A 57,671-nucleotide genomic window follows, 5' to 3' on the forward strand; every position below is an offset into this window, starting at 1 on the left:
AGGTTTGGCGCGGGCCCCGCCAGCCGGCGGGGTCCAGTGAGACGTCTCGGAGGAAATCAGATGTACCCATATGTGCTTGAAGCCGACGGCATCAGCAAAGGCTTCCCCGGTGTCAAGGCACTGGACAATGTCACCCTGAAGATACGGCCCGGCAGCGTGCATGCGCTGATGGGCGAAAACGGCGCCGGCAAGTCCACCCTGATGAAGTGCCTGATCGGTATCTACACCCCGGATACCGGTGTGATCAAGGTCAAAGGCAAGGAAATGCATTTCTGCGATACCATGGACGCGCTGCATTCCGGTATTTCCATGATCCACCAGGAGCTGAACCTGGTGCCCTACATGACGGTGGCGGAAAATATCTGGCTGGGGCGCGAACCGATGAAGGGCCCCTTCGTCGACCACGACACCCTGTATCAGCAAACCGATACCCTGCTCAGGCAGCTCAATATCAAGGTCAAACCCGATACCTTGGTGGGGGAGCTCAGTATCGGTACCCAGCAGATGATCGAAATTGCCAAGGCGGTGTCCTACGATGCCGACGTGGTGATCATGGACGAGCCGACTTCGGCCCTGACCGAAGGCGAGGTGTTTCACCTGTTTCGCATCATCAATAACCTCAGGGAGCAAGGCAAGTCCATCGTCTATATCAGCCACAAGATGGACGAAATTTTTGAAATCACCGACGAGATCAGCATCTTCCGCGACGGCACCTATGTCGGCTCGGACAAGACCGAACACTTCGACCGCCAGAGCCTGATCACCAAGATGGTGGGCCGTGAGCTGACCCAGATGTTCCCCAAGTTCAACGACAACATCGGCGAAGAAGTGCTGCGCGTCGAGAACCTCAGCCGCGCCGGCAAGTTCCACGATGTCAGCTTTTCCCTCAAGCGGGGCGAGATCCTGGGGGTGGCCGGCCTGGTCGGCGCCGGGCGCAGCGAGGTGATGGAAAGCCTGTTTGGTGTGTACCCGGCGGACAGCGGAAGCATCGTGCTCGAAGGCCAGCAGGTTACCATCGGCTCGCCGGCCCAGGCCATCGATCTGGGACTGGCCTTTCTCACCGAAGACCGCAAGAAGTCCGGCCTGTTCCTGGTGCTGTCGGTGCTGGAGAACATGAGCATCGTCAAGATGCCCAAGTACATCGACAGCAAGGGCTTCGTCAGGCATGCGGATATGGCCAGGGACTGCCTGGAGCAAATCCATAAATTGAATATCAAGACCCCGACCATGGATCAGATCATCAACAACCTGAGCGGCGGCAACCAGCAGAAGGTGTTGATTGCCCGCTGGCTGCTGGCCCAGCCCAAGATCTTGATCCTGGATGAGCCGACCCGGGGGATCGATGTGGGGGCCAAGGCGGAAATCTATAAATTGATCAGCGAGCTCGCCAACCGGGGGGTGGCCATCATCATGGTGTCGTCCGAATTGCCGGAAATTTTGGGCATGAGCGACCGGGTGATGGTGATGCACGAAGGGCACATCACCGGCATTCTGGACAAGGCGGACGCCACCCAGGAAAAAATCCTCGAGCTGGCCTCGGAGTAAACGGTTAAAAGGACTTGAACTATGGAAAACATCAAGATGAACAAAGACGTGGTAGCGCCGGCGGTCAACCAGGCCAGCACCTGGGACAATCTCAAGAAAAAAATGCCCAGGGACATGGGTATCTTCCTGGTGATGATCGGCATCGCCCTGGTGTTTGAGGTGCTGGGTTGGGTATTCCGCGGCCAGTCCTTCCTGATGAACCCGGGCCGGCTGGTGCTGATTGTGCTGCAGGTGGCGATTATCGGCATTATCGCGGTGGGGGTGACCCAGGTGATTATCACCACCGGCATTGACCTGTCCTCCGGCTCGCTGGTGGCGTTGACGGCGGTGGTGGCGGCCAGCCTGGCCCAGACCGCCGACAGCATTTCACCCATGTACCCGGCGCTGGTCGATCTGCCGGCCATTGTGCCGATCCTGGCCGGCATCGGGGTGGGGTTGTTATGCGGCGTGATCAACGGCTACCTGATCACCAAAACCGGGATCCCGCCCTTTATCGCCACCTTAGGGATGATGGTGTCCGCCCGAGGTCTGGCCCAGTATTACACCCAGGGTAACCCCATCAGTTTCTTGTCCGACGGCTTTACCGCCATCGGTAGCGGCTCCATGCCGGTGGTGATCTTCCTGGTGGTGGCGGTACTGTTCCATATCGCGCTCAAGCACACCCGCTACGGCAAGTATGTATACGCCATCGGCGGCAACATGACCTCGGCCCGGGTGTCCGGCATCAATGTCGACAAGTACCTGGTCATTGTGTACTCCATCGCCGGGGCCCTGTCCGGCCTGGCGGGCATCGTGATGGCAGCGCGGGTCAGCAGCGGCCAGTCCAGCATGGGCATGGCCTATGAGCTGGACGCCATCGCCGCGGCGGTGATCGGCGGCACCAGCCTGATGGGCGGGGTGGGGCGTATCACCGGCTGCGTGATCGGTGCCATCATCCTCGGTCTGATGAAGAGCGGCTTTACCTTTATCGGGGTGGACACCTATATGCAGGACATCATCAAGGGCGGCATCATCGTCGGGGCCGTGGTGATCGACATGCGCCGCAACAGAGCCAAGCGCTGATTCAATACCGAACGTGAATAGCCCTTTTTCAGGCAGGTGCCCCAGGCCCCTGCCTGTTTTGTATTTGATGGAGGCACCATAATCACCGACCCTGGCTTTTATCTGGCCGCCATCCCCGCCGTGCTGATTTACGGTATCGGCAAGGGCGGCCTGGACGGTGCCTTGGGGGGGGGGGTGGCGGTGCCCCTGCTCAACCTGACCACTCATCCCACCACTGCCGCCGCCGTGCTGGGGGGGCACACTGGCATGGCAGCTGATGGCCCGGGCACCGGACTGGCTGCTGATCGGTTTTGTTGGCCTGGCTTCCGTACTGTTCTGCCTGCACCACTGGTTTACTCCGCCGGTGTCGGCCAGCATGTACCTTCTGCCCCAGCAGCTGGAACAACGGCTGCTGATCGGCACCATGGCGATGCTCTTTGTCCTGATCAACCTGATGAAGCTGGTGCCCCTGGTACCTCTGGGGGTGAGGATCGGCGTCTGGCTGATCAGGACCGCCAGCCAGCAGCTTAGTAAGTATTCCCCGGCAAACCCGGGGGCTTTGAAGTTGTTAGCCCCTCAAAGGGACAGAAAAAAAGCGGGAGCCGCCTAAAGGCGGCAAGCTATACTCCCAGTCTCAGCTGGTCATAACGTTCATCTTCTTTCTCCTGATTTTGGATATAAGCTCGCACCATCGCCTCATCCAGCCCCACTGTAGAAACAAAGTACCCTCTGGCCCAGAAATTCTCTCCGGTGAAATTTCTGCTCTTTCCTGCGAAATTCCTTGCTGTAGAAATCGCACTTTTTCCTTTGATATACCAAACAACATTTGATACTGACAGCTTGGCTGGGATGCTTATGCACATGTGTACATGATCTTTCATCAGATGCCCCTCCACTATCTCGCAACCCTTCTGTTTCGCGAGTTCATGCAGTATCGTGCCAAGATCTCTCCAAAAATCACCTTTTTGCGCTTTTTGGGGATGAATACAACGTGATACTTACAATTCCAATTCCAATTCCAATTCCAATTCCATTTCCATTTCCATTTCGTATGAGCCTGGCTCTGGTATTCTCTCATCTGGAACTCCTATCTCTTGATCGAGACAGAAGAGCCCAGGCGACCGTATCACACGGTCAAACCCTAAGGAGTCCCCCGGCAAAGCCGGGGGACTCCTTGGTTTATTTACCGGTTGTGTTACGGCCTGCTGTTTCTCTCCGGCCTGCTCTTCCTGCAACGGAGCCTACAGGTCTGGTGGTAATCAGCCCGCCATATTGAAAGGGGTGACTACCAGCACTCGGGAGAAGTCCGGCTGAACGACTGCGGTTGCCAGGAAGCCGTGAAAGCGCAGCAGCTGCATAAAGGCCCGGTGGGCATCCTGCTGCAGATCATGGTCGATGAGGGCGGCGATGCGACCTTCCGCCAGCAACCGGCGGTTTTCCCGGTCCAGATCGTGCCCGATCAGTACCTCGAGCGGTCGGCTCCGGGCGGCAAAGGCATCGACAATAGCCTTGTTGCCTCCCCCCACACTGTAGACGGCATTGAGCTCGGGGTGGTGGTCCAGGCAGTCGCTCATCAGTCTCAGGGTATGGTCGTATATTCCCAGGCCGCCGCTCACCTCCACCACCCCGAGGTGTGACGCCTGCTCCCGTAGCCACTGGCGAAAACCGCTTTCCCGCTCTTCCTCGCCGCGAAAACCCTGGTTACTCAGCACCACCGCCACTCGCTTGGGGGGGGAGGGCAGCCAGCGGCACATCAGATAGGCGGCGGTGCGCCCGGCACTGCGGTTATCCATGCCGATGTAGCCGACACGCCGGCTGGCGGGCAAGTCGGTGACCAGGGTGACCACTGGGATGCCCGCCTCAAAAAGTCGGTTGACCGCCTCGTTGATGCTCGGCTCGTCCGGAGCCTTCAGGATCACCCCCTGGCTACCCTGCTCAAGGCAGCGTTGCAACAGCTTGGTCAAACCGGTAACGCTGATGTCTTCGAACAGGTGGAAGCGAGGGCTTATCCGGTAGGGGGCCAGACTGCCCACCTGGCCGGTCATTGCCTCCGCCACAGCTCCGCTGAACCTCTCCGGCGCCTGCATGATGACATCAAAGTACAGGGTGCGGCCGGCGGCCAATGCTGCCCGTTGCTGGCTGTCCAGCTCGCTGATGGCTTGTTCCACCCGTCTGAGGGTCTGGTAGTGCACCTGGCCGCGTCGGTGGAGCACCCTGTCCACCGTGGCCTTGCTGACCCCGGCCTGGGCCGCGATCTGCTTGATGGAGAATTTCTTGTGGTTGAGTTTGTGCATGAGGTGTTCTTGAGGCGTTTCCGTGGTCTTGTTAGCGAACTGTAAATGCTATTATTAGTTCAAAATAAATATAAATAAAATGTTTGTTTTGTTGATGTGTCATCGGAGGGACAGATGAGCCAGAGTGACAAGCGAGAATTTGAAGGACGTTATTTTGTGGTGACCGGCAGCACCCAGGGGTTGGGAGCGGCGGTGGCCGAGTTGCTGGCGGTACGGGGGGCGGCAGGCCTAGTACTGTGCGGGCGCAGCCGGGACAAGGGGCAGATCCAGGTCGACCGGCTGACCAGGCTGGGCTGTCCCTCCTGGTTTGTTCCGGCGGATCTGGAGCGAGCGGAGGATTGTCAGGCCATCATTGACGAAGCCGAGCGGCGTTTCGGCACCCTGCACGGCCTGGCCAACTGCGCTGGCATGTCGGATCGGGGGGGTATTCTGGACACCGCCCCGGCGCTGTTCGACCGCATCTTCGCGGTCAACGTGCGGGCGCCCTTTTTCCTGATGCAGGCGGCCATCAAACTGATGATCCGCAACCAGGTGGCAGGCAGCATCGCCAACATCATCACCATGACTTCCCATGGCGGGCAATCCTTCCTTACCCCTTACGCCGCCTCCAAGGGAGCGCTGACCACCCTCACCAGAAATGTGGCCTACAGTGCCATGCGCAACCGGATAAGGGTCAACGGTCTCAACATCGGCTGGATGGACTCGCCCCATGAGCACGAGATCCAACGCCAGTACCACGGCGCTGCCGACGACTGGTTGACCAGAGTGGAACAGGCACAGCCCTTTGGCCGCCTGCTCAAGCAGGAGGAAGTGGCACGGGCGATATCATTTATGCTGTCTGATGAGTCGGGAATGATGACCGGTGCCATCATCGACTTCGATCAGGGGGTGATCGGTTGTGGTGACGAGGGCTCGCCCAAGCCGGCGGCGGCCCTGGTCCTGCCGGAAGGAGGTGAGGAATGAAGGCGCTCTATCTGCAACCGGAGCAACTGGATCTGACCGAGTTCGCGACCCTGTGTGAGCAGTCACCGGTCTTGTCCGACTATCCCCTGGCGGCCGGTATCGAGCGCGGGGTTCTGGTCTATCGGGCGCAAACCCTGAACACTGCGGTCCACCGTGATCGCATCGAGGTGCTGACCGAGCTGCATCGGGCTCTCGCCCAAGGGCCGGGAGTGCTGGTAATCAAGGGCGGTTATGCCGATAAAGCGGTGATCGAGCGTAACACGGCGGTGTTCGAGTGTATCTTCGCGGAAGAGGCACAAGCCGGGGCCGCAGCGGATCACTTCGCCCAGGCCGGTGATAATGGCCGTATATGGAACTCGCTGCAGAAGGTGGCTGAGCGGGATGCCGCAGCCTTTATCGACTACTATGGCAACTCCTTGCTGGCGCTGGTGTGCGAGGCCTGGCTGGGACCCTGGTACCAGCTTACCGCTCAGGTCAATGTGGTGCGCCCGGGCGGCAAGGCCCAGCAGCCGCACCGGGATTATCATCTCGGCTTTCAGCCGGTGGCCGACGTGAGCCGTTTTCCGCTGCCGGTGCAGCTATTGTCTCAGTACTTGACGCTGCAGGGTGCCGTGGCCCATTCGGACATGCCGCTGGCCTCGGGGCCGACCCTGCTGCTGCCCTTCTCTCAGCAGTATGACGGTGGCTACCTGGCCTGGAGGCGGTCGGATTTCATCGAGTATTTCGAGCGACACGCGGTGCAGCTGCCCCTGGAGCAGGGGGATATGCTGTTCTTCAGCCCGGCCCTGTTCCATGCCGCCGGTAGCAACAGCACCGAGGATGTGGTGCGTACCGCCAATTTGCTGCAGGTGTCTTCTGCCTTCGGCAAGCCGATGGAAAGCCTGAGCCGGGAGAGGATATTGCGACACATCTATCCAGAACTGCTGGCCCGTCATCGTCAGGGCCGGCTGGCGGAGTCCGAGCTGTCGGCGCTGATCGCGGCCGCTGCTGATGGCTACTCCTTTCCCACCAACCTGGATCGGGATCCTCCCCTCGGTGGTTTGGCGCCCCGGACCCAGCAGCAACTGCTGCGTCAGGCACTGGAAGAAAACTGGACGGAGGCTGACTTTCTCCGCCAACTGAACCTGGGCAAGGAAAATCGGCTGGCGTGAAGGCTTTGCAAAGGTTGTCTGTAACGACGCAGCGAAGAAGCAACATGGCTTAAAGCCCTGTCGAAGGGCCATGATGACCATGTATATTGCCAGTGTTCCCTGCTGCTGGGGCGAGGATGACATCAACAATCCCCTCCTGCCGCCCTGGGAGTCATGTTCCCCATCGGTCGGGTGCGTGCTGGACTATCAGGGTTATATCACGGTGGCGCAGGAGCGGGATCCGCCAAGGCCACCGGCAGCAGCTCCCCGGCCACGATCTCCGGCAACGTTTGAAACAAGCATTCCCGTAATTCACTCTTTGTCGGCGTATCTCGGCCTTCTGTTGTGTTTTCAGGTTAACGAGTTGCGTTACTAGTCACAAATTCGTTAAAGAGGGTTTAAATTTCCAGCTCCATAGCTTCATTATGTGAAATAAGTGTTTTATTATAATTTATGGCGGAATTAATAATTCATCAACCAGGGGGGGACGGATGTCCAAGTTATTATCCAGGTGCCAGCAACCGGACAGTCAGGGTGCCATTCAGCGCATCACGCCGGAGTCGGCCGGTTGGGGGTATGTGGGCTTCGAGGTGTACGAACTGGAAGCCGGCCAGAGCTTAAGCCAGGACACACTGGACCAGGAAGTCTGCCTGGTGCTGGTCGCGGGCAAGGCCAGCGTACGCAGCCGTGAATTGAGTGTTGAATCTATCGGCGAGCGCATGAGCCCTTTTGAACGCAAGAAGCCTTATTCGGTGTATGTGCCCAACGACGATCACTTTACCGTGACCGCTGAAACCCGGCTGGAGCTGGCGGTCTGCCGCGCGCCGGGTCATGGCAACCACAAGGCACGGCTGATCGGCCCGGAGCAGGTGGAGGCGGAGCACCGCGGCAAGGGGCGCAACCAGCGTTATGTGCACAATATTTTGCCTGATACTGCGGCGGCGGACAGCCTGCTGGTGGTGGAAGTGTTCACCGATGAAGGCTGCACCAGCTCCTATCCGTCCCACAAGCACGACAGGGACGCCGAGCCGGGCGAAACCTATCTGGAAGAGACCTATTACCATCGTATCGATCCGCCCCAGGGCTTTGCCATGCAGCGGGTCTATACCGACGATTTCGAGCTGGATGAGTGCATGGCGCCCTATAACCAGGACGTGGTGATGGTGCCAAAGGGATACCACCCGGTCGCCACCATTGCCGGCTATGACAACTATTACCTGAACGTAATGGCAGGCCCCACCCGCAAGTGGCGTTTTACCTGGGAAGCCGATCACGCCTGGGTCAATTCAGATAATTACCCGAAAGCAAGATAAGTAGCCCAGGAACAAGTCAGCAGTGCAAGAACAAGCAAGTAACCCAAGAGTCAGCAATTCGCATACAAGGACAGGAGACGAAAGATGATTAATGTGGCATTGATTGGCGCCGGCCGCATCGGCCAAGTGCACTCGGCGAATATCGTCGCTCACCCCGAGAGCCAGCTGGTCGCCATTGTGGATGCCTTTCCGGAAGTGGCTCAGAGCCTGTCCGAGAAGACAGGCGCGCCGGTGAAAACCCTGGAAGAGGTGATGGCAGACAAGAGCATAGACGCCGTGGTGATCGGCTCGGCCACCGATACCCACGCCGACTTTATCGAGCTGGCGGCACGCAGTGGCAAGGCCATCTTCTGTGAAAAGCCGGTGGATCTGAGTCTGGCGCGGGTGCAGGCCTGTCTTAAGGTGGTGGAAGCATGTCAGGTGCCGCTGCTGGTGGGGTTCAACCGCCGCTTCGACCCCAATTTTGCCGCCGTGCGCAACCGTTACCAGCAAGGACAGATCGGCAAGGCCGAGTCGGTGCTGATTGTTTCCCGCGATCCGTCACCGCCCCCCGTGTCCTACATCCAGCGCTCCGGCGGCCTGTTCCGCGACATGGCCATTCATGATTTCGACATGGCCTGCTATTTGGTGAATGAGCCGGTGGTGGCAGTGACCGCCCGTGGCAGCTGCGTGGTGGATCCGGCCATCGGTGAGGCCGGCGATATCGATACCGCCACTATTACCCTGGAGTTTGCCTCCGGCGCCATCGGCACCATAGTCAACAGCCGCCGCTCCGGCTTCGGTTACGATCAGCGCATCGAGCTGCTGGGCACCGAGGGTCTGCTGCGGGCCGAGAACCAGATGGAAAATACGGTACTGCTGGCCAATGAACAGGGCAGCCGTGTGGCCAACCCGCAGTATTTCTTCCTGGAGCGCTATCATGCCGCCTATCGGGCCGAATGGGCGCACTTTGTGGATGTCGCTCAGGGCCGGGCCCAGTGCCTGAGTGGTGGTTATGAAGGCGAGCAGGCCCTGCGCCTGGCCGACGCCGCGGTGGAATCCTACGCCACCGGCAAGACGGTCCGCCTGTAAGCAAAGGGCGGTTGCAACCGGCAAGGGGAGTCGAGGCGTACTAATCAATTTTCAGGAGCGAAACCATGGCCATGGATGTTTCCCAGCTCTTTACCCTGGCAGCCTGTGCCGAGATGGTGTTTACCGACCTGCCGGTGTTGGAGCGTATCAAGCGTATTCACGAGCAGGGATTCCAGGTCGAGATCTGGGACTGGACCCGGCATGACATTCCGGCACTGGCGGCGAGCGGGGCGACTTTTTCCTCCATGACCGGTTATGTGACCGGCACCCTGGCGGACGATGACGGTGCCGATGAACTGCTGCGCACCGCGGCCCTGTCCATTCCGGTTGCCAAGGAGCTGGGCATTCCCCGGCTGAACCTGCACGGCACCGGCCTTGACAACAAGGGACTGCCGGTCAAGCCCTGTACCCAGGTGACCGGTGCCATGTGGATCAAGGCCGCGGATACCCTGAGGCGGCTGGCGGATCTGGGTGAACAGCACGGGGTGACCTTCGTACTGGAAAACCTCAATACCGAGGTGGATCACCCGGGTGTGCCCTTTGCCAAGGGCCAGGATGTACTGGAGCTGGTGGCGGGAGTCAATCGTCCCCAGGTGAAGATGATGCTCGATCTCTACCATGCCCAGATCGGCGAGGGCAACCTGATCGAACTGATCCGCCGCAGCGCGCCCCATATCGGCGAGATCCAGGTGGCGGATGTGCCCGGTCGCTGCGAGCCTGGCACCGGCGAGATCAACTATCCCGCCATTGCCCGGGCCCTGTTTGAGGTGGGTTACCGGGGCAATATCGGCCTGGAAGCCTTCGCCTCCGGCGATTCGGATCTGGCCCTGCGCCGGTTCCGTGAAGCCTTTACCCTGCCGGTAGAGCTGTTGTCTCGCTGAAGAATACCGGGATGTTGAACGTGGTTACTCCATATCTCGATGGGTATCAGACTCGGGTAGTCTGGTTTGCACCTGCCACTGGCAGGTGCTTTTTTTTATGGTCGTTGGACATGACAAACCGGCCTGTGCGCCTCGTTCCACACCTTTACCACCACTGCTATCGAATGGGTTGTTCAAGTTTGTTTTTCCTGCAAGTTTCGCCCGCTAATCGCCCGAGGCAGCACTGATACCCGCTTTTGCCTTCATTTCTGCAGCTCTCCATCTCCATCCGGGCGACTAGGCTCGGAATACCAGCACGTTTGGGTGATATTGATCCTGATCAAAAAAAACGTTAACAGGATGTTTATTGTTGTTGATGAAAAATATTTTTTGTTTAATAATTCAAATCGAAAATTATTTTTCATTTAGGGGTGTATCAGAAGACGGCGTTCCGGCGATACCCCGTTCAGTCCAGATAGCCCGGCCTTGCTGCCGGCGGCTGACGAACAATGACCCCCTTCGTTTTCAACGTAATAAGGAGTATTACCGTGAAACTGAAAAAAATATTGCTGGCCTCAACCCTGATGTCTTCCGCTTCTTTCGGTGCCCTTGCCGACGACATCAAGATTGGGGTGTCCATCGCGCAGTTTGACGATAACTTCCTGGCCCTGGTCCGCCAGGCCATGCAGGACAAAGTGGCCGAGCTGGAGGGCGTCGACGCCCAGTTCGAGGATGCGAAGGCTGACGTGGGCCAGCAGTTGCAGCAGGTGGAAAGTTTCGTTAACCAGAAACTGGATGTCATTATTCTTAATCCGGTGGATACCCAGGCGGTGACGCCCATCATCAAGCGCGCCGCTGATGCCGGTATTCCGCTGGTGTTCGTCAACCGTCGCCCCGAAGTTGAACTGCCCGAAGGGATGGCTTTTGTGGGCTCGGATTCGAAGGTCGCCGGCAAGTTGCAGATGGAATACATCGCCGAACAGCTGGGCGGCAAGGGCAATGTGGCCATCCTGATGGGCGAGTTGTCCAACGAGGCCACCCGCGACCGCACCCGTGGGGTGGAGGAAGTGGCTGCCCTGTATCCGGAGATCAACATCATCGCCAAGGAAACCGGCAAGTTTGCCCGCAAGGAAGGCATCGATGTTACCAATAACTGGCTGCTGTCCGGTTATGAAATCGATGCCATTGCCGCCAACAACGATGAGATGGCCATCGGCGCCATCATGGCCTTGGGCAAGAACCGGCTGGCAGAGGTGATTATCGGCGGGGTGGATGCCACCCCCGACGCCCTGGCCTTTGTTGATCGGGGCATGCTGGATGTCACCGTGTTCCAGGACGCCAGGGGCCAGGGGGCGGCGGCCGTCGAGACCGCCTACAAGCTGGCCAAGGGCGAAGCGGTGGAGCAGAACGTGATGATCCCCTACGAGCTGGTTACGGCGGATAACTACCAGCTGTATGTTGGGCGCAACTGAGGTTTTGTGTAACTGAGGTTTGGCGCGGGCCCCGCCAGCCGGCGGGGTCCAGTGAGACGTCTCGGAGGAAATCAGATGTACCCATATGTGCTTGAAGCCGACGGCATCAGCAAAGGCTTCCCCGGTGTCAAGGCACTGGACAATGTCACCCTGAAGATACGGCCCGGCAGCGTGCATGCGCTGATGGGCGAAAACGGCGCCGGCAAGTCCACCCTGATGAAGTGCCTGATCGGTATCTACACCCCGGATACCGGTGTGATCAAGGTCAAAGGCAAGGAAATGCATTTCTGCGATACCATGGACGCGCTGCATTCCGGTATTTCCATGATCCACCAGGAGCTGAACCTGGTGCCCTACATGACGGTGGCGGAAAATATCTGGCTGGGGCGCGAACCGATGAAGGGCCCCTTCGTCGACCACGACACCCTGTATCAGCAAACCGATACCCTGCTCAGGCAGCTCAATATCAAGGTCAAACCCGATACCTTGGTGGGGGAGCTCAGTATCGGTACCCAGCAGATGATCGAAATTGCCAAGGCGGTGTCCTACGATGCCGACGTGGTGATCATGGACGAGCCGACTTCGGCCCTGACCGAAGGCGAGGTGTTTCACCTGTTTCGCATCATCAATAACCTCAGGGAGCAAGGCAAGTCCATCGTCTATATCAGCCACAAGATGGACGAAATTTTTGAAATCACCGACGAGATCAGCATCTTCCGCGACGGCACCTATGTCGGCTCGGACAAGACCGAACACTTCGACCGCCAGAGCCTGATCACCAAGATGGTGGGCCGTGAGCTGACCCAGATGTTCCCCAAGTTCAACGACAACATCGGCGAAGAAGTGCTGCGCGTCGAGAACCTCAGCCGCGCCGGCAAGTTCCACGATGTCAGCTTTTCCCTCAAGCGGGGCGAGATCCTGGGGGTGGCCGGCCTGGTCGGCGCCGGGCGCAGCGAGGTGATGGAAAGCCTGTTTGGTGTGTACCCGGCGGACAGCGGAAGCATCGTGCTCGAAGGCCAGCAGGTTACCATCGGCTCGCCGGCCCAGGCCATCGATCTGGGACTGGCCTTTCTCACCGAAGACCGCAAGAAGTCCGGCCTGTTCCTGGTGCTGTCGGTGCTGGAGAACATGAGCATCGTCAAGATGCCCAAGTACATCGACAGCAAGGGCTTCGTCAGGCATGCGGATATGGCCAGGGACTGCCTGGAGCAAATCCATAAATTGAATATCAAGACCCCGACCATGGATCAGATCATCAACAACCTGAGCGGCGGCAACCAGCAGAAGGTGTTGATTGCCCGCTGGCTGCTGGCCCAGCCCAAGATCTTGATCCTGGATGAGCCGACCCGGGGGATCGATGTGGGGGCCAAGGCGGAAATCTATAAATTGATCAGCGAGCTCGCCAACCGGGGGGTGGCCATCATCATGGTGTCGTCCGAATTGCCGGAAATTTTGGGCATGAGCGACCGGGTGATGGTGATGCACGAAGGGCACATCACCGGCATTCTGGACAAGGCGGACGCCACCCAGGAAAAAATCCTCGAGCTGGCCTCGGAGTAAACGGTTAAAAGGACTTGAACTATGGAAAACATCAAGATGAACAAAGACGTGGTAGCGCCGGCGGTCAACCAGGCCAGCACCTGGGACAATCTCAAGAAAAAAATGCCCAGGGACATGGGTATCTTCCTGGTGATGATCGGCATCGCCCTGGTGTTTGAGGTGCTGGGTTGGGTATTCCGCGGCCAGTCCTTCCTGATGAACCCGGGCCGGCTGGTGCTGATTGTGCTGCAGGTGGCGATTATCGGCATTATCGCGGTGGGGGTGACCCAGGTGATTATCACCACCGGCATTGACCTGTCCTCCGGCTCGCTGGTGGCGTTGACGGCGGTGGTGGCGGCCAGCCTGGCCCAGACCGCCGACAGCATTTCACCCATGTACCCGGCGCTGGTCGATCTGCCGGCCATTGTGCCGATCCTGGCCGGCATCGGGGTGGGGTTGTTATGCGGCGTGATCAACGGCTACCTGATCACCAAAACCGGGATCCCGCCCTTTATCGCCACCTTAGGGATGATGGTGTCCGCCCGAGGTCTGGCCCAGTATTACACCCAGGGTAACCCCATCAGTTTCTTGTCCGACGGCTTTACCGCCATCGGTAGCGGCTCCATGCCGGTGGTGATCTTCCTGGTGGTGGCGGTACTGTTCCATATCGCGCTCAAGCACACCCGCTACGGCAAGTATGTATACGCCATCGGCGGCAACATGACCTCGGCCCGGGTGTCCGGCATCAATGTCGACAAGTACCTGGTCATTGTGTACTCCATCGCCGGGGCCCTGTCCGGCCTGGCGGGCATCGTGATGGCAGCGCGGGTCAGCAGCGGCCAGTCCAGCATGGGCATGGCCTATGAGCTGGACGCCATCGCCGCGGCGGTGATCGGCGGCACCAGCCTGATGGGCGGGGTGGGGCGTATCACCGGCTGCGTGATCGGTGCCATCATCCTCGGTCTGATGAAGAGCGGCTTTACCTTTATCGGGGTGGACACCTATATGCAGGACATCATCAAGGGCGGCATCATCGTCGGGGCCGTGGTGATCGACATGCGCCGCAACCGGGCCAAACGCTGATTCAATACCGAACGTGAATAGCCCTTTTTCAGGCAGGTAGCCCCGGGCCCTGCCTGTTTCTTTCCTGGAATCCCAACCCCACAACGGCCTAACGCCCTGACTGAGGTGCCATTATGACCATGTATATTGCCAGTGCCCCCTGCTGCTGGGGCGTGGAGGATGTCAACAACCCCTACCTGCCGCCGTGGGAAAGGGTGCTGAGCGAGGCGGCCCAGGCCGGCTACCGGGGCATAGAGCTAGGCCCTTACGGCTATCTGCCGCTGGATGTCGATTGGGTCGGCGCGGCGCTCGACGCCCACGGCCTGAGTGTGGTGGCGGGCACCATCTTCGACGATCTGGTGGACCCGGACAACCTCGCCAACTTGCTTAAACAGACCCACGACCTCTGCGAACTGCTCACCCGGTTGCCCCGGTTGCCCACAGCGCCGGGCCAGCATTTTGCTGCTCCCTACTTGGTGCTGATCGACCATATACACGCCGAGCGCAGCCTGGTGGCCGGCCACCCGGAGCGGGCCCCCCGGCTTTCGCCCGAGCGCTGGCGGCAGGCCATGGCGCATATCGAGGCCATCGGTACCCTGGCCCGGGATAACTACGGGGTGCGGGTGGTGGTCCATCCCCATGCGGGCGGCTATATCGAATTCGAGGACGAAATCGAACGATTGGTCACCGATATTCCCGCCGAGGTGGCGGGCCTGTGCCTGGACACCGGCCACCTCTACTACTCGAAGATGGATCCGGTGACTTTGATCCGGCGCCATGCCGGGCGTATCGACTATCTGCACTTCAAGGATATCGAGCCGCAGGTTTATACCGAGGTGATGGCTGAGCAGGTGGACTTCTTTGCCGCCTGTGCCCGGGGCGTCATGTGCCCCATCGGCCAGGGCGTGCTGGACTACGACGCCATCTATCGTCTGCTCAGGGAGCTGGACTATCAGGGCTATATCACGGTGGAGCAGGAGCGGGATCCGCGTAATGCCGCCGGCAGCCTGCAGGACGTGACCGCCAGCCTGGCCTTTCTGCAGGGCAAGGGGTTTCAGGCCGGTGAAGGGCCTGGTGGCCGCTCCCTTGATCTGCCGTCGGGAGCTTGTCCCTCGGCCGCTATCGCCGACAATACTTGAAATATGCATTCCCGAAATCCGTCCTACAAGTACGACCGGGACGCGGAACCCACCCGCAAGTGACGCTTTACCCGGGAAGCCGATCATGCCCGGGAGAACTCAGACAACTACCCCAAGAACAAGTAAAAAGCATACAGGACAGGAGACGAAAGATGATTAATGTGGCATTAATTGGCGCCGGCCGCATCGGCCAGGTGCATTCGGTGAATATAGTCGCGCACCCCGAGAGCCAGCTGGTCGCCATAGTGGATGCCTTCCCGGAAGCGGCCCAGAGCCTGTCCGAGAAGACAGGCGCGCCGGTGAAAACACTGGAAGAGGTGATGGCCGACAAGAATATCGACGCAGTGGTCATCGGCTCTGCCACCGACACCCACGCCGACTTTATCGAGCTGGCGGCGCGCAGCGGCAAGGCCATCCTCTGTGAAAAGCCGGTGGATCTGAGTCTGGCGCGGGTGCAAGCCTGTCTTAAGGTGGTGGAGGAGTGCCAGGTACCGCTGCTGGTGGGGTTCAACCGCCGCTTCGACCCCAACTTTGCCGCCGTGCGCAACCGTTACCAGCAAGGACAGATCGGCAAGGCCGAGTCGGTGCTGATTGTCTCCCGGGATCCATCGCCACCTCCTGTGTCTTACATCCAGCGCTCCGGCGGCCTGTTCCGCGACATGGCCATCCATGATTTCGACATGGCCTGCTACCTGGTGGACGAGCCGGTGGTGGCAGTGACCGCCCGTGGCAGCTGTGTGGTGGATCCGGCCATCGGTGAGGCCGGCGATATCGATACTGCCACTGTCACCCTGGAGTTTGCCTCCGGCGCCATCGGTACCATCGTCAACACCCGTCGCTCCGGCTTCGGTTATGACCAGCGCATCGAACTGCTGGGCGCCGAGGGGATGCTGCGGGCCGAGAACCAGATGGAAAATACGGTATCGCTGGCCAATGAACAGGGCAGCCGTGTGGCCAACCCGCAGTATTTCTTCCTGGAGCGCTATAGCGCCGCCTTCCGGGCCGAATGGGCTCATTTCGTAGACGTAGTGCTGGGTCGAGTCGAATGTCTGAGTGGTGGTTATGAAGGCGAGCAGGCCCTGCGCCTGGCCGATGCGGCGGTGGAATCCTACGTCACCGGCAAGACGGTCCACCTGTAAGGGAGATCGTTGGTCCCCATTGCTCAGGCTGCTCACTCCCGCATAGGCGGGGGGAGTATGGAGGGCGCCGACGACTGGTCGGCAGCCAGAGGAGGCCACCGGCCGTTATCCCGCCAACGGTTTTAGGATATTTCTGTTTCTCGATGGGTATCGGGCTTGAGTAGCCTGATTTGCGTCCGCCACTGGCGGACGTTTTTTTATTTAGTGCGAGTGACCGCTGACCCGCGGCCTGGGAGCCGGTCCAGCGTGACATTTCTGTATGCCTTCCCGCCAAAATGTCATTGGCCATCCGACTGTGCTTGCGCTTTGATGCAATGGACTTCTTGTGTATTTTCTTCAGGGCAGGGTGAACATGATGATGACGAGTCAGTACAGGGTTGAGCAGGACTTGATCGGCGATCTTGCAGTGCCGGCGCAGGCGCTTTTCGGGGTGCAAACGCAAAGGGCAATCAACTTGTATCCGTTGAACGGCGAAAAGCCCTTGTCGGCCTACCCGGAGCTACTGCGGGGGCTGCTGCTGGTGAAAAAGCTGGCGGCCCTGACCAATCTCAATACCGGGGAAATAGAGCCTGATATCGGTCAGGCCATCGTATCGGCGGTGAATTTGCTGCTTGAAGAGATGCCGGCCGATGCGTTTCCGGTGCATGCATTCCACGGGGGTGGGGGGATCTCCAGCAATATGAACGTGAATGAGGTGGTGGCCAATCTGGCCAACCGCAATGCCTTTGATCGCCCCTTGGGAAGCTACCAGCCGGTGCATCCCAATGATCATGTCAACCTGAACAACTCGACCAGTGATGCCCTGAATACCGCCTGCCATCTGGCGGTGATCGACAAGATGAAACAACTGGATAGTGAGCTGGCAGCCCTGCTCAGTACCTTCGATGCGCAGGGGGGACAGTGGCGGCATGTGCTGAAGATTTCCCGCACCTGCCTGCAGGACGCGGTCGAAATCAGTTTTGCCGATCTGTTTGGTGGTTATGCTTCACAGCTCGCCCGTCATCGGCAACGACTGGATACAGACACGGCCGAGCTGTACCGGGTCAACCTGGGCGGCAATATTATCGGGCGCAAGGGGGATTGTTCTGAGGCCTTCTTCAACCGGGTTATCGATGGGCTGAACCGGATGACGGGGGAGACACGTTTTGTGCACAGCGACAACCTGTTTGACTCTTCCCAGAGTCATGATGATCTGGCCCGGGTGGCTGCCGGATTGGACCAGCTGGCGAGGGCCCTGCTGCGCATTGCCAAGGACTTTCGCCTGATGGCATCGGGGCCTGAAACCGGGCTTGGCGAAATTCGCCTGCCCGCGGTGCAACCCGGCTCCTCGGCCATGCCGGGCAAGGTCAACCCGACCATTCCGGAATACCTGATCCAGTGCTGCATGCAGGCCTGCGGGCGCTGTTACTCGGTGCAGATGACCCAGGATCATGGCGAGCTGGATTACACCCCCTGGCAGTTGGTGGTGATCAGCAATCTGCTCGACACCATCTCGGTGCTGACCAGCGGCATGGCGGCATTCCGGCAGCATTGCCTGGCCGGCATGGAGCCGGATCTGGCGCGTAACGCCCACAATGTTAATACCTTGATCCCCACCCTCATTCGCCTTAAGCAGCAGCGTGGCTATTCGTTTGCTGCCCGTGTCTACAAGGAAAGCGGCGGGGATCTGCAGCAGATCCGGCGTTACCTGGAGGAATAAGCACTTGGGAAGGAGGATGAGTTTTTTGCAGGGCGCCATACGCTAATGTCAATTGTGCTCGAAAAGCCATCCTTCTACTCTCGTTAGCAACCGTTACCGCAAACGTCCTCACAGGATGTCACCGTCGTTGCAACAGAAATGGAGTATCAAATGGATTCTGTTAAAAATATTCCCCTGTCCTGGGCCTACGATTGGCTTCAGCAACCCAAGCGCCAGTATATCGATGGCCAGTGGGTAGAGGGTGCCGGCCAGGACAAGTGGGTGGTGACCAACCCGGCCAACCGCGAAGCCCTGTGCGAGTTCGTGATGGCCGATGCGGAGCAGGTGGAATACACCGCTCACATTGCCAACCAGCAACATGAATCCGGCGCCTGGTCCAAGGTCAGCCGCACTCAGCGGGCGGAGATGCTGCGTCAGGTAGCCCGGCTGATCCGCGAGCACACTGAAGAGCTGGCGGTGCTCGAGTCGCTGCCCAACGGCAAGTTATACGCCGAATCCATGGCCGACGACATTCCCACCTGTGCCGATATCTTTGAATACTATGCCGGCTGGACCGACAAGTTCTACGGTGAAACCTCGCCGGTTGAAGACGGCTTCCTGAACTATACGGTCAAGGAGCCGATTGGCGTCTGCGCGCTGATTGCCCCCTGGAACTTCCCCCTGTACCAGACCAGCCTCAAGGTGGCGGCGGCACTGGCCATGGGCAATACCGTGATCATCAAGCCGTCGGAATACACACCGCTGACCACCATCTACCTGATGGAGCTGATCGACAGCGAGCTCGAGTTTCCGAAGGGCGTGATCAACATGCTGCTGACCAATGGCGAGATGGCCAACCAGCTGACCCTGAGCAACAATGTGCACAAGGTGTCCTTCACCGGCAGCACCGGGGTAGGGCGCAAAATAGTGCAAAACTCCGGCCTGTCCAACCTCAAGGCGGCCACCCTGGAGCTGGGCGGCAAGTCTCCCTGTATCTTCTTTGAAGACACGCCGGATCTGGACGGCGCCATCGACCGGGCCTTTACCGTGATGTTTTCCCACAAGGGAGAAAAGTGCTCGGAGCCGACCCGTTTCCTGATCCACGACAGCATCTATGATCAGGTGCTGGAGAAGCTGATCGCCAAGGCCAACGCGGTGAAGTGCGGCAATCCGTTCGATGAAAATGTCGACCAGGGGCCCCAGTGCAACGAGGCCCAGTTCAACAAGATCCTGGAGTACATTGAAATCGGCAAGGGCGAGGCCAAACTGGTGGCCGGCGGCTGTGCCGATACCGAGGGTGACAATGCCAACGGCTATTTCATTCGCCCCACCATTTTCTCCGAGGTGGACCAGCATGCCCGCATCAATCAGGAAGAGATTTTTGGCCCCGTGCTGTGCTGTACTCGTTTCCACACCACGGAAGAAGCGGTGCAAATGGCCAACGCCACCGCCTACGGCCTGGCAGCCGGCCTCTATACCGCTGATGTATCCCGTGCCCATAGGGTAGCCGAGCAAATCGACGCCGGCATGCTGTTTATCAACCGCTACGGCTGCTACGGCCTGGCCGCCCCCTTCGGTGGCTTCCGCCAGAGTGGCTGGGGCAAGGAGATGGCGATTCACTCCCTGTCTTCCTACACCAAGACCAAGGGTGTCTGGGTGTATTACGGCGACGCCTGATAACCGCTTCTGAACACTCGACGGGCGAGCCCGTTTCTTCACAGCCGCCGGCCGTAAGGCCGGTGGCTGGCTGCGCGTGCCCGCTTTTCGTTCGGGCCTTTTTCCTTCGGTCCTTCGATTTATACCTATCTCATTAATCAACTGATCTGTTTGATTTTTATATCAATCACGGACAAAGAGCCCGCTCCTCCGACTCGCCGTATATACATCCTTGTAGGCTCAGCCGCGCCATCCGTGACGCGGATGGTCGGCTGAGCAGATCCCTTTGTCCTCACGAGTGTAATGACGTTGCCGGTTGGCACCGGCTGCGGACAATTCGGTATTCAAAAAAGAGGAAACAAAGAACGCCTGTCACGACCGTGACATGCCAGGGATGGCATGTCCGAGCCTACATGGACGTACTCGTAGCGTGTCGTGATAGGTGGCTGTGTTTCCTCTGGTGACTGAACTCAAAGGGTGATCAGATCTTGACTGAAATTGGTATTATACAAACCGCGATGACAACTGCCTCGCCGCCTGGATCAGGAACTTGGAATAGTTTCGTGAGTCCTGTGCGCTGAGTGTTGCACTGTCGATGCAGGCACTGATGGCGGCAACCGGTTCGTTTCTCAGGTTCAGTACCGGCGCGGCAATACAGCTGAGATGGTACTCTATCTCGCCCTGGCTGACCGCATAGCCGAGCCGGTGGGCCCGGGACAATTCCTCTTCCAGCTCTGCCACTCGATTGTCCGCCAACGGCGCCACGCTTTTCTCGCCTTCCATGTAACTTTTCCTGAAGTTGGCCGACTGCATCGACAGAATGGCCTTGCCGGCGGCCGAGCGGTGCATTGGCATGGTCTGACCGATAAAGAGGTTGAGTGACGTATTAAGCGACGGTTCCACCTTGGACACCACCACCACCTTGTTACCTACCGGTACGGCGAGAAAAATCAGCTTGTGGATCTCGTTCTTGAGGATTTCGGCAATCGGAAAGAAATAGGGGATCAGGCTTTGTTTGTTGTACACGGTCGAGGCGATCTGAAAGATGCGTGAGCCGATGCAGTATGCCTTTTTACGGCTTGGATCCATGGCAATCAACTGATGTCTGAGCAGGGTCTGGGCGATACGGTGGCCGCTGGCCACCGGAATTCCCGTCTGCTCACAGATCTCCGTCAGGGTCAGCGGATAGGAGGCGGCGGCCAGCAGATCCAGGATCAGTACGGAGGCATCGACGGCCGGTGCCTTTGATTTTTCGACGTGTTCGTTCACTGTCTCACTCTCTTCTATATATGGAAAAAACGCTGGGCTTCGCGCCGGGATGGCCACCCTACTGTCCGCTTCCTTCTGTTAACCCAACAGAAAGAAAAAAATATCAAATACGTAACCTTTTGAAAAAGCGGGTAGTACCAAGCCTTGCGGCCTGACTGCCAAATTTTCGGTGCGCTTTGCTTGTTCCTCGGCATCACGGATGTCCCTGTTATAACAGGACTTTTATTGCGAGCGGCAGAAACATATTAGTATATTTTCATATTTGGAAATAAAATTCTATATAAGAATTAAATTTGACAGCAGAAAGGCCTGTCCATAGGATTGTTATCAAATTTAACAATGGGCCTTTTTCCATGAAAACGTATAACAACTTCATCCATAACGACTTTGTCGAAAGGGCAGAAGCCACGAAGATCCCGGTTTACAACCCCGCAAACGAAGAAGTCATTGGGCAGGTCAGTGCCGCCAGTGCGGAAGACGCCAAGGAAGCGGTCGAGATTGCGGCGGCAGCCCAGAAAGGCTGGCGCAAGCTGACCAGTATTCAGCGGGGGGATTACCTGCGCAGACTGGCCGATGCCCTGGTAGCGCGCAAGGATGATATCGGCCGGGCACTGGCGCTGGAGTCCGGCAAGGCGCTGGATGAAGCCACCAGCGAGGCTGTGTATGCGGCGGATATTACCTGCTATCACGCCGAGTGGGCACGCCGGATCGAAGGCGAGATTATTCCCAGCGACACTCCGTCCGAAAATCTGTTGCTGCAGCGCGAGCCCATCGGTGTGGTGGCCTGCCTGATCCCCTTTAATTACCCGGTCTATACCCTGATGCGCAAGATTGCCCCGGCCTTGATCACCGGCAATACCGTGGTGGTACGCCCGAGTAACAACACGCCCTGCTCGGCGTTTGAAATTGCCCGTGCGGTTCAGGAGGCCGGCCTGCCGCCCGGTGTGGTCAATGTGCTGGCGATGGACCACAGCACTGCCGAAATTGTCTGCACCCATCCCAGGGTCGGCATGATCACCCTGACCGGCAGCGTGGGAGCGGGGCGCAAGGTGCTGGAATACTCCCAGGTCAATATCGCCAAGTCGTCACTGGAGCTGGGCGGCAAGACCCCGGCCATCGTCGAGGCCGATGCCGATCTGGAAAAGGCGGCCAGCCAGATTGTTGCCTCCAAGACCACTCACTGCGGGCAGCTTTGTACCGCGGTCGAGCGGGTCTATGTACATGAGGCTGTTTATGACCGCTTCGTCGGCCTGCTGCGTGACCTGTTCAAACAACGTGCGTTTGGTGATCGTGCGAAGAACCCCGCTTTCATGGGGCCGCTTATCAATGAGAACACGCGCCTCGGTATCCATCAGATGGTACAGCGGGCCATCGATGATGGCGCCACGCTGGAAGTTGGCGGCTATATTCCCGAAGGACAGGGTCATTTCTACCCGCCGACCCTGCTGACCAACTGCCGCCAGGATATGGAAATTGTTCAGGAAGAAATCTTTGGTCCTGTCTTGCCGGTGCTCAAATACCGTGATGCCGAGGAGGCGTTAATGCTGGCCAACGATCACCAGTTCGGTCTGGCCTCGGTGATCTACACCGAGAATTACCGTACGGCCATGATGGTGGCCAACGAGATCGAGGCCGGCGAGATCTATATCAACCGCACGCCGGCCGATCCCTATCAAGGCTACCACGCGGGCTGGAAGCGCTCGGGACTGGGGGGGGACGACGGCAAGCACGGCATGCTCGAGTTTACCCAGACACGACTGGTCGTGCTCAGTTACTAAGCCCCTGCAATGGGCTCCGCAAACCCTGTTGTCCACGAGCCCCAGACAATTTACGAGGTATCCAGATGAAAGTAGCTTCCTGTCAGACTCACGTTGTTGCCGTACCGCCGCCCCATGTTGGTGGCATGTACTGGATTTTTGTCACCCTGCAGACCGAGTGCGGCATCGAAGGGGTGGGTGAGGTCTATGCGTCCACCTTTCACCCCAGGGTAATGGTCCCGGCCATCGAGGATGTGTTTGACCGGTATCTCAAGGGTGAAGACCCCCATCACATCGAGCGTTTCTTCCGGCAGGCCTACTCTAGCGGTTTTACCCAACGGCCCGATCTGACCATGATGGGCATCATCAGCGGCCTGGAGATGGCCTGCTGGGACATCATCGGCAAGGCGGCAGGCAAGCCGGTATATGAGCTGATCGGAGGACGGGTACACGACAAGCTGCGCTCCTATACCTACCTGTACCCGGTCAATAGGGCCGGTGACTACGACTACGACAGCGTCGAGCTGGCGGTCGAGTGCGCCCTGGAAAACATGGAAAAGGGCTTTACCGCACTGAAGTTCGATCCTGCCGGCCCCTATACCGCTTATTCCGGGCATCAGCTCTCGCTGGAAGATATCGACAAGAGCGCAACCTTCTGCCGCCGTATTCGCGAGGCGGTGGGCAACAAATGCGATCTGCTGTTTGGTACTCATGGCCAGATGGTGCCCTCGGCCGCCATTCGACTGGCCAAGCGGCTCGAGCCCTATGATCCGCTCTGGTTCGAGGAGCCGGTACCGCCGGGACAGGCCGAGGCCATGGGAAGGGTGGCGGCCAATACCTCGATTCCGGTGGCGGCAGGTGAACGGTTGACCACCAAGTACGAGTTCCATGATCTGCTGACCCACAAGGCAGCCTCGATCCTGCAGATGAACCTGGGCCGTGTTGGCGGCATTCTGGAAGCGAAGAAGATCGCCGGCATGGCCGAGGCTTTCTATGCCCAGATAGCTCCTCACCTGTACAACGGTCCGGTGGGTGCCGCCGCCAGTATTCAGCTGGCAACCGCGACACCCAACTTCCTGATCCAGGAAAGCATTCGTACCTGGGACGGATTCCATGCCGAAGTGCTGCAGGAGAAGATCGAGTGGCGGGATGGCTACATTATCCCCTCAACCAAGCCAGGGCTGGGCGTGGAGCTGAACATGGAGGTGGTCAAGGCTCATTCTCCCTATACCGGCAAGCGCCTGCACCTGCTGATGGATCCCAAGCCCTATGACTTCAAGGCGCGCGGCGATGACTGGAAACGCCAGCCGGATGCCGTGGAGTGATGAGCATGGAGTTCGATTTCATCATTGTCGGGGCCGGTTCGGCCGGCTGTATTCTGGCCAGTCGCCTGAGTGAGTCGGGGCGGCATTCGGTGCTGCTGCTGGAAGCCGGTGAAAAGGACGGCTCGCCCTGGTTCAAACTGCCGGTCGGCTTTGCTAAGACCTATTACAACCCCCGTTACAACTACATGTACTACAGCGAGGAAGACGCGGGCATGGCGGGGCGAAAGGTGTACGCCCCCCGGGGCAAGGTACAGGGTGGCTCTGGCTCCATCAATGCGATGATCTATGTGCGCGGCCAGGCGTTGGACTTCGACGACTGGGCGGCGGTCGGCAACGAGGGCTGGAGCTACCGGGAGGTGTTGCCCTACTTCAAAAAGCTGGAGCAACATCCGGCCGGCGACACCGAGTTCCACTCTGCCAGCGGGCCCATTGGCATAACGCCGATGAAAGGACGAGCCCATCCTGTCTGCGATTATTATCTGCGGGCGGCCGAGCAGCTGGGTTGGCCACTGAATGATGATTTCAACGGTGCCGGGGTGGAGGGCGCCGGTATCTACGAAACGAATATTCGCAATGGTCAGCGTGACTCCAGCAATACCGCCTACCTGAAGCCGGCGTTGAGCCGGCCTAATCTCAGCTTGCAGCGGGTAAGCATGGTACAGCGGGTATTGATTGACGAACAGCAACGGGCCACAGGCGTTGAGGTACTGCACCAGGGGGGGGTGCAGCAAATCCGGGCCCGGCGGGAGGTGATCCTGTCGGCCGGCGCCGTGGATTCTCCCAAGCTGCTGCAGTTGTCCGGTATCGGTGATCAGGCAATGCTGAGCCGGCATGGTATCGAGGTGCGCTGCCACCGGCCGGCGGTGGGGGAGAACCTGCAGGATCACCTCTGCGTCAGCTATTACTACCGGGCCAATATGAAAACCCTGAACGATACTTTCCGGTCGTTCTGGGGCAAGGCCTGGTCCGGACTCGAATACCTGATCAACCGTTCGGGACCGCTGTCGATGAGCGTCAATCAGGCTGGGGGGTTTTTCCGGGGCAGTGATGCAGAGCCGGCGCCCAATATCCAGCTCTACTTCAACCCCATGTCCTACCAGATACCCAAGGATCCCAATGCAAAACTGGAGCCGGAGCCTTATTCCGGTTTCCTGGTGGCGTTCAATGCCTGTCGCCCGACCAGCCGAGGTCGCATCGAACTGGCATCGAGCAACCCGCAGGACGCCGCCTTGATCAGGCCCAATTACCTGTCGACCGACAAGGACGTTAACGAGGTCATTCAGGGCAGTCGCCTGATCCGGACCCTGATGCAGGCGCCCGCGCTGCGGGAGATTACCGCCGAGGAAGTGCTGCCCGGGCCCGCGGTCGAGAGTGAGGAGGACATGCTGGCGTACTTTCGCGAGAACGGAGGCTCCATCTATCACCTGTGCGGTTCCTGCGCCATGGGGCCGGATCCCCGAACCACGGTGGTTGACAGCCGCTTGCGGGTGCATGGGCTCAAGGGGCTCAGGGTTATCGATGCCTCGGTTTTCCCCAATATTACTTCGGGCAATACCAACGCCGCCACCATGATGGTGGCGGAAAAGGGCGCCGACATGGTTCTTGCTGATCATGCCGGCTGCTAATCACAAGATGGATGAAGGATTATGACAAACGCGAAAAGAATCAAACCCCTGGTGTTCTGGCCTCCGTTCCTGCTGTTGATGGCCGCGGTGGCCATGAGCTTTGCCGATCTGGAGGTCTTCCTCGGGGTGACCTCGGCCATCAACGGCTGGATCCTGAACCACTTCTCCTGGCTGTTCAGCCTGGGAACCCTGCTTATGGTCGCGACCTGTGTCTGGGTGTTTTTTTCACCCCTGGGCAAGGTGCGCATTGGCGGTGAAAATGCCACGCCACTGATCAGCCGGTGGCGCTGGTTCTCCATCGCACTCTGCACCACGGTGGCGATCGGTATTCTGTTCTGGGCGACGGCCGAGCCCATGTACCATCTGCACAGTCCGCCCGCGTCGCTTGGCCTGGAGCCCGGATCGGCCGATGCGGCTCAGTTCGCCATCTCGACCATGTTTCTGCATTGGTCCTTTACCCCCTATGCCATCTATACGGTACCGGCACTGATGTTCGCGCTGGCTCACTATAACCTCGGCAAGCCGTTTTCACTGGGCTCCGCGCTCAGCCCGCTGTTCGGTGATCGCATGCTGGGCAAACCGGGTCACCTGATCGATGCGCTGGCGCTCTATGCGCTGGTTGCCGGCATGTCGGCGTCACTCGGTACCGGCGTGCTGACCCTGGCCGGCGGCCTGGACAACATGTTGTCGATCGGAACCGGACCTGTGGTGTTGGGCGCGATCACCCTGTTAATTGTGGTCAGCTTTATCCTGTCTGCGGCCAGTGGCCTGAAGAAGGGGATAGCCATGCTTTCGAGCCTCAATACCCGTATCTTTTTCCTGATCTGCGGTTTCGTGTTCGTGTGTGGCCCGACCACCTGGATACTGTCGATGGGGGTAGAAGGGCTTGGTGTCTACCTGGGCAACTTCATCGAAAAGAGCCTGTTTACCGGTGCTGCCTCGGGTGATCAGTGGCCGCAGTGGTGGACCATTTTCTACTGGGCCAACTGGCTGGCCTGGGCGCCGATCACGGCCCTGTTCCTGGGCAAGATTTCCCGGGGGTATACGGTCCGCGAGTTCCTGGTGATCAACATGATGTTGCCGGCCCTGTTTGCCTGCATCTGGATGTCGATTTTCAGTGGTACCGCGCTGAGCATGGACATGAATGGCGATGGCCTGCTCAACAAGGCCCTGCAGGCCACCGGTGCCGAGTCTGTGGTCTATACCATGCTGGATAACCTGCCGCTGGCGGGCATTACCGCGGCAGTGTTCATTTTTGTCTCCTTTCTGTCCTATGTGACGGCGGCGGATTCCAACACCGAAGCCATGAGCAACCTGTGCAGCGAAGACAGCGAAGCCAGCCTGTCCGGTGACACCCAGGCCCACGGCGCCAGTCTGAAACTGAAGCTGATCTGGGGGGGCACCATCGGCTTTGTAGCCTGGGTCATGACCAGTTTTGCCGGGGTCGATGGCATCAAGATGATGTCGAATCTGGGTGGCTTGCCGGCACTGCTGATTGTGCTGGGATGCAACGCCGCCCTGATCCACTGCCTGATGTCCGGACGCTTCCATAGTCGGGAGCCTGTTCGGCTGGGTAATGCCAGGGCAGCCTGATTACTGAACCTGCTTTATTGCCCGCACCGTGCTGATGCCGGTGCGGGCTTTTTTATTTGTCTCTTCAGCCGGTGATAACCCCATAAGCACCATGTTGATTTTGTGTTATGACTTTTCGTCATGCTTGATCGCATTTATATCATTTTGAAAATTTTCCCTGCTGAAGCATGCTTGGCGGCGATTGGAATCGTTGAAGGAATATTCGCCATATCGGTGAATAATGTTGTAGGGATTTATATGAAAAACATCAGACCCATTACCTTCTGGCCGGCGTTTGCCTGCCTTGCCCTGACGGTCATCTACACCATCATCGACAAGCAGAACTTTATTGCTGGCACCTCAACACTGAACAATGTGGTCATGGCCAACCTCTCCTGGCTGTTCAACCTCAGTGCCCTGTTTATGGTGTTCATCGCCGCCTATGCGTTTTGCTCGCCCATTGGCCGGGTACGCATCGGCGGTGAAAAGGCCACCCCCATGCTGACCCCGTTCCGCTGGTTCGCGGTTTCCTTAACCACTGTGATTGCCATGGGCATTCTGTTCTGGTCGGTGGCCGAGCCGGTTCTGCATTACCATGAACCACCGAAGTCCCTGGGGATAGTGCCGGAGAGCGCCGAAGCGATGCGGTTTTCCATGTCTACCATCTTCGTTCACTGGACCATTACTCCATATAGCATCTATACCGTTGCTGGCCTGGCCTTTGCGTTGGCGTTTCACAACCTCAAGCTGCCCTTTTCCATCGGCTCCATGCTGCGCCCGTTACTGGGTCGCAGGGTTGACGGCATCGGCGGCCAGGTGATCGATGGCCTGGCGCTGTTCTCTGTGGTGCTGGGCATGTCTGCCACCCTGACTTCCGGCCTGCTGGTGATCGGCGATGGCATGGAATCGGTGCTGGGCATCGAGAAAAGCGTGACCGGATACGCGATCATCGCCATCGTTATTATCGGCTCCGCCATCATGTCGGCTGCCTCCGGCCTGTATCGTGGCATCCAGACCTTGGCGCGCATCAATACCTGGCTCTACTTTACCGGTGCACTGTTCATCTTCATCGTGGGTCCGACCGTTTTCATCCTGTCGCTGGGAGTCGAGTCACTCGGTGTCTATCTGTCGGACTTCTTTGCCCGCAACCTGGTGACCGGCGCCTCCGGTAACGACCAGTGGCCGGGCTGGTGGACCGTGGCCTTCTTTGCCAGCTGGTTTGCCTGGGCCCCGCTCAGCTGCCTGTTCCTCGGCAAGATTGCCCGGGGTTATACGGTGCGTCAGTTCATCATCGTCAACCTGTTGCTGCCGTCCCTGTTCGGTTTCCTGTGGTTCAGCATCTTCAGCGGCTCTTCACTGTATTTCGACACCACCCTCGGCGGCATCATGTACCAGGCCTATCAGGATAATGGTTTCGCCTCGGTGATTTATGTGCTGTTCGATCAGCTGCCCGGCAGCACCCTGCTCAGCGCGCTGTTCATCTTTGCCTGTTTCATCACCTTTATTACCGCCGCCGACTCCAATACCGATGCTATCGGTGGCCTCTGTATCAAGGGGGTGGATGCCGAAAATCTGAAGTCACCCTTGTGGGTCAAGGCCACCTGGGGCTGTGCCATCGCCTTTGTTGCCTGGATCAGTGCGAGTTATATCGGCGTCGATGCGATCAAGATGCTGTTTAACCTGTCGGGCGTGCCGGGCATGTTGATTGTGGTCGGTGCGGGCTTTGCCTTCCTGAAGCTCGCACAGCGGGTGCAGGTCAATGGACACACTGTCGAGCTGAAGCCGGCCGTGCTGGCCGAGATGGAAGCAGGTGACGAGACAAGACATGCAACGCCGGTGTTGCAACAGAAGTAAGCGATTCAACTTTGTGGCAAATGGAGCCGAACAGGCTCGGTTCCAGAACTATTTTTGAGGGTTTAGCATGCAATACGTAAGATTGGGCCAGTCCGGCCTGAAAGTATCCCGTCTCTGCCTCGGCACCATGAATATGGGCTCGAAGGAATGGAAACCCTGGATCTTCAATGAGAAGGAAAGCGAGCCGATTATCGCGCATGCGCTTAACATGGGGGTCAACTTTATCGATCTGGCGGATTTCTATTCCATTGGTGCCGGTGAAGAGGTGGTCTGTAATGTGCTGCGCCGCATCGCCCGTCGTGACGAGCTGGTCATTACTACCAAGGTGGGCTACGCCATGAGTAACGACATCAATGCCCAGGGCCACTCGCGCAAGCATATCTTCGATGCCATCGACGGCTCGCTCAAGCGTATGGGCATGGATTATGTCGACATCTACATGCTGCATTATTTTGATACCGAAACCCCGGTGGAAGAAACCATGGGCGCCCTCAACGATATCGTGCTGGCCGGCAAGGCCCGTTATATCGGTGTGTCCACCATGTACACCTGGCAGCTGGCGAAGATCCTGCAGGTCTGCGACAAGAACGGCTGGGCCCGCCCGATCAACATGCAGCTGCAGCTGAACTGCGCCTACCGGGAAGAAGAGCGGGAGATGATCCCCTTCTGCCTGGATCAGGGCATCGGCGTGTCGGTATTCAGCCCGCTGGCCCGGGGCATTCTGACCAGTGATCTGCAGTCCACCCGTAACCAGACCGACTTCTTTACCGCCGAAATGTACAACGATCAGGCTTCCAGGGATATCGCCCATTCCGTAGCCAAGGTTGCCGATGCTCGGGGTTGTCTGCCGGCGCAGGTGGCTCAGGCCTGGGTACTGCAGAAATCGGAGGTCTCCTCGATGCTGGTGGGCGCCGACAGTCCGGCCCAGTTCGACAGTGCACTGGCGGCGCTTGAAATGACGTTGACTGCGGATGAGCTTTACGAAATCGAGCGTAACTATACGCCATGCGATTTGATCAACGACTACACCGCTGGCAAGCGCATTGCGCGCAGCCCGCGTCCGGCCAGGGCGCCGTTCGCTGACTAACCGCTGGGGTTTTCAGCACTGATATTCTGTTGGTCACTTTGGTCACTTTGGTCACTATTTGCCCCGCCATGGCGGGGCTTTTTTATGCCGAGTACAGAGCGGCCTGCCGGGTTGTGATCATTTTTGCTGCCGGTGCCGTCAGTCCGGGCTGATCTCACGCAGCCACTTGGTAAAGCGAATAACCTTGGCCAGCCCCTGGCGTTCGGCGTTGATGTCCAGCCAGTAGCCATAGGGGCCGCTGACTTCGATGTTGCTGAAGGGCACCAGGGAACCTGATTGCAGCTCGCGGCTGATCATGTGTTTGTCGATAATGGCAAAACCAGCGCCGTTAACGGCGGCATTGGTCACCTGATCCAGGGTGCTGAATTCCATGCCGCGATTGGCATCAACCTGATCGGTGAGGCCGGCGGCCTGCAGCCAGTTTTGCCACACCGGCAGTCGTTCGCCCTTGTGCAGTATGTGAAGCAGGCTGCTATCGGCTTTTTCCAGATGTTGTGCCTGCTCGAGCAGTTCCGGCGAGCAGACGGCGACGTGCTGCTCCAGCATGATCAGCTCACTGTAATGGCTTGGTCTGGCGGTGCGACCAAAGCGAATACAGCAATCGAACAATTTATGGTCGTCGTCACTGTTGTGAATGGACAGCTCGAGCTCGGGGGAGTGCCGATGCAAGCTGGCCAGGCGGGGAGCCAGCCAGCGGGTGGCAAAGGTGGGAGGCACCAGCAGGGCCAGCTTTTGCCGTTGTTTGGGATCCCGCAGCTCCTGCACCGCGCTTTCCATCAGGTTGAAAGACTGCTCCAGTTTGGCAAGCAGTTGCTTGCCAGACTCGGTCAGTTCCAGGTGATGATGACGGCGAATGAACAGGGGAACACCGAGGTAATCCTCGAGCTGCTTGATCTGCCGGCTGACCGCACTCTGGGTGACGTGCAGCTGGCTTGCCGCCTGGGTGAAGCTTAAACACCTGCCGGTGGTTTCGAAAACACGCAGGGCGGTTAACGGGGGTAATGAGCGCATGATGGTCCGGGGTTTGGTCGCAGGGCTTAGGGGCATTATAAGTGATAGTCTCCTGCCACAGTAGCCCATGCCTTATCGCCGATCGACTCAGGAAATGAGCCCCTGGCTGCGTTCCGCCCTCTTTGCCTCGGATAACCAGTCGATCAGCTCTTCAATCGGCATGGGGCTGGCGCACCAATATCCCTGGGCCTGGTCACAACCCAGCTCTTGCAGCAACGCTATCTGTGACTCCGTTTCCACGCCTTCCGCCACTACCGTCATCGACAAGCCATGGGCCATACGGATGATGGCGTCTACTATGCCTCTGTCGTCCTGCTCCTGAACAATGTCGTCAATAAAGCTGCGGTCGATCTTGAGTGTATCGACCGGCAGGCGCTTCAGGTAGCTCAGGCTGGAATAGCCGGTGCCGAAGTCGTCCAGGGCAATGGAGACTTGCGCCTCGCGTAATTGGGTTAATAACCTTTCGGCCCGTTCCTGCTCTTGCATCAGGCTGCTTTCGGTCAGCTCCAGCGACAACCGCTGGGGGGCTACCTCAGCCAGGTGCAGCCGGGTCAGCAGCTGTTCGGCAAACTCGTCCTGGGTCAGCTGCCGGGCGGTGATATTGACGGCAATGGACTGATTGAAGCCATGACGGGCCAGCTGCTGCAGATCGCGACAGGCTTGTTCGATCAGCCAGTAGCCGATGGGGATGATAAGCCCCGTGTCTTCCAGGACCGGAATAAACAGCTCCGGTGACACCGGGCCCAGATCTTGCGGATGCCAGCGCATCAGGGCTTCAAACCCCAGGATCCGGCGGCTTTGCAGGCAGAGTTTGGGCTGGTAATGGAGGCTGAAATCCTGCTGTTGCCAGGCCCGGTGCAAGGCGTTTTCCAGCGACACTGTGCTGATGGGGAGCACGGCCTTGGCCGGAGGAGTATAAGCGCAGATGCTGTTACGTCCTTTTTGTTTGGCTTCCGCCAGGGCGTGTTCGGCGTGGCGCATCAGTTCGTCCGCCGTCCGGCCGTCTTCGGGCCAACGGACGATACCCATGCTGGCGGTAATGAAGAGGGTATGCTGGGTCAGGTTGAAGGGCTGAGCCAGCAGCTGTTTCAGTCGCCGGGACCAGGCCGTTACATCGACGGATGCATCTCCCCCGGGCAGCAGCAAGGAGAATACGTCGCCGGTCCTGGCCAGATGACTGTCGGCATGACATTGCTGACGTAGTCGATCCGCCACCAGACACAACAATTCATCGCCGGCCTCGTGACCCAGGTTGTTATTGATCTGCTTGAACCTATCCAGGCCGATCAGCAACAGGTACCCCTGTTTTCGGGCAGTAAAGGCACGTGTCAGGGCCTGATGAAAATACCGCCTGTTGGCCAGCCGGGTCAGGGTATCAAAGTGGGTCAGCTCGATCAGCCTTGCCTGTTTTCGGGTCAGGGCCTGATGATATTTGAGATGCGCCTTCCAGGCTTTCTGCACCAGGGAACGGGTCAGGCCATAGAATGCCAGTCCGGTCAACAACACGAAACCGACCCCCTTGATGGTGTGCAGCCAGCTCAGCTCAGTGCCGTAACGGGCAATCAGCAGGTTGGTCAGGGCGTCGGAGCCAAGTATCCAGCCGGCAGCGATCAGCACATAAAAAAGAGTCAGGCGGAGCGGCATGGTCCAGAGGGAAAGGGGAAAGCTGTCCTTGCCTGGCATCTTGCCGAGCTTGTCGAGATAGTCTTCTGTGCCGAGGGGCTCTGGTGGCTTCATGGGATGGTTCAGTGATCAAAGCAATAAACGAGCTTGCGAGGGTAGCCGGAGGCAGTGGCTACTGTCTAACAGTTTAGGTGAGTGATTCGGTTGAGCCACCCGGAAGCCGGCATTAGGCATTAGCCTCATGTCTACGCCGCGGGTTATGTGTACTTTTTTTTGCACAAGATTATTTTTTATTGAGAACAGAGTGAACGCTTATCTATATATATAACAATGACTTGTGAGCGGCTTAACAAAAACAAAGTGATTTAATATGCATATATTGTAAAAATTATGTGACTAAAGATGGCATTTCTGCTTTGCCAGTTTATGGCTTCCCAAGGTAAACTGTGGCTCCCAAGCAATAGGGTCAATAATCAGTCGTTACCTAAACAGACAAAATAGAAGAAACCATATATGACGGAACGTACTCACCTCGGAACTTTACAAGTTGCTACCGTTCTTCACGATCTGGTAGTTAATGAAATCATTCCCGGCACCGGTGTCGAGCCCGCAGCTTTCTGGGCTGGCATGGAACAAATCGTCAACGATTTGGCTCCCAAAAACCGTGCCCTGCTGGCCAAGCGGGAACAGCTTCAGCAACAGATTGACCGCTGGCACCAGTCGCACCAACCCCATGATGCGGTTGCCTACAAGCAATTTTTACAAGAAATAGGTTACCTGCTGCCTTCGGTGCCTGATTTTGAAGTCACCACCACCAATGTGGATGACGAGCTGGCGACCCTGGCGGGACCACAACTGGTAGTACCGGTCAACAATGCCCGTTATGCGCTCAATGCCGCCAACGCCCGCTGGGGCAGCCTGTATAACGCCCTTTACGGCAGCGATGCCATCCCTGAAAGCGACGGTGCAGAGAAAACCAAGGCCTTCAACCCGCGGCGTGCCGCCAAGGTCGTTGCCTGGGGACGTGCGCTGCTGGATCAGGCCGCTCCCCTGGCCAACGGCAGTCATGCGGATGCCACCGCCTACCGGGTGGTGGACGGCAACCTGCAAGTGACCCTGACAAACGGTGAGTTGACTACCCTGGCCCAGGCCGACAAGTTTGCCGGTTATAACGGCGAGCCGTCTGCGCCGGTCGCCGTATTGTTACGTAACAACGGCCTGCATATCGAACTGCAGTTTGACCGTACCAGCCCGGTGGGCAAGGATGACAAGGCCGGCATCAAGGATCTGCTGCTGGAATCCGCCCTGTCCACCATCATGGACTGCGAAGACTCGGTTGCCGCTGTGGATGCCGAAGACAAGGTCGGCGTCTATCGCAACTGGCTGGGCCTGATGAAGGGCACCCTGACCGAAAAGGTGCAGAAAGGCGACAAAGAGGTGGTGCGCAGCCTGAATCCGGATCGGGAGTACCTGGATCCGAATGGTCAGCCCATCAGCCTGCACGGCCGCAGTTTGCTGTTTGTGCGCAACGTGGGTCACCTGATGACCAACGAGGCGGTGCTGGACAAAGACGGCAACGAAGTACCCGAAGGCATTATCGATGGCCTGGTGACCTGCCTGATCGCCATCCATGATCTGAAGGGCAACGGCAAGTTCAAGAATTCCCGCACCGGCAGCGTTTATATCGTCAAACCCAAGATGCACGGCCCGGAAGAAGTGGCCTTTGCCTGCGAGTTGTTCGGCCGTGTCGAACAGGTGCTGGGTCTGGCCACGAATACCCTGAAAGTGGGTATCATGGATGAAGAACGTCGTACCAGCGCCAACCTCAAGGCCTGTATCTTTGAGGCCCGCGAGCGGGTGGTGTTCATCAACACCGGCTTCCTCGATCGCACCGGTGATGAAATTCACACCAGCATGGAAGCAGGCCCTGTGGTTCGCAAGGGTGCCATGAAGCAGCAGGCCTGGATCCAGGCTTACGAGAACAACAACGTGGACGTAGGTCTGGCTGCCGGCCTCAAGGGGCGTGCCCAGATTGGCAAGGGCATGTGGGCAATTCCCGACAACATGGCGGATATGCTCAAGGAAAAAATCGCCCACCCTCAGGCCGGTGCCAACACCGCCTGGGTACCGTCGCCGACTGCGGCTACCCTGCATGCGACCCATTACCATCAGGTTAATGTATCGGCCCGTCAGGAGGAGCTGAAGAGCCGCGAAGCTGCCAGCCTGGATGATTTGCTGACCATTCCGTTGCTGGCCGATCCCGCTGCCTTGACCGCAGACGAGATCCAGCAGGAACTGGATAACAATGCTCAGGGTATCCTGGGTTATGTGGTGCGCTGGATTGATCAGGGCGTGGGCTGTTCCAAGGTGCCGGATATCAACCATGTAGGACTGATGGAAGACAGGGCGACCCTGCGGATTTCCGCCCAGCATATTGCCAACTGGCTGCGCCATGGCATCTGCACCAAAGAGCAGGTGCAGGAAACCATGCAGCGCATGGCGAAGGTTGTTGACCAGCAGAATGCCGGCGATCCCCTGTACCGTGCCATGGCTCCCGGTTTTGACGGTGTGGCGTTTGAAGCCGCCTGTGCCCTGGTATTTGAGGGTACCGTCCAACCCAGCGGCTACACCGAGCCCCTGTTGCATGCCTATCGGCGCAAGCTGAAGGCACAAGGCTAAGCGCTAGCAGAACCCAAAAATCCCCGGCTGGTCCGGGGATTTTTTTGTGTATAGGTCATGAATTTTATTCATCTGCTCCATGCGAAAGTATCATGGTTTTTTTGGGGCGCAATATCGGATGTAACCTGTTAGTCTTTCGCCCAATTGAACCAATAATTAATGACAGCAGCGCGGACCGGCAACATGATCAAACGCTTGGTAGTTTCCCTTTCTTCCCTGATCTTCAGCGTCTTCCTGCTGATGGGAGGAAATAGCTTTGTGATGACCCTGCTGGGGGTCAACCTGGGGTTGAAGAAGATCGAACCGACCCTGATTGGTAGCATCATGGTCTGTTATTCCATCGGTTTTGTGCTGGGTTCCCTGTATGGTCCCAAGGTGATTGTCCGGGTTGGGCATATCCGGGCCTTCGCGGTATTCAGTGCCGTGCTGGCCAGTTCGACCCTGCTCTTCCCGTTGACCGAGAGCATCATCGTCTGGGCACTGCTGCGCGCCCTGAGCGGGATCGCCATCGCGGGCAGCCTGGTCGTGATCGAAAGCTGGTTTAGTGCCGTGGTCAGCAATGAGAACCGGGCCACCCTGTTTTTTACCTATCAAATTTGTGTCTACCTGGCCGCGACAGCCGGTCAGCTGATGATCGGCCTCACCGACCCGGCGGCGTTCGTGCCCTTTACCCTGGGCGCCATCGTGCTGACGGCGGCCCTGGTGCCCTTGTCCCTGAGCCGGATGGAGGCGCCGACCATAGAACACAGTGAACAGCGGCTCAGCATCAAATCGATCATTAAGGATTCTCCGCTGGGCCTGCTGGCTTCCTTGAGCAGCGGCATCCTGATCAGCAGCTTTTATTCGATGGGGCCGGTTTTCGCCATAGAGGTTGGCCTGCCCGTGACCCAGCTATCCTATTTTATGGCAGCTTCCGTATTCACCTTTATCCTGTTTGCCTGGCCGCTGGGCCGGCTGTGCGACAAGCTGGACCGCAACAAGATCATGGTGTGGATCAATATGCTGATCGCCGCCAGCGCCTTGGGGGTGGTGTTTAGCGGTCATCTGCATCTCTGGTTGTTGATAGGCTTTTCGTCCCTGTTTATGGGCATGGTGGCGGCTATCTACCCGGTTGCGGTGGCGATCACCAATGACCGCATGGAAGCCCATCAAATCGTGGCGGCCAGTACCACCTTGCTGTTGAGTTATGGTCTGGGCAGCTCCCTGGGTCCCTTGTTTAGCTCGTCCATGATGACACTGCTGGGGGCTGAAGGCTTGTATTACGGTTGTGCCGGGGTTGCTTTCCTGCTCGGTGTCTATGCCTGGATCTGGCAGTGGCGCAGCAAGTCGGTACCTGTGCTCGAGCAGGCCCACTATATACAGACTCCGGTGGAAACGGCCGGTATTATCGTCGAGCTGGATCCTCGTAATGAAGAGTTTGTCGATGTGCCCCTGGAAGAGGTTTTTCCGGATATGGAAGCCGAGGAAATTGCCGAGGCCCAGGCCAGCCAGATGGAGCTGGAGTTGCCCGAGCCTGAACCGGAGCCCGAAGAGAAACCGCCGGTTGAACAGTCCCTGGCAACGAATATCTAACTAACCTATACCACTACATCTCGAGACAGAGTTGAGGGGCCTCGATAAGGGGGCCCTCTGCGCCTGGCCGGAAGCCACTCCTGCCTGGTGCGGGGGTGCCCCTAAGGGGCAAGGTCGGCATCATGCTTCGGCCACATCGCCTGTTGCCACCCCTGACGGTGGATTCATCATGGGTCTTACCCCACCTGATTCATAAAACTGTCAACCCCTTGGGATAGGCTGGACTGACCCAACCGCCTGCAAGGAATGACAGTGATGCGTACAACTTTATCTTTGCTTATTCATGAGAACGCCAACCGACTGCGGGCCCGTGAGCCCGAGCGGGATATTGCTGGCTGTGACGACTGCCGTCTGGCCGAATTGTGGCTCTGGCTGGATGAGCAACAAAGCAAACAGCTCTCGCCCGGCAGGGAGCAGGTTCAGCTCTAAATAACTGTTCCTCATTGTGCTACAGCAATCAGGCTCGAACGCAGACTCGCCATAATCCCATCCTTGGGGGCTCAGCCGCGCCACTGACCGCCATGGATGGCGGGAATGCCGGAACAGCAGAAGCATTTTCCGGTCCTGGCGCGGAGGGGCTGCTAATCGAATCCTGACTTCTGTCTAAAATGTAGCGGTATTTGTATCAGTTATTTAGCGCTATTTGCGTATGTCTCCGCGGATTGGATAGTGGCCTGACGGACAGCCCGGTTCGTCCTTGCCGCATCTCCGTTTGCCGGGCCCAGGCTCGGCGCCTTTGAGACAGCGCATGTCGGCGGCGGTCAGCGCCGCTTCCCGCCCGGCACCCTGGGCGGACGCCCTTCAATACTCCTTCTGTAGTCCGGGCCCCTTTCACCGGTGGCCCGGCCTCGTCGAGGGATTTTTAATTAGGTATTGCTAATATAATGGCTCGCGGTATGATGAGTTCATGCTGATCTAAGGAAGCCTGTTGTGACTGTGGTTAATTTTACCCCCTGGAGTGCCCTGTTCGGCGGCATGCTGATCGGCCTGGGTGCGTTGTTGCTAATGGTGGTGGCCGGCCGGGTAGCCGGTATCAGCGGCATTATCTCGGGGATCGGCAGCCAGCCCGACAAGGGCTGGCGACTGGCATTCGTGGTTGGGCTGCTGCTGATCCCCCTGCTGCTGTTTCAGGCCAAGATGGTCGAGGTGCCGTCGCTCGCGGCCGTGGCGCCCGGCAAGCTGTTGCTGGCCGGTCTGCTGGTGGGCGTCGGCACCCGTTTGGGCAATGGCTGCACCAGTGGCCATGGTATCTGCGGTATGGGGCGGGGCTCGCTGCGCTCTGTGGTGGCGACCCTGGTGTTTATCGTGGCCGGTATGGTCACCGTCACCCTGCTGAAATGAGGTAAGCCTGATGCTGTATGTTATCAGTTTGCTGTCCGGTGGTCTGTTTGGCCTGGGACTGGTGCTCTCGGGTATGATCAATCCGGCCAAGGTACTGGGCTTCCTGGATCTGTTCGGTGACTGGGATCCCAGCCTGGGGCTGGTCATGGCGGGGGCACTGGCGGTGTATGCGACCGGTTTTTGGCTGTGGCGCAAACAGCACAGTCAATGTGTGCTGGGCACCGATCTGCCCAGGGTGCCGGCCCCGATGATCGATGCCCGGCTGCTTCTCGGCGCCCTGATCTTCGGTATCGGCTGGGGGTTGGTGGGCATATGTCCCGGTCCGGCCATCGGCTTGACCGGTAGCCTGCAATGGCAGGCTGGGCTTTTTGTGCTGGCGATGGCGGCGGGATTCTGGCTGGTGGGTCGTTTGACGGTAGCTGGAAGCGGTAAGCGTTAAGCCAGTCAAATTGGCGGACGCTGGGGTGATTGGACCAACCCAATGAAAAGGCTGCGATCCCTTGCCGGGATGCCGCAGCCTTTAACATTTTGTTTCCGTTTTCTGGCTTACAGCTGATGCAGGTAATCCAGTACCACCTGGTGATGATCCTTGGTCTTGAACTTGTCAAACACCTTTTCTACCTGACCCTGTTCGTCTATCAGGAAGCTGATGCGATGGATGCCGTCGTATTCCTTGCCCATAAATTTCTTGGGGCCCCAGACCCCGAAGGCGTCGGCTACCGCATGGTCTTCATCGGACAGCAGGGTGAAGTTCAGTTCGTCCTTCTGTTCGAATTTCTTCAGACAACTGACCGGGTCCGGGCTGATACCCAATACCACCACATTGCGCTGTGCCAGTTCGGACTGGCTGTCGCGCAGGCCGCAGGCCTGTACCTTGCAACCGGGGGTCATCGCCTTGGGATAAAAGTAAACCAGTACTTTCTGGCCGCCGAAATCGCTCAGGCTGATGCTGTTGCCGTTCTGGTCCGACAGGGTAAATGCAGGCGCTGTGCTGCCTTGGCTCAAGTAGGTCATCCGCACTCCGGTTTTTGGTTATTTACGTTTGAGACGAAAACTGTGTCGCTTACTTTCCAGCTCATGGCAGAGGGCTTCGAAAGCGCGTTCGGCCTCGCCATCGGCAAGACTTTCGGGGAGATTCAATTGAAAGTCGGCCTGGAACAGGCCCGATTCATCACCGCCAAGGGTCTGGCTTTGCATTGCCTGTATATCCCAGCCCCGGTCGCTGAAGAACTGGGTGCAACGATTGACGATTCCCGGCCGGTCCGGTACCACCAGCTCTACATAGGCGCTCAGGGCATAGCTGGGCTGTACCAGTACCTGGGTGCGCTTCATCATGGTGATCAGGGACTGACTCTGACCGAACAGGGGCAGGGTGGTTTCCAGGCGGGTGATCTGGTTCCAGCTCCCGGACAACAGCAGGATAAAGGTGAATTCATTACCGAAGATACCGAGCCGGCTATCGACAATATTGCAACCGCAATCGGTGACATGACGGGCCACTTCGTTAACGATGCCGGGTCTGTTTTCACCTATGGCGGTCACCACAAGATGATGGGTCATCAGGCTGTCCGAAAATTACTGGTAAACAAGCCGGTCATGGTAGCACAAATATCCATGGGCTCCAGCGGCTCTCTTGTATTCCACGGGGGGGACCACTACCATACGGGCTCTTGATTACCAACGGGAATGTCCATGTTCAGCGGCAGCATAGTGGCTTTGATCACCCCCATGACGCTCGCGGGTGAAATCGATTTTGTCAGCCTGGAGCGGCTGGTTCAATATCATATCGACAGCGGCACCCATGCCATCGCCGCCATGGGGACCACGGGTGAGTCGCCGACGCTGACCACGGACGAGCATCTGGAAGTGGTCAGGGCGGTACTGACCTTTGCCGGAGGGCGCATTCCCGTGATCGGTGGCTGCGGCTCCAACAATACCCGTCAGGCCATTCGCCTCAGCCTGGAGATGGAGCGGATGGGGGTGGCGGCGGGACTGTCGGTAACGCCATACTATAACAAGCCTTCCCAGGATGCCCTGCTGGCCCATTATGGCGCCATTACCCGGGCCAGTGCCTTGCCTCAGCTCCTTTATAATGTGCCGGGGCGTACCGGTTGTGATCTGCTGCCCGAAACCGTTGCCCGGCTGGCGGAACTTGAGCCGGTGATCGGTATCAAAGAAGCCAGTGGCCGGCTCGAGCGGGTGAGCCGGCTCAAATCCCTGTGCGGAGATGACTTTCTATTGTTCAGTGGCGACGACGACCTCGGACTGGACTTTGTCCGCCTGGGCGGGCACGGGGTGATTTCGGTGACCGCCAATGCGGCGGCTGCGGAGATGGCGAGCCTTTATCGGGCGGCATTGGCCGGTGACTGGCCACGAGCGCGCGCGCTCAACGAACGGCTGATGACGCTGCACCAAAACCTGTTCTGTGATAGCAATCCAATACCAGTGAAATGGGCCTGTATGCAGTTGGGGCTCATCGATACACATATGCCGCGCTTGCCCCTGATCCCCCTGAATGCCTCTGGCCAGGACAAGGTGATGGCAGCGTTGAGCCAAGCGGAGTTAATAGGGCGTGGATAAGATGGTAAAGAATAAAAGGATACTGGTCGGCCTGCTGGCCCTGACTGCTCTGGCGGGCTGCAGCAGTCCGGAAAAACGCAGCCAGGCCAACCGGGGGTTTGATTATCAGCAGGAATCCTTGCGTATCAGGCCCCTGCTGATACCGGCCGGCCTGGATGCCCCGGCCTTTAACAACGAGTTTGTGGTACCGGCCTTATCCGCCCAGGCCGCCCTGGGTGCCAAAGGCACCGAGCTGGATATCCGTCCGCCGATCCAGATCCTGCCCTTGATCCGTGGCTCACAGGTGGCGGACCAGGGCTCAGCCCTCTGGTTCTATCAACAGCGCCTGGATCAGCCTCTGGAACAGGAGTTGGCGCAGGCTCTGGAAAGCTTCCTGAAAAAACAGAAGATTGATTTCAACAGCAATGACCAGGGGTGGCTGACCGACTGGGTCGGTGCCAAGGGTGAGCCTGAACTCAGGTACGTATGGCAGTTTGCACCGGATCCGGTGCGCCGCGCCGTGGCGCTCTCGGTAACTATCGTCGAGCAGCGCGGTGCTTCAACCCTGCGGCCCCAGGATCGGCAAAGGGCCGAGGCGGTTATGCTCAACGCCTTTTCACTGGACTATCAGTCCGCATTGACAGCCCGTGAAAATGAACTGGACAAGGGGCCAATCGGGATTGAACTGGACTCGGCCCAGGGCCGGGTACTGGCAGCCGAGGGTTACGACCGGACCTGGCGCCGCCTGGTCACCTTGTTGCCGAAAATGGGGTTCGCTATCACCAACCGCCAGCAGGCGCTGGGTTACGTAGATGTTGAATTTGATGGCCTGAGCGACGGCAAATGGCAGAAGCTGGGCCTGCCGGCCCTGGATATCCCTGAGGATGAATATCGGATCCAGTTGGGGGATTTGGGGAATCAGACCAGTATCATGATCAATGACAAGGAGCGGGTGCCGGTATCGGCCGAGGTGCTGGACCATTTCGGCAGGACGCTGGCCAAGGCCTTCGAGCGTACCGAGCTTATCAGGTAACCGCAGTCCTTCCCCGGTGGCAGGACATGCGAGGGGGCGGAGCGGATGGGCGAAATCCAGCAGGGATTTATCCTGACCCGGCACAGCCGGGATCTGTCGGGTAACACCGAGATAGTGTACTGGCTGTGCAGCGAACAGGGGCCGGTCAAACTGGTGTTGCAAGGCGAGCGACCGCTGTTGATGGTGCCGGTCGAGGAGGCGTCCTCCATCGCCGGCCTGCTGGCCGGCATCGACTACCAATGGGCCGAACCCGGCTTGCAGACCTTTGAACACAGGCCGGTCGCGGTACTCTATTTTACCACTCTCGCCAGCCATAAACGGGCGGCAACCCTGCTGCGGGGCGCCGGCATTGTCGTCTATGAAGACGACATCCGGCTCCATGAGCGCTACCTGTTCAGCCGTTTCATTCAGGGGGCGGTGGATTTTGTCGGCCATCAGCTGCCGGCATCCGGTTATCGTTGTTTTACCCAGCCGCGGCTCAGGCCCGGTGGCTGGCAACCGACATTCAGCACCCTGTCCCTCGATATCGAATGTTCGGCCAAGGGCGAACTTTACTCAATCGGCCTCTATGGCAGGGGGCTGGCCCGGGTGCTGATGATAGGGGAACCCGAGCCCGCCGCGACCGATATCTGCTGGGTCGCCGACGAGCCCGCCTTGTTGACCGCCCTTGAGCAGGAGCTCAACCGGTATGATCCCGACCTGATCATCGGCTGGAGTCTGGTCAACTTCGATCTGCGACTGATCCTGCAGCGTGCGGCCCTGCATGGGCTGCGGCTGAAGCTGGGCCGGGGAGGCGAGGCAGCTTATCTGCGCGAGTCCAGCCATAGCGGCCAGGTGTTCGTTACCCTGCCGGGGCGGGTGGCTATCGATGGCATAGACGCGCTCAAGACCGCCTGTTATCAGTTTGACAGTTTCAGCCTGGAACAGGTAGCGCAGCAACTGCTGGGACGAGGCAAGCAAACCGAGGATGTGGCCAACCGGCTGGCGACCATCCAGCGGGATTTTCGCCACAACAAGCCCAAGCTGGCGGCCTACAACCTGGAGGACTGCCGCCTGGTGTGGGATATCTTCGAGCATACCCGGCTGCTGGATTTTTTGCGGCTGCGTAGCCAGCTTACCGGGCTCGAGCTGGATCGCAGTGGCGGCTCGGTTGCTGCCTTCACCCATCTCTACCTGCCCCATGTGCATCGAGCGGGCTATGTGGCGCCCAATCTGCCCGCCGACGGTGGCCTGGCCAGCCCGGGCGGTTATGTGATGGAGTCAAGGCCCGGCCTCTATCGCCATGTGCTGGTGCTGGATTTCAAGAGTCTGTATCCCTCTATTATCCGTACCTTCAAGATAGATCCCCTGGGATTGGTCCTGGGGCTGCAGGAGGCGGATGCCATCCCCGGCTTCCGTGGCGGGTTGTTTTCTCGTCACCGGCATTTTTTGCCGGCCATTATCGAGGCCTTGTGGCAACAGCGGGATCAGGCCAAGCAGCAGCAGGACGGCCCGCGCTCCCAGGCTATCAAGATCCTGATGAACTCCTTTTACGGGGTACTGGGTTCGGGGGGCTGCCGTTTCTATGATACCCGGTTGGCCTCGTCCATTACCCTGCGTGGCCATGACATCATGCAGCAAACGGCCGGCTGGATTGAGCGGCAGGGGCACAGGGTGATCTATGGCGACACCGATTCGGTCTTCGTGCTGCTTGCCGGCAGCCATGACGAGGCTTCGGCCAGCCAGGAGGGGAGGCGCCTGGCTGGCCTGGTCAACGACCAATGGCGGCTGATCCTGGCCGATCAGTTCCGGTTGCAGAGTCACCTGGAGTTGCAGTTCGAGACCTATTATTCCCGGTTTCTGATGCCTACCATCCGCGGCCGGGAGCAGGGTTCGAAAAAGCGCTATGCGGGACTGAGCGTAAAGAGTGGCCGGGTGTCGCTGGTCTTCAAGGGCATGGAGACGGTGCGTTCGGACTGGACCCCTCTGGCCCAATGGTTTCAGACCGAGCTATATCGGCTGGTATTCGATGACCGGGATCCCAGTGACTTTGTGCGTACTGCCCTGGCGCAGACCCTGGCCGGAGAGCGGGATGCCCAGCTGGTCTATCGCAAGCGCCTGCGGCGGCCTCTGGCCCAGTATGTAAAGAGCCAGCCTCCCCAGGTGCGGGCGGCCCGGCTGGCCGACGAGCACAATGCCCGGCTGGGGCGCCCGCTGAACTATCAACGGAAAGGCCATATTCGTTACCTGATCACCCTCAACGGTCCCGAGCCAGAGGAGTACCGCCAGTCGGCCATCGACTACCAGCACTATATCGATCGTCAGCTCAAGCCGGTGGCCGATGCCATACTGCCGTTTGTGGGACTGAGCTTCGAGGCGCTGACCGGCCGGCAACTGGGGCTGTTCTAAAGGGGATTGCTGGACAGCATATGGATAACAGCTGGAGAGGCGGGCGCCGCTTTAGCTAGTGCTATCCGGCCTGCAACCTGTGTTCAAGGCCTGCAGCGCAGGCCCTGTTTTTGTAGGAGCGCCGACCCCGGCGCTATGGTGGTGGCCTTGCGGCCAATCGGTCCGAGGTCGAGTCTCCTACAGGATCACTCCCTCGTTCCTAGTCTTTCGTGCCTTTGTCCTTTTCATCCTTGTCATCGGGGTGGTAGCTGCCGGGGGGAACGCCCCAGTTATCCTTCTTGCTTTCTTCCGTGTCCCAGTCTTTCAGGTTCATCTTGTCGCGGTTTTTTTTCACCGACTTTTCAATTTGCTTGGTGTCTTTCAGGGCGCCAACGAACAGGCCGACCACAAACAGCAGGGGCAGGGCGATCCAGAGCCAGGTGCTCATGGGTTAATCCTCGGTGATATTGCGGATAAAACGGACAAAAATATCGTCCAGTTGCTTAAGAATATGCCCTTTACCGGCTACCGGTCGAGTACTGATGGCCGCCGCGACCAGAGCCGGGGTCAGCCGGGCGGCACAGCTTTTGGCCAAAGGCCGATAGCTCAGGTGCCAGGGTTCGACGGCCACGCCGCCCTGTGGTCGGCGGTAGGGGCGGAAAAAGCCGAAACGGGCCAGGTTGGTATCCAGCCAGCGGGTCAGTGGATAGAAATAGCCTTCCGGCCCGTATTCCCAGGGCTCGAGCCGGAGCCTGGTGCCGGTGGGTAACAGTGTCGGATCATAGATATCCAGATCCGTCCCCCAATGATGGCGGCTGGTGCCCGGCAGGGCGCTCCAATGCAGGATGGCCGCTATGCGCTGCCGCTCATCCAGGGCGAGGGCATCCAGCGGCCGGCTGTCGGCATCCAGCAGCGGCCGGCTGCCGTCGAACTTGCCGTTCCAGATGGCCATCTGGCGATCGAAGCTACGAAAGCTGGAAGCCGGGGCCAGGTTGAACCCCGCGTCCGCCGCAGCCGCCTGCAGTCGGGCAAAAGCGGCCGCGGCGGCGGGTTGCAGGCGATGGCCATTGGCCAGGCTGACCAGATGTTCGTCGCTCAGGCCCAGCAGGGCATTATCGCTGATGCCGGTCAGGCTCATGCCAGCAGTTGCTCCAGTATGCCTTGGTACATATCGGTCAGCTGCTCCAGATCGGCAATCTTCACGCACTCGTTCAGCTTGTGAATGGTGGCGTTGACCGGTCCCAGCTCGATGACCTGGGCGCCGGTCTGGGCAATAAAGCGGCCGTCCGAAGTCCCGCCTGTGGTCAGCAGGGCAGGGGCCTGATGGCGTACCGCAGTGACCGCCGCCACCGTGGCTTCGAGCAGGTTACCCTTGTCGGTGAGGAAGGGTTTGCCATTCAGCAGCCATTTGATGTCATAGTCCAGGCCATGGGCATCGAGCACACTGTGCACCCTGGCCTTGATCTTGGTTTCGTCCAGTTCGGTGCTGAAGCGAAAGTTGAACTGGGCGTGCAGTTCACCCGGGATCACGTTGGAGGCACCGGTGCCGGCCTGGATGTTGGCTATCTGGAAGCTGGTCGGCGGGAAAAACTCGTTACCCTGATCCCACAAGGTATTGGCCAGTTCCGCCAGGGCGGGTGCGGCCCTGTGCACCGGGTTGTCGGCCAGGTGGGGATAGGCCACATGGCCCTGTATGCCCTTGACGGTCAGGTCACCGGTAAGCGAGCCCCGGCGGCCGTTCTTGACCACATCGCCGACTTCCGTGGTGGAAGAAGGCTCGCCCACCAGGCACCAGGTAATCTTCTCGTCGCGGGCCTCCAGGGTGTCGATGACCCGGGTGGTGCCGTTGATAAAGGGGCCTTCTTCATCACTGGTGATCAGGAAGGCAATGGAGCCTTGATGATCCGGATGTTCGGCCACAAAACGTTCGGTGGCGACCACCATGGCGGCGAGCGAGCCCTTCATGTCGGCGGCGCCCCGGCCGTGCAGGTAACCGTTGATTTCGGTGGCCTCGAAAGGGGGCGTATGCCACTTGTCGAGGGGACCGGGAGGCACCACATCGGTATGGCCGGCAAAGCAGAACAGCGGACCTTCGCTGCCGCGTCGGGCCCACAGGTTGGTGGTGTCTTCAAATACCATGGTTTCCAGCGTGAAACCCAGGGCGGCAAGGCGCTCGCCCATCAGTTCCTGGCAACCCTCATCTTCCGGGGTTACCGAGGGGCGGTTGATCAAGTCTTTGGTCAGGGCCAGGACGGCGGAATCAGTCATTGTTGTCCTTGTTTACCGATAGAATAGCTGTAAATCAATCACCGATCAGATGCAGAGATGGAACTCGTCACAGCCTGAGGCTGTTGCTGCCATAGCCGACCGGTGCTCCGAATGTAGCGCCATTTGGAGTAATACGTGCCAGTTAAGCGTACACGGGTTTAATTTGCTTCCCGCCAACACGACGTCCCCCTCCGTGGGAGCTTTGCTGCGTCATCCTTGGCGCAGAAGGTCGATGTGAAAGCCAACCAATTCCGTTCACTGACCGGTATTACGCCATTTGGAGTGGGTGTTTAACAGGTTACAGATTGAAAAAACGGGTATAGTCAGCAGCATTGAAGCCCAGCTTCAATTGATCGTTATGCACCAGCAGCGGGCGTTTGATCATGGCCGGGTTGGCCAGCAACAGGGCGGCGGCGGTATCCGGGCCGAGGCTGGCCTTGTCTTCATCGCTAAGGGCGCGATAGCTGGTGCCTCTCTTGTTGACCAGCTGCTCCCAGCCCAGGTGAGTCAGCCAATCCTGCAATTCCTGTGGATCCAGGCCGTCGATCCTGTGATCGATAAATTGATATTCGATGGCATGCTGTTCAAGCCACTTCCTGGCCTTTTTTACCGTGTCGCAGTTCTTGATGCCGTATAGTTTGATGGTCATCGGCGTGTCCTGTTGCAAGTGTGGTTGGATTCTGGCATTTCGGCGTAACTGCTGCAACCTGGCAGCCGGCCTGCGGACATAACAGCGCTGCGCAGCAGGCACAAGCCAGACCAATTTACACTGGCGCCGGGCCCGGGCTTTGGGTACTGTTAGCACCTTTATCATCCTGTCGCCGTCCGGTTTCCGTGCTATTGCCACGGGCATGCCTGCACCTGGCGCTTTATCTAATTTGCTGTTCAAGCATATGAAAAGGGGATAAAGGTTGGAACTCAAGGAATACTGGAGTGATCGTTATCATTCCCGGGATTTTAAGCTGACACGGGTCGGCGTGGTCGCCATCCGCTTCCGCTGGCTGGTGACCCTGCTGATCATCGGTATTGCCGGCTGGATCCCCATGGATTGGCTGGTGCTGGACTCGGCGCATTTCAGCCTGCTGTGGAAAACGCGGCTGATCACCGGCGCCATGTTGACTCCCCTGTTGCCCCTGAGCTATCTGTGCAAACTCAACCGCCGCTGGATGGTGGCCTCCATCTACTATCTGGTGGGGGTGATGCTGACATTCAACTGGGTTGCCCTGTGGAGTTTTCAGGGAGAGGCAGTCCCCGTCGGCTATCTCGCCTTCCCTTACTTCCTGTTGGGGCTATTGGGGGTGTTGCCCCTGCAGCTGCAATCCAGCATCAAGCTGGCGTTGACCATCAGCCTGCTGGTGCTGGCCTCCGATTACTGGCTGGATCACGGCAGTTTGAGCAACGGATTACTGGCCGATCGTATCTGGCTGTTGCTCAGCTTCGGGCTGGCCATGGTTTGGGTACAGTGCGGCCAGTTGCGCATGCTGCTCGATCTCTACCGGGAATCATCCCGGGATCCCCTGACCCGGCTGATGAACCGCCGGTTGTTCGTGCGCCAACTGGAGCAGGTACGCCATCAGAGCGGGGATGGACGTCCCTATAGCCTGATCCTGTTGGATCTCGATCGCTTCAAGCGGATTAATGACGATTTTGGTCATCTGATGGGTGATGAAGTGCTGGTCAGTGTTGCCAATACCATCATGGATATCCTGGGTCAGGACGCCATGGTGGCCCGCTATGGCGGTGAGGAGTTTATGGTGCTGCTGCCGGATACTTCCCTCGAGCAGGCGTTGCGCCAGGCCGAGACCCTGCGATTGGCGGTGGAATCCCAGCCGGTGGCCAGCCCCCTGGAGGAGGGGGAGGTCAATGTCACCATCAGCGCGGGGGTGGTGGAAGGCGACAGCCACAGCCAGATGCAGGCGTTGTTGCGGCAGGCGGATGAAGCCCTCTATGCTGCCAAGAGCCGGGGGCGTAACTGTGTGATGTCGGAGGGACTGGCGGCCTGAGCCGATCCGTTGGCCGGATGCTGACGGAGGACAGGGCCATGGCTTATACTGCTGGCCTTGCCCAGTTTGACTCCACCCATATCCCTCAAAGGGACAACAATAGCGAGATGTCTTATGCCCAAGGACAAACAGGAAAAACGCGCCCTCTATGTTCCCTATGCGGGTCCGGCCCTGCTGGAAACGCCTTTGCTGAACAAAGGCAGTGCCTTTAACAAGGAAGAACGGATCTCGTTCAACCTGGATGGCCTGCTGCCGCACAATATTGAAACCATAGAAGAGCAGGTCTCCAGAGCTTATCAGCAATATATTTCTTTTCAGAACGATCTGGACAAGCATATCTATCTACGCAACATCCAGGATACGAATGAAACTCTATTTTATCGCCTGGTCGAAGACCACCTGAGCAAGATGATGCCCATCATCTATACCCCGACCGTGGGCAAGGCCTGTGAAGAGTTTTCCAATATTTACCGTCGGGCCCGGGGGCTGTTTATTTCCTATCCGGACAAGGACCGGATTGACGATATCCTGCAAAATGCCACCAAGCGTAACGTCAAGGTTATCGTGGTTACCGACGGTGAGCGTATCCTGGGTCTGGGTGACCAGGGCATCGGCGGTATGGGTATCCCCATCGGCAAGTTGTCCCTCTATACCGCCTGTGGCGGCATCTCTCCCGCTTATACCTTGCCGGTAGTGTTGGATGCGGGCACCAACAACCCCCAGCTGCTGAACGATCCCATGTATATGGGCTGGCGTAACCCCAGGGTGAACGGCGAGCAATACGACCAGTTTGTGGATGCCTTTATCAATGCGGTCAAGCGCCGCTGGCCCAATGTGTTGCTGCAATTCGAGGACTTCGCCCAGAAGAATGCCATGCCGCTGCTCAACCGTTACAAGGACGAGCTATGCTGCTTCAATGACGATATTCAGGGCACGGCGGCGGTGACCCTGGGTTCTTTGATCGCGGCCTGTGAAGCCAGCGGCAGCAAGTTGTCCGAGAAAAGGGTGGCCTTCCTGGGCTCGGGGTCCGCCGGTTGCGGCATTGCCGAGCAGATAGTGGCTCAGATGAAGGCCGAGGGCCTGAGCGATGCCAAGGCACGGCAACGGGTATTTATGGTCGACCGCTTCGGCCTGCTGACCACCAATATGCCCAACCTGCTCGACTTCCAGCGACCCCTGGCGCAGCCCATGGAGCATATCCAGGACTGGCAGACCGAGGGTGAAAATATTTCCCTGCTGGAGGTGATGCAGAACGGCAAGCCGGATATCCTGATTGGGGTATCCGGTCAGCCGGGCCTGTTCACCGAAGCGGTGGTGAAAACCATGCATGTCCACTGCGAGCGGCCAATTATCTTCCCCCTGTCCAACCCCACCTCGCGGGTGGAGGCGACGCCGGAAGACATCATCAACTGGACCGACGGCCAGGCGCTGGTGGCGACCGGCAGCCCCTTTGCGCCGGTGGAATACAAGGGCAGGCTCTATGAGATTGCCCAGTGTAACAACTCCTATATTTTCCCCGGTATCGGCCTGGGGGTACTGGCCTGTGGCGCCAAGCGGGTGACGGATGCCATGCTGATGGCATCGAGCCGGGCCCTGGCGGCCTGTTCGCCGCTGGCCATCAAGGGGGAAGGTTCGCTGTTGCCCCCCCTGGAGGACATCCAGCAGGTGAGCCGTCAGATTGCGAAGATGGTGGCCAAAACCGCCCAGTTACAGGGCCAGGCGCTACAGATTTCCGATGCCGCCCTGGACGAGGCGATAGAAGCCAACTTCTGGACCCCGGAATACCGTAAATACCGCCGGGTTTCTTTCTAATCCAGGCGCGGTCCATCCGCCGCATCTAATGATAACGCCGGCCCACCGCCGGCGTTTTTGTCTGTTATTCCCGAATGAACCCCTGTTCGAGATCTCGACAGGTTTCACGGGGCTCGCAAACCGCCTCCAGGGTGGTCTCTGCCTGCGTTCATTCCTTATCCAAATGTATCCTCCGGAGCCGGTGGCTGCCTGACGCGTTGCGGGGCAGAGAAGAGCCGCTTTGATTATACTTCTAAGTATACTGATCGGTTGTTTGAGCGGTTAATGTCGTGGCCGCCTGCCGTTCGGGGAGGTTGGTGATGAAGCGGTATTATTATGTCAGCGACAACCTGGATGATCTGGAAGCCGTCGAGCAGGAACTGGAGCGCTGCGGTATTACCAAGCCACAGATCCATGTGCTCAGTGAAAAAGACGGAGAGGTAGAGCGGCACCGGCTGCACGAGGTCGAGGCCGTGCTGAAGAAAGATGTGGTGCATTCCACCGAGGTGGGGGCCTTGATCGGAGCCATTGCCGCCGGCTTTGTGCTGCTGCTCAGCTATCTGTCTGGCATTACCGAAACGGTCGGCTGGGTTCCCTTTATTTTTCTGGCGATAGTGGCGCTGGGCTTCGGTGCCTGGGAGGGCGGCATGTTCGGCATCCAGAGTCCGCATCGGGACTTTCGTCAGTTTACGGGCGCATTGCAGGCGGGCAGGCACGTGTTTTTTGTGGATATCGAACCGGCCCAGGAAGCGACCCTGTCACGGGTGACCAGGGCGCACCCCCAGTTGCAGGCGGCCGGTACCGGCGCCGCCACGCCACGTTGGGTGATCCTGGCCCAGAATAAATGGAAAGCATTCAACCGGAAGATGCCCTGATCACCAAATTGTCCCCATTCAGGGTTGAAAACCGGAATTTATCCCCCATATTGCCCAACAGGAGTTTTACTGCCGCTCGACGCTGCTTTTTTGCCTCGCTATAATGCTGCGTCAAATTTGCCATGAAGACCCAGGTCTTCACCAGGACTCAAGGAGCAGTCCGCTGCTTCATATACATCACAGGGTCAGCACCAAGGTGCTGAAGAGAATTGAGGTAATACAATGCAAGTTTCTGTAGAGACGACCCAAGGCCTGGAGCGCCGTCTGACCATCACAGTACCGGCTGAAAAAGTAGCAGGTGAAGTCAACGGCCGCCTGCGTCAGCTGGCCAAGACCCGTCGTATCGATGGTTTCCGTCCTGGCAAGGCGCCGTTAACCGTTATCAAGAAAATGTTTGGCCCTTCAGTCGAAGCCGATGTGGCCGGCGAACTGATGCAGCGTAATTTCTTTGAAGCCGTGATGGCTGAAAAGCTGAACCCGGCCGGTATGCCGACCATGGAGCCTGCCGCTATCAAGGCCGGCGAAGACTTCACCTTCACCGCGACCTTCGAAGTCTATCCCGAAGTGGAAGTGAAAGGTCTGGATGCGGTCGTGGTTGAAAAGCCCCAGGCCGAAGTGACCGATGTCGAACTGGACAAGATGATCGACACCCTGCGCAAGCAGCACGCCGACTGGGTTGAAGTCGAGCGTGAAGCCGCCACCGATGATCGCGTGACCATGAATTTCGTCGGCTCGGTAGACGGTGAAGAGTTCGAAGGCGGCGCTGCCGAAGACTTCGTGCTGGTGCTGGGTTCCGGCCGCATGATCCCTGGCTTCGAAGACGGCCTGCTGGGCAAGAAAGTTGGCGACGACTTCACCCTGGAAGTGACCTTCCCCGAGGATTACCATGCCGAAAACCTGAAAGGCAAGCCGGCCCAGTTCGCCATTGCCGTGACCAAGGTCGAAGCCCAGCAGCTGCCCGAGCTGACCGAAGAATTCGTGCAGCGCTTCGGTATTGCCGACGGTTCCGTTGACGGCCTGAAAGCCGAAGTGCGCAAGAACATGGAGCGCGAGCTGGCCCAGGCACTGAAAGCTTCCGTCAAGGAGCAGGTCATCGACGGCCTGATTGCCCAGAACGAGATCGAGGTGCCCAAGGCACTGATCGATGGCGAAATCGAGACCCTGCGTAAGCAGGCCCTGCAGCGCTTCGGTGGAATGGACGCCAAGAACGCGCCGCAACTGCCGGCCGAACTGTTCCAGGAACAGGCAGAGCGCCGCGTACGCGTGGGTCTGCTGCTGGGTGAAGTGATCAAGCAGAACGACATCAAGGCCGATGATGCCAAGGTGCAGGAAATCATTGCCTCCATGGCCTCTGCTTACGAAGATCCGGCCGAAGTCATCGCCTATTACAACGACAACAAGCAGCTGCTGGAAAGCGTGCGTAACCTGGCGGTCGAAGATCAGGCCATCGAGTTTGTGCTGGCGCAGGCTCAGGTGAGCGACAAGCAGGTGTCTTTTGACGAACTGATGAACAAGCCGGGCGTTGGCGCTTAAGAACATTTGACTTAAGCAATAAGCTGTTGCGTATAATGGCCCTAGTGTTAGTGCACTCGGGCCATTTTATTTAGGGGACAAGACCTTATGTCAATTAATGATACTTCGCTGATGGACGGGCCCCTGGCTGCTCTGGTACCCATAGTGGTGGAGCAAACCGCCAAGGGTGAGCGTTCTTATGATATTTATTCACGTCTGCTGAAAGAGCGGGTGATCTTTATGACTGGCCAGGTCGAAGACCATATGGCCAACCTGATCTGTGCCCAGATGCTGTTCCTGGAGTCGGAAAATCCGGAGAAGGATATATACCTGTATATCAATTCTCCCGGAGGCTCGGTCACTGCCGGCATGTCCATCTATGACACCATGCAGTTTATCAAGCCGGACGTCAGCACAGTGTGCATGGGGCAGGCCTGCTCCATGGGTGCCTTCCTGCTGGCCGGTGGTGCCGCCGGCAAGCGTTTCGCCTTGCCCAACAGCCGGGTGATGATCCATCAGCCGCTGGGCGGCTTCCAGGGCCAGGCATCGGATATCCAGATCCATGCCAAGGAAATTCTGTATATTAAAGAGAAACTCAATCGCCTGTTGGCCGAACACACAGGTCAGGAGCTGTCGGTGGTGGAGCGGGATACCGACCGTGACAATTTTATGTCGGCAATCCAGGCCAAGGAATACGGTCTGATCGACCAGGTACTGCACAAGCGCGATTGAGCAAAGCGGGGTGGGGTGTTATACACTCTCAATATGAGTGGCGAGCGCTCCGTCGCCTGTACGCATAAGAGGTGACTGAATGACAGACAAACGCAGGGGTGAAGGGGACAGCGGCAAACTGCTGTATTGTTCTTTTTGCGGTAAAAGCCAACATGAAGTGCGTAAGCTGATCGCCGGCCCTTCCGTCTATATTTGTGACGAATGTGTCGAGCTGTGCGAAGACATCATTCGCGAAGAGATCAAAGACATCTCTCCCAAACGGGAAGGCGAGGCGCTGCCCACGCCTCACGAGATACGCGCACACCTGGATGATTATGTCATCGGTCAGGATCACGCCAAAAAAGTGCTGGCGGTGGCGGTGTACAACCACTACAAGCGGTTGCGCAATGCGACCAGCTCCGATGGTGTGGAGCTGGGCAAGTCCAATATTCTGCTGATCGGTCCGACCGGTTCGGGTAAGACCCTGCTGGCCGAGACCTTGGCTCGCCTGCTGGATGTTCCCTTTACCATGGCGGACGCCACCACCCTGACCGAGGCCGGTTATGTGGGGGAGGACGTAGAAAACATCATCCAGAAGTTGCTGCAAAAATGCGACTATGATGTGGAAAAGGCCCAGCGCGGTATCGTCTATATCGATGAAATCGACAAGATTTCCCGCAAGTCGGACAACCCTTCGATCACCCGTGATGTATCGGGTGAAGGGGTGCAGCAGGCGCTGCTGAAGCTGATCGAAGGCACTGTCGCTTCGGTTCCGCCTCAGGGCGGGCGCAAGCATCCGCAGCAGGAATTCCTGCAGGTTGATACCTCCAAGATCCTGTTCGTCTGTGGTGGCGCTTTTGCCGGCCTGGACAAGGTGATTGAACAGCGGATGGACAAGGGCACAGGTATCGGCTTTGGTGCCGAGGTGAAAACCAAGAACAACAAGGCGTCCTTGAGCGAAATCTTTACCCAGGTTGAACCGGGCGATTTGGTTAAATACGGCCTTATCCCCGAATTTATCGGCCGTCTGCCGGTGGTAGCCACGCTGACCGAACTGGATGAAGACGCTCTGGTACAGATCCTGTCCGAGCCGAAGAACGCCCTGACCAAACAGTACGGCGCCTTGTTCTCGCTGGAAGATGTAGCCCTTGAGTTCCGTGAAGACGCCCTGCGCGCCATTGCCCGCAAGGCGATGGAGCGCAAAACCGGTGCCCGTGGCCTGCGTTCCATCGTGGAAGGCGTGTTGCTCGATACCATGTATGACCTGCCGTCGATGGACGATGTGGCCAAGGTGGTCATAGATGAAACTGTGATTAAAGGCGAGTCTGACCCCATCCTGATTTTTCAGAAAGGGGAAAACCAGGCCGTATCCGGTGACTGATTGAGCTATTTTTAAGCAATATAAAGGGGCATTATGCCCCTTTTATTGTTTTTACCCAGGCGGTGATTGAATCTGGCGATCACGCCCCCATATACTGCCCAAGCGCTAATAAATTGCATTCAAGCTGAGAGGACACTATGACCCTAGAGCGTTCCGAACGCATCGAAACCCCCGTCCTGCCTCTCCGTGACGTGGTGGTATATCCCCATATGGTGATCCCCTTGTTTGTGGGACGGGAGAAATCCATCCGCTGTCTGGAAGCGGCCATGGAGCAGGACAAGAAGGTACTGCTGGTCGCGCAGAAAGATGCGTCGACCGATGAGCCGGGGGCCGATGATCTGTATCAGGTTGGCACCGTTGCCAATGTACTTCAGCTGCTGAAGCTGCCTGACGGCACCGTCAAGGTCCTGGTAGAAGGTGGTCAGCGGGCCAGACTGGAAAGGCTGTCCGAGCAGGACGGCTACTTCGTGGCCGATGCCCAGTATCTGGCGACCCAGACGCTGGATGAGCGGGAGCAGGAAGTGCTGGTACGCTCCGCCATTACCCAGTTCGAAGGCTACATCAAGCTCAACAAGAAAATCCCGCCGGAAGTGCTGACTTCCTTGTCGGCGATTGAAGATGCCGCACGCCTGGCCGATACCATGGCGGCCCATATGCCCCTGAAGCTGGAAGACAAGCAAAAGGTGCTGGAAATCAGTCAGGTGGGTGAACGGCTTGAATACCTGATGGCGATGATGGAGTCGGAAATCGATCTGCTGCAGGTTGAGCGCCGGATCCGTGCCCGGGTCAAGAAGCAGATGGAGAAGAGCCAGCGGGAGTATTATCTCAACGAGCAGATGAAAGCCATCCAGAAAGAACTGGGTGAGCTGGAAGATGTTCCCGACGAGTTCGAAGCCCTTCAACAGAAGATCGACGATGCCGGCATGACCGACGAGGCCCACGCCAAGGTCATGGCCGAGTTTGCCAAGTTGAAGATGATGTCTCCCATGTCGGCGGAAGCCACTGTGGTACGCGGCTATATCGACTGGGTGCTGTCCGTACCCTGGAAGAAGCGCTCCAAGGTGAAAAAGGACCTGGCCAAGGCCGAGGAGATCCTCGACGCCGACCACTATGGTCTGGAAAAGGTCAAGGAACGCATTATCGAATATCTGGCGGTTCAGAGCCGTACCAACAAGCTGAAGGGGCCTATCCTGTGTCTGGTGGGGCCGCCCGGTGTGGGTAAAACCTCCCTGGGGCAGTCCATCGCCAAGTCCACCGGCCGCAAATATGTACGCATGGCCCTGGGCGGCGTGCGTGACGAGGCGGAAATCCGCGGTCACCGGCGTACCTATATCGGCTCCATGCCCGGCAAGCTGATCCAGAAAATGGCCAAGGTCGGAGTGCGTAACCCGTTGTTCCTGCTGGATGAGATCGACAAGATGTCTTCCGACATGCGCGGTGACCCGGCGTCCGCCCTGCTTGAGGTGCTGGATCCCGAGCAGAACCACAGCTTCAACGATCACTATCTGGAAGTGGACTATGATCTGTCCGACGTGATGTTTGTGGCGACTTCCAACTCCATGCATATCCCGGCACCGCTGCTGGATCGGATGGAGGTGATCCGCCTGTCCGGCTACACCGAGGACGAGAAGCTCAACATCGCCAAACGCCACCTGTTGTCCAAACAGATCAGCCGCAACGGCCTGAAACCCGACGAGTTGGTGGTGGAAGACTCGGCCATTATCGGCATTATCCGTTACTACACGCGGGAAGCCGGGGTGCGTAGCCTGGAACGGGATATCTCCAAGCTGTGCCGCAAGGCGGTGAAAGAAATCCTGCTCAACAAGGATATCAAGCAGGTGGTGATCAACCAGGAAAACCTCAAGTCCTATCTGGGCGTACACCGTTTTGACTACGGCAAGGCGGAAGAGCGTAACCAGATAGGCCAGGTGACCGGCCTGGCCTGGACCGAGGTGGGCGGTGACCTGTTGACCATCGAAGTGGCCAATGTGCCGGGTAAGGGCAAGCTGACCTATACCGGTTCGCTGGGTGATGTGATGCAGGAATCCATCCAGGCGGCACTGACGGTGGTGCGCTCACGCGCGGAAAAATGGCGGATCAACGCAGACTTCCATGAAAAACGCGATATCCATGTGCATGTGCCTGAAGGGGCAACGCCCAAAGACGGCCCCAGCGCCGGTATTGCCATGTGTACCGCCCTGGTATCCAGCCTGACCGGTAACCCGGTGCGTGCCGACGTGGCCATGACCGGCGAGATCACCCTGCGCGGTGAAGTACTGCCGATCGGCGGCCTGAAAGAGAAGTTGCTGGCGGCACACCGGGGGGGCATCAAGCGGGTGGTGATTCCTGCGGAAAACGAGCGGGACCTGGAAGAGATTCCGGATAATGTCAAACAGGATCTGGAAATTCATCCGGTACGCTGGATTGAGGATGTGCTGGAGCTGGCGTTGGAAGAGGCCCCGGAAGGATTTTCTGTGGTTCCGGCCTAGGCTTTTTAGCCTAAATGGCGGTTTCAAGCTTGTCAGCGGCCATCAGTCGCAGTAGCCTTGGATGA

At 58.3% G+C, this 57,671-nt stretch carries 46 protein-coding genes and 1 pseudogene; 36 read left to right on the forward strand and 11 right to left on the reverse strand.

All coding sequences use genetic code 11. The features are described 5' to 3' along the window. The first annotated feature begins 60 nt into the window (after positions 1-60). The 3 genes from DCS96_RS01785 (at position 61) to DCS96_RS18480 (ending at position 3,196) form a co-directional block, all read left to right on the forward strand. Complete coding sequence (locus tag DCS96_RS01785; RefSeq protein ID WP_116472653.1) at positions 61-1,545, forward strand: sugar ABC transporter ATP-binding protein; 1,485 nt, start codon at positions 61-63, stop codon at positions 1,543-1,545. Between the two features lie 21 nt (positions 1,546-1,566). Further along, positions 1,567-2,607 carry an ABC transporter permease gene (locus tag DCS96_RS01790; protein ID WP_116472654.1) on the forward strand — a complete coding sequence of 347 codons (1,041 nt, stop codon included), beginning with the start codon at positions 1,567-1,569 and terminating at the stop codon, positions 2,605-2,607. Between the two features lie 256 nt (positions 2,608-2,863). After that, a complete protein-coding gene (locus DCS96_RS18480) occupies positions 2,864-3,196 on the forward strand; it encodes a hypothetical protein (protein ID WP_157953551.1) in 333 nt (110 codons plus the stop codon). Between the two features lie 10 nt (positions 3,197-3,206). Here DCS96_RS18480 and tnpA read toward each other — a convergent pair. Further along, a pseudogene (tnpA, locus tag DCS96_RS01800) lies at positions 3,207-3,664 on the reverse strand (IS200/IS605 family transposase). Between the two features lie 181 nt (positions 3,665-3,845). Then, on the reverse strand, positions 3,846-4,880 hold the full coding sequence (locus tag DCS96_RS01805) for a LacI family DNA-binding transcriptional regulator (protein WP_116472655.1): 1,035 nt from the start codon (positions 4,878-4,880) through the stop codon (positions 3,846-3,848). Between the two features lie 114 nt (positions 4,881-4,994). Between DCS96_RS01805 and DCS96_RS01810 the strand changes: the two genes are divergently transcribed. The 12 genes from DCS96_RS01810 to DCS96_RS01865 all read left to right on the forward strand — a co-directional run bounded on the left by DCS96_RS01810 (position 4,995) and on the right by DCS96_RS01865 (position 19,923). Continuing rightward, the gene (locus tag DCS96_RS01810) at positions 4,995-5,843 is read left to right on the forward strand and encodes an SDR family oxidoreductase (protein ID WP_116472656.1); all 849 of its coding nucleotides are present in this window, start codon (positions 4,995-4,997) and stop codon (positions 5,841-5,843) included. Further along, positions 5,840-6,994, forward strand: coding sequence for a phytanoyl-CoA dioxygenase family protein (locus DCS96_RS01815; RefSeq protein ID WP_116472657.1), 1,155 nt, complete (start codon positions 5,840-5,842; stop codon positions 6,992-6,994). Before DCS96_RS01810 ends, DCS96_RS01815 begins: the two co-directional genes overlap by 4 nt. Positions 6,995-7,464: 470 nt before the next feature. Further along, on the forward strand, positions 7,465-8,286 hold the full coding sequence (iolB, locus tag DCS96_RS01820) for a 5-deoxy-glucuronate isomerase (protein WP_116472658.1): 822 nt from the start codon (positions 7,465-7,467) through the stop codon (positions 8,284-8,286). 84 nt (positions 8,287-8,370) lie between these two features. Next, entirely contained in the window at positions 8,371-9,357 is a 987-nt protein-coding gene (gene iolG / locus DCS96_RS01825) for an inositol 2-dehydrogenase (RefSeq protein ID WP_116472659.1), read from the forward strand. A 65-nt stretch (positions 9,358-9,422) separates the two neighbouring features. After that, entirely contained in the window at positions 9,423-10,238 is an 816-nt protein-coding gene (locus DCS96_RS01830; RefSeq protein ID WP_116472660.1) for a TIM barrel protein, read from the forward strand. Between the two features lie 527 nt (positions 10,239-10,765). Then, complete coding sequence (locus DCS96_RS01835; protein WP_116472661.1) at positions 10,766-11,689, forward strand: sugar ABC transporter substrate-binding protein; 924 nt, start codon at positions 10,766-10,768, stop codon at positions 11,687-11,689. 75 nt (positions 11,690-11,764) lie between these two features. Then, on the forward strand, positions 11,765-13,249 hold the full coding sequence (locus DCS96_RS01840; RefSeq protein WP_116472653.1) for a sugar ABC transporter ATP-binding protein: 1,485 nt from the start codon (positions 11,765-11,767) through the stop codon (positions 13,247-13,249). A 21-nt stretch (positions 13,250-13,270) separates the two neighbouring features. Continuing rightward, positions 13,271-14,311 carry an ABC transporter permease gene (locus DCS96_RS01845; RefSeq protein ID WP_116472654.1) on the forward strand — a complete coding sequence of 347 codons (1,041 nt, stop codon included), beginning with the start codon at positions 13,271-13,273 and terminating at the stop codon, positions 14,309-14,311. A gap of 113 nt (positions 14,312-14,424) precedes the next feature. Continuing rightward, positions 14,425-15,429 carry a TIM barrel protein gene (locus DCS96_RS01850; RefSeq protein WP_116472662.1) on the forward strand — a complete coding sequence of 335 codons (1,005 nt, stop codon included), beginning with the start codon at positions 14,425-14,427 and terminating at the stop codon, positions 15,427-15,429. 152 nt (positions 15,430-15,581) lie between these two features. Beyond that, complete coding sequence (gene iolG, locus DCS96_RS01855; RefSeq protein WP_116472663.1) at positions 15,582-16,568, forward strand: inositol 2-dehydrogenase; 987 nt, start codon at positions 15,582-15,584, stop codon at positions 16,566-16,568. 355 nt (positions 16,569-16,923) lie between these two features. Further along, positions 16,924-18,267, forward strand: coding sequence for a lyase family protein (locus DCS96_RS01860; protein WP_157953552.1), 1,344 nt, complete (start codon positions 16,924-16,926; stop codon positions 18,265-18,267). Between the two features lie 150 nt (positions 18,268-18,417). After that, positions 18,418-19,923, forward strand: a complete 1,506-nt coding sequence (locus tag DCS96_RS01865) for an aldehyde dehydrogenase family protein (protein WP_116472665.1) — start codon at positions 18,418-18,420, stop codon at positions 19,921-19,923. Between the two features lie 483 nt (positions 19,924-20,406). Here the strand turns inward: DCS96_RS01865 and DCS96_RS01870 are convergent, their stop codons facing one another. After that, positions 20,407-21,171 (reverse strand): IclR family transcriptional regulator, encoded by a 765-nt coding sequence (locus tag DCS96_RS01870; protein ID WP_116472666.1) that lies wholly within the window; start codon positions 21,169-21,171, stop codon positions 20,407-20,409. 353 nt (positions 21,172-21,524) lie between these two features. On the opposite strand from DCS96_RS01870, the gene aldA reads away from it, so the two are divergent. The 6 genes from aldA to DCS96_RS01900 all read left to right on the forward strand — a co-directional run bounded on the left by aldA (position 21,525) and on the right by DCS96_RS01900 (position 30,391). Next, a complete protein-coding gene (aldA, locus tag DCS96_RS01875; protein WP_116472667.1) occupies positions 21,525-22,949 on the forward strand; it encodes an aldehyde dehydrogenase in 1,425 nt (474 codons plus the stop codon). Positions 22,950-23,014: 65 nt separating this feature from the next. After that, positions 23,015-24,253: a mandelate racemase/muconate lactonizing enzyme family protein gene (locus tag DCS96_RS01880; protein WP_116472668.1), complete on the forward strand. Its 1,239-nt coding sequence runs from the start codon at positions 23,015-23,017 to the stop codon at positions 24,251-24,253. A 5-nt stretch (positions 24,254-24,258) separates the two neighbouring features. Next, entirely contained in the window at positions 24,259-25,878 is a 1,620-nt protein-coding gene (locus DCS96_RS01885; protein ID WP_116474487.1) for a GMC family oxidoreductase, read from the forward strand. A gap of 21 nt (positions 25,879-25,899) precedes the next feature. Beyond that, positions 25,900-27,471, forward strand: a complete 1,572-nt coding sequence (locus DCS96_RS01890) for a BCCT family transporter (protein WP_116472669.1) — start codon at positions 25,900-25,902, stop codon at positions 27,469-27,471. A gap of 237 nt (positions 27,472-27,708) precedes the next feature. Then, positions 27,709-29,304, forward strand: coding sequence for a BCCT family transporter (locus DCS96_RS01895; RefSeq protein ID WP_116472670.1), 1,596 nt, complete (start codon positions 27,709-27,711; stop codon positions 29,302-29,304). Between the two features lie 67 nt (positions 29,305-29,371). Continuing rightward, complete coding sequence (locus DCS96_RS01900) at positions 29,372-30,391, forward strand: aldo/keto reductase (protein WP_116472671.1); 1,020 nt, start codon at positions 29,372-29,374, stop codon at positions 30,389-30,391. A gap of 138 nt (positions 30,392-30,529) precedes the next feature. Here DCS96_RS01900 and DCS96_RS01905 read toward each other — a convergent pair whose 3' ends face one another. Further along, entirely contained in the window at positions 30,530-31,402 is an 873-nt protein-coding gene (locus DCS96_RS01905) for a LysR substrate-binding domain-containing protein (protein ID WP_116474488.1), read from the reverse strand. 87 nt (positions 31,403-31,489) lie between these two features. Further along, complete coding sequence (locus DCS96_RS01910; RefSeq protein WP_116472672.1) at positions 31,490-33,139, reverse strand: putative bifunctional diguanylate cyclase/phosphodiesterase; 1,650 nt, start codon at positions 33,137-33,139, stop codon at positions 31,490-31,492. Between the two features lie 399 nt (positions 33,140-33,538). On the opposite strand from DCS96_RS01910, the gene DCS96_RS01915 reads away from it, so the two are divergent. From DCS96_RS01915 to DCS96_RS01930, 5 genes are all read left to right on the forward strand, one after another. Then, entirely contained in the window at positions 33,539-35,704 is a 2,166-nt protein-coding gene (locus DCS96_RS01915; protein ID WP_116472673.1) for a malate synthase G, read from the forward strand. Between the two features lie 183 nt (positions 35,705-35,887). After that, positions 35,888-37,276 carry an MFS transporter gene (locus tag DCS96_RS01920; protein WP_116472674.1) on the forward strand — a complete coding sequence of 463 codons (1,389 nt, stop codon included), beginning with the start codon at positions 35,888-35,890 and terminating at the stop codon, positions 37,274-37,276. A 255-nt stretch (positions 37,277-37,531) separates the two neighbouring features. Then, positions 37,532-37,705: a hypothetical protein gene (locus DCS96_RS18485; RefSeq protein ID WP_157953553.1), complete on the forward strand. Its 174-nt coding sequence runs from the start codon at positions 37,532-37,534 to the stop codon at positions 37,703-37,705. A 546-nt stretch (positions 37,706-38,251) separates the two neighbouring features. Next, the gene (locus DCS96_RS01925; RefSeq protein ID WP_116474489.1) at positions 38,252-38,617 is read left to right on the forward strand and encodes a YeeE/YedE family protein; all 366 of its coding nucleotides are present in this window, start codon (positions 38,252-38,254) and stop codon (positions 38,615-38,617) included. 10 nt (positions 38,618-38,627) lie between these two features. Next, positions 38,628-39,056: a DUF6691 family protein gene (locus tag DCS96_RS01930; protein ID WP_116472675.1), complete on the forward strand. Its 429-nt coding sequence runs from the start codon at positions 38,628-38,630 to the stop codon at positions 39,054-39,056. Between the two features lie 107 nt (positions 39,057-39,163). On the opposite strand, the gene bcp is transcribed toward DCS96_RS01930, so the two are convergent. Next, complete coding sequence (bcp, locus tag DCS96_RS01935) at positions 39,164-39,631, reverse strand: thioredoxin-dependent thiol peroxidase (RefSeq protein WP_116472676.1); 468 nt, start codon at positions 39,629-39,631, stop codon at positions 39,164-39,166. Positions 39,632-39,649: 18 nt separating this feature from the next. Further along, positions 39,650-40,177: a glycine cleavage system protein R gene (locus tag DCS96_RS01940; protein WP_116472677.1), complete on the reverse strand. Its 528-nt coding sequence runs from the start codon at positions 40,175-40,177 to the stop codon at positions 39,650-39,652. 132 nt (positions 40,178-40,309) lie between these two features. Between DCS96_RS01940 and dapA the strand changes: the two genes are divergently transcribed. The 3 genes from dapA to DCS96_RS01955 are packed head-to-tail and all read left to right on the forward strand — an operon-like array spanning position 40,310 to position 44,597. Beyond that, complete coding sequence (gene dapA, locus DCS96_RS01945) at positions 40,310-41,197, forward strand: 4-hydroxy-tetrahydrodipicolinate synthase (RefSeq protein ID WP_116472678.1); 888 nt, start codon at positions 40,310-40,312, stop codon at positions 41,195-41,197. A 1-nt stretch (position 41,198) separates the two neighbouring features. Continuing rightward, positions 41,199-42,209 (forward strand): outer membrane protein assembly factor BamC, encoded by a 1,011-nt coding sequence (gene bamC, locus DCS96_RS01950; protein WP_232818162.1) that lies wholly within the window; start codon positions 41,199-41,201, stop codon positions 42,207-42,209. A gap of 45 nt (positions 42,210-42,254) precedes the next feature. Further along, positions 42,255-44,597, forward strand: coding sequence for a DNA polymerase II (locus tag DCS96_RS01955; RefSeq protein ID WP_116472679.1), 2,343 nt, complete (start codon positions 42,255-42,257; stop codon positions 44,595-44,597). 199 nt (positions 44,598-44,796) lie between these two features. Here the strand turns inward: DCS96_RS01955 and DCS96_RS01960 are convergent, their stop codons facing one another. From DCS96_RS01960 to DCS96_RS01975, 4 genes are all read right to left on the reverse strand, one after another. Further along, entirely contained in the window at positions 44,797-45,024 is a 228-nt protein-coding gene (locus tag DCS96_RS01960) for a hypothetical protein (RefSeq protein ID WP_116472680.1), read from the reverse strand. A gap of 3 nt (positions 45,025-45,027) precedes the next feature. After that, the gene (locus DCS96_RS01965; protein ID WP_198650022.1) at positions 45,028-45,699 is read right to left on the reverse strand and encodes a M15 family metallopeptidase; all 672 of its coding nucleotides are present in this window, start codon (positions 45,697-45,699) and stop codon (positions 45,028-45,030) included. An 11-nt stretch (positions 45,700-45,710) separates the two neighbouring features. After that, on the reverse strand, positions 45,711-46,844 hold the full coding sequence (dapE, locus tag DCS96_RS01970) for a succinyl-diaminopimelate desuccinylase (protein WP_116472682.1): 1,134 nt from the start codon (positions 46,842-46,844) through the stop codon (positions 45,711-45,713). A 298-nt stretch (positions 46,845-47,142) separates the two neighbouring features. Beyond that, positions 47,143-47,493, reverse strand: coding sequence for an ArsC family reductase (locus DCS96_RS01975; RefSeq protein ID WP_116472683.1), 351 nt, complete (start codon positions 47,491-47,493; stop codon positions 47,143-47,145). Between the two features lie 262 nt (positions 47,494-47,755). Here DCS96_RS01975 and DCS96_RS01980 point away from each other — a divergent pair, with 262 nt between their 5' ends. The 7 genes from DCS96_RS01980 (at position 47,756) to lon (ending at position 57,606) form a co-directional block, all read left to right on the forward strand. Beyond that, positions 47,756-48,847 carry a GGDEF domain-containing protein gene (locus tag DCS96_RS01980; RefSeq protein WP_116472684.1) on the forward strand — a complete coding sequence of 364 codons (1,092 nt, stop codon included), beginning with the start codon at positions 47,756-47,758 and terminating at the stop codon, positions 48,845-48,847. 114 nt (positions 48,848-48,961) lie between these two features. Next, positions 48,962-50,659 (forward strand): NAD-dependent malic enzyme, encoded by a 1,698-nt coding sequence (locus DCS96_RS01985; RefSeq protein ID WP_116472685.1) that lies wholly within the window; start codon positions 48,962-48,964, stop codon positions 50,657-50,659. A gap of 299 nt (positions 50,660-50,958) precedes the next feature. Further along, positions 50,959-51,513 carry an NAD/FAD-utilizing enzyme gene (locus tag DCS96_RS01990; RefSeq protein WP_116472686.1) on the forward strand — a complete coding sequence of 185 codons (555 nt, stop codon included), beginning with the start codon at positions 50,959-50,961 and terminating at the stop codon, positions 51,511-51,513. Between the two features lie 222 nt (positions 51,514-51,735). Further along, positions 51,736-53,046, forward strand: coding sequence for a trigger factor (tig, locus tag DCS96_RS01995; protein WP_116472687.1), 1,311 nt, complete (start codon positions 51,736-51,738; stop codon positions 53,044-53,046). An 87-nt stretch (positions 53,047-53,133) separates the two neighbouring features. Next, positions 53,134-53,757, forward strand: coding sequence for an ATP-dependent Clp endopeptidase proteolytic subunit ClpP (gene clpP / locus DCS96_RS02000; protein WP_116472688.1), 624 nt, complete (start codon positions 53,134-53,136; stop codon positions 53,755-53,757). A 79-nt stretch (positions 53,758-53,836) separates the two neighbouring features. Next, the gene (gene clpX, locus DCS96_RS02005; RefSeq protein ID WP_116472689.1) at positions 53,837-55,117 is read left to right on the forward strand and encodes an ATP-dependent protease ATP-binding subunit ClpX; all 1,281 of its coding nucleotides are present in this window, start codon (positions 53,837-53,839) and stop codon (positions 55,115-55,117) included. 137 nt (positions 55,118-55,254) lie between these two features. Beyond that, positions 55,255-57,606 carry an endopeptidase La gene (gene lon, locus DCS96_RS02010; RefSeq protein WP_116472690.1) on the forward strand — a complete coding sequence of 784 codons (2,352 nt, stop codon included), beginning with the start codon at positions 55,255-55,257 and terminating at the stop codon, positions 57,604-57,606. The last annotated feature ends 65 nt before the right edge of the window (positions 57,607-57,671 follow it).

The sequence above is a fragment of the Zobellella maritima genome, from assembly GCF_003075035.1.
In the GTDB taxonomy this organism is placed as follows: Bacteria; Pseudomonadota; Gammaproteobacteria; order Enterobacterales; family Aeromonadaceae; genus Oceanimonas; species Oceanimonas maritima.

Coding starts and splice junctions, on each gene's coding strand:
- clpX (WP_116472689.1), top strand. CDS start 53,837: ATGACAGACAAACGCAGGGGTGAAGGGGACAGCGGCAAACTGCTGTAT.
- DCS96_RS18480 (WP_157953551.1), top strand. CDS start 2,864: ATGGCCCGGGCACCGGACTGGCTGCTGATCGGTTTTGTTGGCCTGGCT.
- DCS96_RS01885 (WP_116474487.1), top strand. CDS start 24,259: ATGGAGTTCGATTTCATCATTGTCGGGGCCGGTTCGGCCGGCTGTATT.
- DCS96_RS01930 (WP_116472675.1), top strand. CDS start 38,628: ATGCTGTATGTTATCAGTTTGCTGTCCGGTGGTCTGTTTGGCCTGGGA.
- iolG (WP_116472659.1), top strand. CDS start 8,371: ATGATTAATGTGGCATTGATTGGCGCCGGCCGCATCGGCCAAGTGCAC.
- DCS96_RS01990 (WP_116472686.1), top strand. CDS start 50,959: ATGAAGCGGTATTATTATGTCAGCGACAACCTGGATGATCTGGAAGCC.
- DCS96_RS01900 (WP_116472671.1), top strand. CDS start 29,372: ATGCAATACGTAAGATTGGGCCAGTCCGGCCTGAAAGTATCCCGTCTC.
- DCS96_RS01910 (WP_116472672.1), bottom strand. CDS start 33,139: ATGAAGCCACCAGAGCCCCTCGGCACAGAAGACTATCTCGACAAGCTC.
- iolB (WP_116472658.1), top strand. CDS start 7,465: ATGTCCAAGTTATTATCCAGGTGCCAGCAACCGGACAGTCAGGGTGCC.
- DCS96_RS01840 (WP_116472653.1), top strand. CDS start 11,765: ATGTACCCATATGTGCTTGAAGCCGACGGCATCAGCAAAGGCTTCCCC.
- DCS96_RS01805 (WP_116472655.1), bottom strand. CDS start 4,880: ATGCACAAACTCAACCACAAGAAATTCTCCATCAAGCAGATCGCGGCC.
- lon (WP_116472690.1), top strand. CDS start 55,255: ATGACCCTAGAGCGTTCCGAACGCATCGAAACCCCCGTCCTGCCTCTC.
- iolG (WP_116472663.1), top strand. CDS start 15,582: ATGATTAATGTGGCATTAATTGGCGCCGGCCGCATCGGCCAGGTGCAT.
- DCS96_RS01905 (WP_116474488.1), bottom strand. CDS start 31,402: ATGCGCTCATTACCCCCGTTAACCGCCCTGCGTGTTTTCGAAACCACC.
- DCS96_RS18485 (WP_157953553.1), top strand. CDS start 37,532: ATGCGTACAACTTTATCTTTGCTTATTCATGAGAACGCCAACCGACTG.
- clpP (WP_116472688.1), top strand. CDS start 53,134: ATGTCAATTAATGATACTTCGCTGATGGACGGGCCCCTGGCTGCTCTG.
- DCS96_RS01975 (WP_116472683.1), bottom strand. CDS start 47,493: ATGACCATCAAACTATACGGCATCAAGAACTGCGACACGGTAAAAAAG.
- DCS96_RS01915 (WP_116472673.1), top strand. CDS start 33,539: ATGACGGAACGTACTCACCTCGGAACTTTACAAGTTGCTACCGTTCTT.
- DCS96_RS01880 (WP_116472668.1), top strand. CDS start 23,015: ATGAAAGTAGCTTCCTGTCAGACTCACGTTGTTGCCGTACCGCCGCCC.
- DCS96_RS01890 (WP_116472669.1), top strand. CDS start 25,900: ATGACAAACGCGAAAAGAATCAAACCCCTGGTGTTCTGGCCTCCGTTC.
- bcp (WP_116472676.1), bottom strand. CDS start 39,631: ATGACCTACTTGAGCCAAGGCAGCACAGCGCCTGCATTTACCCTGTCG.
- DCS96_RS01815 (WP_116472657.1), top strand. CDS start 5,840: ATGAAGGCGCTCTATCTGCAACCGGAGCAACTGGATCTGACCGAGTTC.
- DCS96_RS01920 (WP_116472674.1), top strand. CDS start 35,888: ATGATCAAACGCTTGGTAGTTTCCCTTTCTTCCCTGATCTTCAGCGTC.
- tig (WP_116472687.1), top strand. CDS start 51,736: ATGCAAGTTTCTGTAGAGACGACCCAAGGCCTGGAGCGCCGTCTGACC.
- DCS96_RS01865 (WP_116472665.1), top strand. CDS start 18,418: ATGGATTCTGTTAAAAATATTCCCCTGTCCTGGGCCTACGATTGGCTT.
- DCS96_RS01830 (WP_116472660.1), top strand. CDS start 9,423: ATGGCCATGGATGTTTCCCAGCTCTTTACCCTGGCAGCCTGTGCCGAG.
- DCS96_RS01790 (WP_116472654.1), top strand. CDS start 1,567: ATGGAAAACATCAAGATGAACAAAGACGTGGTAGCGCCGGCGGTCAAC.
- DCS96_RS01940 (WP_116472677.1), bottom strand. CDS start 40,177: ATGACCCATCATCTTGTGGTGACCGCCATAGGTGAAAACAGACCCGGC.
- dapA (WP_116472678.1), top strand. CDS start 40,310: ATGTTCAGCGGCAGCATAGTGGCTTTGATCACCCCCATGACGCTCGCG.
- aldA (WP_116472667.1), top strand. CDS start 21,525: ATGAAAACGTATAACAACTTCATCCATAACGACTTTGTCGAAAGGGCA.
- DCS96_RS01810 (WP_116472656.1), top strand. CDS start 4,995: ATGAGCCAGAGTGACAAGCGAGAATTTGAAGGACGTTATTTTGTGGTG.
- DCS96_RS01985 (WP_116472685.1), top strand. CDS start 48,962: ATGCCCAAGGACAAACAGGAAAAACGCGCCCTCTATGTTCCCTATGCG.
- DCS96_RS01960 (WP_116472680.1), bottom strand. CDS start 45,024: ATGAGCACCTGGCTCTGGATCGCCCTGCCCCTGCTGTTTGTGGTCGGC.
- DCS96_RS01785 (WP_116472653.1), top strand. CDS start 61: ATGTACCCATATGTGCTTGAAGCCGACGGCATCAGCAAAGGCTTCCCC.
- bamC (WP_232818162.1), top strand. CDS start 41,199: ATGGTAAAGAATAAAAGGATACTGGTCGGCCTGCTGGCCCTGACTGCT.
- DCS96_RS01895 (WP_116472670.1), top strand. CDS start 27,709: ATGAAAAACATCAGACCCATTACCTTCTGGCCGGCGTTTGCCTGCCTT.
- DCS96_RS01850 (WP_116472662.1), top strand. CDS start 14,425: ATGACCATGTATATTGCCAGTGCCCCCTGCTGCTGGGGCGTGGAGGAT.
- DCS96_RS01925 (WP_116474489.1), top strand. CDS start 38,252: ATGCTGATCGGCCTGGGTGCGTTGTTGCTAATGGTGGTGGCCGGCCGG.
- dapE (WP_116472682.1), bottom strand. CDS start 46,844: ATGACTGATTCCGCCGTCCTGGCCCTGACCAAAGACTTGATCAACCGC.
- DCS96_RS01860 (WP_157953552.1), top strand. CDS start 16,924: ATGATGACGAGTCAGTACAGGGTTGAGCAGGACTTGATCGGCGATCTT.
- DCS96_RS01955 (WP_116472679.1), top strand. CDS start 42,255: ATGGGCGAAATCCAGCAGGGATTTATCCTGACCCGGCACAGCCGGGAT.
- DCS96_RS01845 (WP_116472654.1), top strand. CDS start 13,271: ATGGAAAACATCAAGATGAACAAAGACGTGGTAGCGCCGGCGGTCAAC.